The organism is Yersinia kristensenii, from assembly GCF_900460525.1.
Taxonomy (GTDB): Bacteria; Pseudomonadota; Gammaproteobacteria; order Enterobacterales; family Enterobacteriaceae; genus Yersinia; species Yersinia kristensenii.
In genome coordinates this window covers 1,670,683-1,728,353 of record NZ_UHIY01000001.1, presented here as the reverse complement: position 1 = coordinate 1,728,353, position 57,671 = coordinate 1,670,683, and the positions used below count along the sequence as shown (strand labels likewise).

The following is a 57,671-nucleotide window of genomic DNA, read 5'->3' as shown; positions in this document are numbered from 1 at the left end:
TGCCACTTGGCGAAGTGCAGCGCTTGTTAAACGGGCATATACGGGAATTGCACGACTTTTATGGTCCAGGCAAGGGATTTCGTATTGCACGTAAGCACGTCTCTTGGTATCTCCAGGAGCACGCCCCTAACGACCAGTTTCGGCGCACATTCAACGCCATTGAGGATGCCAGCGAACAGCTGGAGGCGTTGGAGGCATATTTCGAAAATCTTGCGTAAACAGAAAAAAGAGCTGACAGAACTATGTTCGAACAACGCGTAAATTCTGACGTACTGACCGTTGCAACCGTAAACTCACAAGATCAGGTGACTCAAAAGCCTTTGCGTGACTCGGTAAAACAAGCACTGAAGAACTATTTTGCTCAACTGAATGGTCAGGATGTGAGTGACCTGTATGAGTTGGTACTGGCTGAAGTTGAACAGCCATTGTTGGACATGGTGATGCAATACACCCGTGGCAACCAAACCCGTGCTGCCCTGATGATGGGCATTAACCGTGGCACGCTGCGTAAGAAATTGAAAAAATACGGCATGAACTGATACTAGTCAGTTAAGTTGTTGTTTAAAAAGGCGTACTCCACACGGAGCGCGCCTTTTTTGTTGGAAGAGCGGCAACAGCGATGCCATCAGTTCCAGGCTGGCAAGATCTTACCTGTCCAGATCCTGGTGGCCAATAACAGTCATACCGACAGTATTAACCAAGATAGCCTCAGTCAAATCAGCCCCTTCCAGATTAGCGCCACTCAAATCAGCCCCAAACAGATTAGCTCCCCTCAGGTTAGCTCCTCTCAGATTAGCTCCACGTAGGTTATCCCAACTCAGGTTAGCCCCACTCAGGTCTGCCTCACTCAGATCAACATCACTCAGGTCAAGCCCTCCTGTACCCGAAAAGATGATGGGTAAAGGTGGAAGCCCATTTAGATTGCTTATCCGTAGAACAGTGCTGACATGGCGGAACATAGCCTGATCAACCGTTGAGCTTGGCATAATACTGCCTTTGCTGCTCACCTCAACATTAACGAGACCCGCACTATTAGGCTGATCTACCGGTTGGGAGAATTTGATTTCATAGCCAGAAAAATCAACGATAAGTGTCTCTGGTATTTTGCATTGATACCCGTTTGTCTCACTATGATGAGAAAGCGCAATCGATATGGCTTCAGCGAACCGGTTATCTTGTTCAGTAAGCGCCCTATCACCATCATAAGAAAATAGATGCTGAACACACTCTTGAACATCCTGCGGGGAAACTGCATCGCCACCACTTTGTGCCGACATGGGTGCTGGAACATAATTCATATTAATATTAGGTAATCGCACTGTTTTTCCTTTTGGATATGACAATATCCCGTTGTACTTGGCCCGAAGAATGCAAAAATAGCATGATGGGCAAGCAGGAAAATGCAGTAAACACCCTATCTTTAGGGCCTGATAATCATTTAGAAAGGCGTATTCTACAAAGAGTACGCCTTTTTATTAGGCAACTTCTACCCAATTGCGGCCCTGTTGCTTCGCTCGGTATAAAGCTTCATCCGCCCGCTTCAGCGCATCCTCTGGTGCCCCGACCCCATTCCAGAACGCAACACCCAATGAAATCGTGATAGGTTGGATGCCCGGTATCACCATCATTTCTACATTGTGCCGCAGCCGGTTAGCAACCTGTATAGCAACATCGGGCACAGTACCCGGCAGCAACATCAGAAACTCTTCACCACCACTGCGGCACAGAATATCGCTATCACGGGAGCTATCACGAATTTGTATTGCCAATTGCTTAATAACCTCATCACCGACATCATGGCCATAAGAGTCGTTAATTGATTTAAAGTGGTCAATATCCAGTGCAATGACAGAAAAATGCTGCCCAAGCTGGGCGATAGGTTCGAGCGTCGTCGCCAGCCCGCGCCGGTTATACAGGCCAGTCATAGGGTCGGTATGAGCTTCAAACCTCAGTTTGCCTATTTTCTTTTGCAGCAGACTGATGCCTATCAACAAAGCCCGTTTAAGCTGCGTCGCCTCGAAATACCATGAGGGAATTTCTTTGATACTACTGGCAATATCCGGCTTATCCATATCATTGGCGCTGCCTGCCAGTAACCACAATGGGCGAGCAATTAACCGCGATAATAACCAAACGCCCAACAATGTCAGTAACGCCAGCGGCGCAATGTGCGCCAGCCCTTTAAGCATTAACCCTTCCAGTGGCTTCAAGGTAGACGACTCGGGCCGTAGGGTAATGATTTCCCAACCTGACTGATCCACAACAGCATAGCCCGCCAGCATTGATTCGCCATTGGTGCTGGTTACCATCAAGCTGCCATTGTCACTTTTTTTGGCCGCCTCAGTGATAGGTTTCGGCTCCAGTATCTCCCCGATACGATTAACATCCCGGTGATAAAGAATGCGCCGATCACCGTCGAGTACCACAATGTAAGAACCATCGCGGTAGTAATGTTCGCCGAGTAACTCATTTAAAATACTTTGCTTGCGCAGATAGATAGTCCCGCCGATGTATCCACGATAGCGGCCATCCGGCGTGATAATAGGTGTCGATATATTGATAACCAGATTGTTAGCTGCTGATACATATGGCTTGCTGATAATAGGGCGCCGGAGCTTGAGTGCCTCCGCCGACCCTGGTGATGTGAGAGTGTGCCCCAAGAGTTGGAGGCTGTCTGGCGACGTAGCGCGGATAATGCCATGGGCATCAGTTATCACCACCGAGTTAAAACTGTCCGTCTGATATTTAAGCCGTGCGGTTTCCGCTTTCAGAACGGCCTGATCATCAAAATGTTTTGCGGCGATCATGCTGCTGTAGTGAAGCTGCTTTTGCGCACTCCGCAGAAAAATTTCCGTGCTGGACGCCAACTTAGCGGCATAAACACGGTTAGCTTCCAAGGTGTTATCGATCAAGAGCTGCCGTTGAACCCGATAACTGGCATAGAAGCTGTTTGCCAGCGTCACAAAAGCGCTCATGACAGCCAGAATAAGGATTAAGCGACCTAAGTCGAGACGGAAAATTTTGGTTGAAATCATCGAGCGCAGCAAGACAACATTCCTGAAGATGTAAAGGGGCCGTATTTAACCATGACGGTAACATGAAAAGTCAGCAGGAACTCGCCTATATCTATATCTGCTCATTATTTATCTCCTCAAATGAATCATTATCACGCTATAGTCATTATTAACAGCTATCTATAGCTTTGGTGATTGTTAGCTGACGTCTGACTTGTACTGATAATTAGGGGTTAATTATGAATAAACTGATCATTGCCGTGGCACTCGCGGCTACTGTATTAAGTGGATGCGCCAACAACAGAACAGCGTCGGGTGATACCTTTACCGCCGCTCAAGCACGGCAGGTACAAACCGTCACTTATGGCACCATCGTTTCCGCACGTCCGGTCACCATTCAAGGTGGCAGTGAAAATAACGTAGCGGGTGCTATTGGCGGCGCCGTAGTCGGTGGCTTCTTGGGCAATACTATAGGCGGGGGCCGTGGTAATAGTCTGGCGACAGCAGGTGGTGCCGTTGCCGGCGGTATGGCGGGTCAGGGAGTACAAAGTGCAATGAACCGCAGTGAAGGTGTACAACTGGAAATTCGTCGTGATGATGGCAGCAGCATTGTTGTTGTGCAGGCGCAAGGACCAACTCGTTTCAGCGCAGGCCAACGCGTCATCATTGCCAGCGATCGCAGCGGTACGGTGACAGTTTCTCCTCGTTAAACTCAAATGCCGGGGGATTCGCCCCGGCATTTAGCGCTTGAATGCAAAAAAATGCGCCGTTTTTTTATTGGTCTAATTGTCTGTTTTGTAACATTAAAATGACATCCATTCATTCACATTTAGCGTAAAAAACCATTGACAATAGTTATGACAGTCAAATATTAGGTTGCCACGGGGAATGTGTTGTGGTTAAATAGCATCATCGGTTTGGAACACAGACCTTATGAAAGCAGTTTTAGTAAAGCAGTCCTCAGTTCAAGCGCTATCCATAGATATCCCTTCTCCGTGAGTCTCCTCCTAAGTGCCCAATAAGTTATCTTCTGAAAAACAGACCACGTTCGCTACGTTATTGTGGCAAAAAAATAATTGAAGGAAGTATCTCTATGTCTAATAAAATGACTGGTTTAGTAAAATGGTTTGACGCTGGTAAAGGTTTTGGTTTCATCACTCCGGCTGATGGCAGCAAAGATGTGTTCGTTCACTTCTCTGCTATCCAGAGCAATGATTTCAAAACCTTAGATGAAGGCCAAAAAGTTGAGTTCTCTATCGAGAGCGGCGCTAAAGGCCCATCAGCGGTAAACGTAGTCGCTCTGTAATTCAGTGTGATTAGGGGAGCTGGCTACCGATAGCGATGACGGCCAGACCCGAGCAGTGTAGCCGCTCCCCAAGTAAATGAAGAAAGTAGTACCCGGTTGACAGTGACATTTATGCAAGCAGTTTTAGTAAAGCAGTTCCCCGTATTAGCGTTATCAGACAGATACCTCTTCTCCGCGAAATTCCTTCTAAGTGCCCCCATAAGTTGTGCCCAAGCCTATTCGCTCGCCTATGGCGGCAATTAAAAATAATTGAAGGAAGTATCTCTATGTCTAATAAAATGACTGGTTTAGTAAAATGGTTTAACGCTGACAAAGGTTTTGGTTTCATCACTCCTGCTGATGGCAGCAAAGATGTGTTCGTTCACTTCTCTGCTATCCAGAGCAATGATTTCAAAACCTTAGATGAAGGCCAAAAAGTGGAGTTCTCTATCGAGAATGGCGCTAAAGGCCCATCAGCGGTAAACGTAGTCGCTCTGTAATTCAGTGTGATTAGGGGAGCTGGCTACCGATAGCGATGACGGCCAGACCCGAGCAGTGTAGCCGCTCCCCAAGTAAATGAAGAAAGTAGTACCCGGTTGACAGTGACATTTATGCAAGCAGTTTTAGTAAAGCAGTTCCCCGTATTAGCGTTATCAGACAGATACCTCTTCTCCGCGAAATTCCTTCTAAGTGCCCCCATAAGTTGTGCCCAAGCCTATTCGCTCGCCTATGGCGGCAATTAAAAATAATTGAAGGAAGTATCTCTATGTCTAATAAAATGACTGGTTTAGTAAAATGGTTTAACGCTGACAAAGGTTTTGGTTTCATCACTCCTGCTGATGGCAGCAAAGATGTGTTCGTTCACTTCTCTGCTATCCAGAGCAATGATTTCAAAACCTTAGATGAAGGCCAAAAAGTGGAGTTCTCTATCGAGAATGGCGCTAAAGGCCCAGCAGCTGCAAACGTTATTGCTCTGTAAGAGTCAATAATAAATACCCATATCATGAGAGCTCTAGCTTAAATGATTCAGGTATATCGGAATGATTTACGATAGCGATGAAGGTGATAGCCCTGAGCAGTTAAATCATTCTGAATAAAAATAACCCGCCTTTGTGCGGGTTTTTTGTTACTGAGAATAAGGTCTTATACTTAATAATATAAACGTTTGTCCAGCCCTAATAAAATATTTAATGCACGAAATTTATACGCATGCATTATTTTTAACTGATGTATTTAATTTGTACAAATTACGCAAGCCCCTCTCCTCCGCTCTGTAATTTCGTGTATTAAGGCGAAATTACGTTGTTTTAACAGATAAAATCCCGCCTAATATAATTAATAAAGTAGAGTAATCGCCAAATTTCGTATGAATTACTCAGATCAGAACAATATATTTATCTCACCGCACCTTCCCACTCCGTATAATACAAGAATGACTTTGATCAAAATGATGCTGTTATTTTCTGTATACAGTTATCTCATATAATCACAGCGTCAATAAATTAACTCTTTCTTATTTTTGCTGGCGAAGATGACGGTACATAAAATAGCATCAGGGTAAATAATCATGTCGATATTCAAAACACGTATAGGAAGAATGCTGCTTATCCTATTAATAGGGATAAGTATCTGGTTTAGTCCAGTACCAGAATCTGTTGATCCGCGTGCCTGGCACCTCATGGCGGTCTTTGCCGCGACAGTTATTGGCCTCATTCTCTCGCCTTATCCATTAGGCGCCATGGCAATATTCAGTCTGACGGTCGTTGCAGCCACCGGTTTGTTGAGCATCAAAGAAGTGCTCGCTGGCTTTGCCGACCCCACGATTTGGATGATAGCCTGCGCCTTCTTTATTTCACGCGGTTTTATTAAAACAGGCTTTGGTCGACGAGTCGGATACTTATTTATCAGTAAGTTAGGCCACAGCTCATTGGGCCTTGCTTACGGTTTGGTACTGACTGACTTGCTGTTCGCACCGGCCATGCCGTCAACCTCCGCCCGCTGCGGCGGTATCATCACCCCGCTGTTCCGATCTATATCTGAAGCTTATGAATCCACACCAGAACGTGGAACCGAACGCAAGATCGGGGCTTTTCTGGTGCAATGTATCTTCCAATGCAATGCCATTACCTGCGCAATGTTCCTGACATCAATGGCTGGTAACCCAATGATAGCCAAGCTAGCAGGCGAGATGGGAATCACCATTACATGGACCAGTTGGGCATTAGCCGCAATTGTCCCCGGCTTAATTTCTCTGGCGGTCATTCCGTTGCTGCTGTATCGCTTTTATCCGCCAGAACTGAAGAAAACCCCAGAAATGCGCGCTCTGGCCCTTGTGAAACTGAAAGAAATGGGGCCGATGAGCCGCAATGAGTGGATCGTGTTATCAGTCTTCATTGGACTGGTGACTTTGTGGGTGTGTGGTTCCGCGCTGAATATTGACGCTACCATGACCGCCTTTATTGGCTTGGCTATTCTGTTGCTGAGCGGCGCGCTCACTTGGGATGATGTCATTGCCGAGAAAGAAGCATGGCACACGGTGATTTGGTTTGCCGTGCTGCTAACATTGGCCAGCCAGCTCAATAAACTGGGCTTCATTAGCTGGTTTGGTGCCTCCATTGCGGGCTCAGTACAGGGCATGAATTGGGTGCCAATGATGGGTATTCTGCTGCTGGCGTACTATTACAGTCACTATATGATGGCCAGTGCCATTGCCCATATCAGCGCCATGTATGCGATTTTCGTTTCTATCGCCATTGCTGCGGGTGCGCCGCCGATGCTGACGGTGCTAGTATTTGGTATGTTCAGTAACCTGTATATGGCGACCACTCATTACTCCGGTGGCCCCGCGCCAATCTTGTTCGGGTGCAACTTTATCCCGCTAGCTACCTGGTGGAAAATCGGTTTTCTGATCAGTTTGGTGGTCATTCCTATCTGGCTGATTATTGGTAGCGCCTGGTGGAGTGTATTGGGTTTCTGGTAAGCATGCCAAACGGAACACCGCGCGGTCACATTAGCGCGGTGTTTTTATCCGCGGAGGGTCTTCCCCAATGGCGGTCTGGCAGGACAATAAACAACATTTTTGGCATTCATCTTTTTATATCATTTATCACGGTTATGATATAATTCGCGAAAAGCTCACCTCGCTTACCGATAGCCTCTCTTTTGTGACCATTCACTACGCGAACACCGCTTTTAATGTAAATATTGCGTCAATTATCGTATTCACGAAAACGATAATTGACCTACGGTGTCTGAAGATATGTATCGCTATCGAGTTATATCCTTATGCGCTACAGGCTCGCACTTAACGCATAACGACAGAGTTCATATGATAAAGCCGCAGAAATTCCATATTTCACTGCTCCACCCACGCTATTGGCTAACTTGGTTTGGCCTTGGCGTACTGTTTCTGTTAGTCCAACTGCCCTACCCGCTGATCAATAAATTGGGGATTTGGCTCGGGCGTACCTCCATGCGCTTTCTCAAGCGGCGGGTTTCCATCGCCCGACGTAACCTTGAATTGTGCTTCCCTGATATGGACCAAACCACCCTCGAACGCACCATTGTGGGTAATTTTGAATCCTTGGGTATGGGCTTACTGGAAACAGGTATGGCATGGTTTTGGCCCGATGCGCGCGTCAAGCGCTGGTTTACCGTCTCCGGTCTGAATAATCTGAAAAAAGCGCAGGAAGGCAAACGCGGTGTCTTGGTGATTGGCGTACATTTTATGTCGCTGGAACTGGGTGGCCGAGTCATGGGCCAATGTCAGCCGATGATGGCAATGTACCGTCCACACAATAATAAAGTGATGGAATTGGTACAGACTTGGGGCCGAATGCGCTCCAATAAGGCGATGTTGGATCGCAAAGACCTACGCGGCATGGTGCACGCGCTGAAGAAAGGTGAAGCCGTTTGGTTCGCGCCAGATCAAGATTATGGCCCACGTGGCAGTGTTTTCGCCCCCTTGTTTGCCGTTGATCAAGCCGCCACCACCAGCGGCACCTTTATGTTGGCCCGCCTGGCAAAACCGGCATTGCTGCCGTTAGTGCTACTGCGCAAAACAGATGGCAGCGGTTATGACCTGCTTATCCAACCGGCATTGGAAGATTATCCAATAGATGATGAATTAGCCGCCGCCCGTTACATGAATAAAGTGATTGAAAAAGAAATCATGCGCGCACCCGAGCAATATCTTTGGTTGCACCGCCGCTTCAAAACCCGCCCTGTGGGTGAAGCGTCACTCTATTAAGTACAGCGTAACGTCATGAAAAGCCCGGCCTATGCCGGGTTTTTTTATGACCTAAAAGCCACTCAACCCACCCCAACCGTCGTATCTATTTGCGCTGCACTTTCTATTACCACGAGATTTCGCCCCGGCAATGTTTTACAAGCTGCTCCGCCAATCGGAGGCGCGGTCGTCGGATAGCTCTCTTTGGGTGAGATATAAACTGGCGTGGTGGCGACAAAACCATCACTGAAAGTGACCTCAACAAAAGTGGCTTGCCAGCCAGAAGCTGGTGCAGTAAGCGCGATCTCAAGGGTATTTTCCGGGGTTACCGCCAGTGGGAATGCGGTGTAGTGCACATCACAGGCATAGCGGAAATCACGCGCCTCACTATTTGCCGCAGTCCATAGCAACACTTTATTCGGCGTCTCGGACAGCTTTAGCGTCAATGTTTGCACTTTTTCTTTCATTCCGATGCTGCTGTCCACTTGCGGCAAGACCGTGGACTGCCGTAGGCGATTAACAAAGGGAATCAATGACTGTTCGCTGAAAGCCTTAATACCATAGTGACTGGAGTTGGGCGCCACCCTCAATATTTTTTCGCCCGGTAATTTATCGTAATAAAAATCTGTATTATCAGGCACATAAAAGTCATCGCCACTAGCATTGATAATATATTTCGGAATGCTCAGCCGGGATTGATACTCAGTTCCAATATATTGCAGGGGATCAATAATCTGCATCAATTTAGAAAAGCCCGGTGTCTCCAACTTTTTATCAATTTCATCCTGATAATAAGGGGCGAAGGCAATGGGCCAATTGCCCCCATAAGATTTATACATATGTTCTAATGCAGCGCGGGTATCAAGCAGGTCAATAACAAAGGGCACTATAGCCACAACACGGGTATCAGCAAGGGCCGTGAGCCAAGTCGTCCAACCCCGTTTGGATAGGCCGGTGACAATAAAACTGTCTAATGCTTTTTCCGGCAAAGCTTGTTGGGCCATAGTCATAGCCTGAGAAACCGCCGCAGCCATGGGGACCTGCAAGGGCAAGGTAGAACGCGACTCCGGTGCATCCATAAATAAAGTCCAGCTCCGCGCGACACTATAATCCTCCTTGCGTGGATCGCCATCCTGCTGATATTCAAGATATTGATTGGGAATAGTACTGATTGATATCACCACGGTATTCGTTTGCCGGGCAATTTTTTGCAATGAATCGATGGAGAAATCAGTCGGGCCAGAAGCAGGAACCTTGCTGGTTGCATGGTTAATACCATTATTAATGACCACCAGCCCTTGTGTCGAGGTACTGCCACTCGGAATAAAGATCTCCACCTCATGCTGCCAGGCAGCAGGGGAGACCAAATTTTCAGGAGCCCACTGTTGAGAAGTCAGTTGGTAACGACGCCATTCTAGCCCCGGTAAATTCTCCTGACTCAGCAAATTGTAAATAAGCGGCTCGCTGGATAATTTATCCTTATAACAGGATAAAACCTGAGAAAAATCCGTATTGCTGCATTTTGTTGTTTCGACATCCGCTTGTGCCTGACAACTGGCAGTGAACAACCAGGGCAATCCACAAATCAAAGCCGTTAAATAATGAGGCATAATCCCTTTCCTTTTATCTAATATACGAGGTAAAAACGTTCCCAGAGGGATTAGATAACGAATTGGGAATTCAAAAAATCCGAATTTCACCGGTATATGCAGTTTTTTATCTTACGCCCCTGACAAAATACGAGTCGCAACATCATTCAACCTTTCTATTGATATGGTTATTTTATACGTTACAAGGAATGGTGAAGCGAATACCGATGGTTTTAGTACCGGTTATTCACGCATTAATGATGTTGCGGTCAGTTGATGTGCGGTATCGAGTGGTTAGTGAGAAAAATAGCTCATCCAGAATGAGTTATTGTTATTACCACAGTACATGCCCAATCAGCGGTGCGCTAATAACCGTAATAATACCGGCCAGCATCATCACCAAGCTGGATACCACACCCTCTTGCTGCCCCATTTCGTGTGCTTTAGCAGTACCGGCACCGTGAGAGGAGGCCCCAAGCCCCGCGCCTTTTGCCAACCCGCTGCGCACCGAGAGGCGCAGAAACAATAAATCCCCGACCGCCATGCCAAAGACCCCGGTAATCACTACAAACAGCGCAACTAAATCCGGCTGCCCGCCCAACTGCTTTGCGGCTTCCAGCGCAAAAGGTGTGGTGATCGAACGTACCGCCAGGCTGCGCTGCACTTCTTCCGAGAGGGTCAATAACTTCGCCAACCACACCGAGCTGACCACCGCCACAGTAATCGCCGTGATAACGCCCGCAGTGAGAGACAACCAGTGACGGCGAATAATCGACAGATTCTCATAAACTGGCACGGCAAAGGCAATGGTCGCAGGCCCCAAAAGCCACAGTAACCAATGTGTCTCACCAATATAATCTTGATAAGAGATATGGGTGACTACCAGCAGCAACACCAACACCATCGGGGTCAACACCAAGGGCATCAGCAGCAATGAGCGGCGGCGGCGATAGAGTTTTTTGTTGGCAAAGTAAAGAGCCAGGGTTGCCAGGAAGCACAGGATACTGATAATAAAATCATTCATGATGATGAGATTTGCGGCGTTGCAGCCACACCTCAAAACGGTAAACCCGGTCAACCACCAACCCCGTCGCCGCGAGTGTCAATGTGGTGCTGACCGCAATAACAGCGAAAATCTTCCAGCCATCGACCATAATCAATTGCGCGTAATTCACCACCGCCACCACCGCAGGAACAAAGAACAGCAGCATTTCTGCCAACAGCCAGCGCGAACCGGCTTGAACCCAGCGTACCGGTAAAATACGCAGCATAATCATAGCCAGCAGCAATAACATGCCGACGATATTGGCGGGCAATGGTAGATGGAAGAGGCTCACCAGTTGGTCAGCAATAATAAACAGCCCGGCATACAGCGCCACCTGAACCGGCACCTGTAAACGCGAGAGAACAGACGGCGCAAAACTGCGTAACGCCAATGACATGAGAAACCCCAGTGGGAAATTTTACCAGTGCTCAGTATAGGCCGCAGGTAACCTTGCGAAAAATGAATTAAAATCATTAGAATCATGCCTAAATGGCATACTTTGTTCCCCCAGGCCTCACTCATTGACAGGAAAACAGATGGATATCAGAACACTGCGTTATTTCGTCGAAGTGGTGCGCCAGCAAAGCTTTACTCGAGCAGCGGAGAAACTGTTTGTCACCCAGCCCACCATCAGCAAAATGCTGCGCAATTTAGAGAATGAATTGGAATGCAGTCTATTGACTCGTGAAGGGCGACGCCTACATTTAACTGACAGCGGACAGGCGGTTTATCAGCGCGGGCTGGCTATCCTCGACCAATTTCAGCAGTTGGAAGCGGAACTGGAAGACATCAGTTCATTGAAAAAAGGCAGGTTGCGGCTAGGTATTCCGCCGATGGTTGGCACACAAATGGCGGTGCTTATCAGCGAGTTTCGCCGAAGTTATCCCGGTATTGAGCTACAAATTGCCGAATTCGGTGGTTTAACCGTGCAACAAGCTGTGTTGTCCGGTGAGCTTGATTTAGCCCTGACCGCCCTACCTGCCGATATCAATTTGCCGCTGACATCATTGCCGCTGTTCAGTCACCCTCTTTGTGTGGTGGTACCGCGCACCGCATTTTGGCTTAACCGCACCACCATCAGTATTCCCGAGTTAGCAGACCTTCCCATCCTGATTTATAACGAGGATTTTGCCCTTTATCGCCAGTTAATGGATGCTTTTACCCTCGGTGGTTTTACCCCCCAAATTGCCGTGCGTAGCGGTCAATGGGACTTTTTGGCCGCCATGGTGCAGGCCAATATTGGTATCGCCATTTTGCCGGAACCTATTTGCCAGCGGCTGGATAAAAACGCGCTGTTGTGGCTACCATTAGAGCCGCTGATGCCTTGGCAATTAGGATTGATATGGCGTCAAGGAAGCTACCTTTCTCACAGTGCGCAAGCTTGGATTAGCCGCTGCCGTGAGTTTTGGCCCAATGGTTCATTGGTTGAGATAAAACCGGCCACTGATGAGTAGCCGGTTTAAGGTAAATTAACCTTCTTTTTCGATTAACAGCGCTTCTAACAGATCCAAATCATGCAGCAGTTTTTGCAGGGTTTCGTTACTGATTTTCTGTGTGGCGCGCAAGTGATACAGCTCGCCACGCTCAGCCCGCAAGGCCGTTAAGCGGAAACGCCGCTCCAGATTTTCTATCAATAAGGTATTTTCGATTTCATCTTTGCTGCCAGTTCGCCGCCGCAAAGTACCAATCACCCGTGAACTGACTTCTTTCAGTAATTCAGGGTCGATATTCTCCTCACTGCTGGCGGCCAAGCGCTCTTCCATCTTATTCAAGCTGACAATCGCCACTTCCGCCGCTGCCGCCCGCGCCAAACGAATTTCTTCGCGGCTGGCACTCTTATCGGCCATCACCACACCACGCAGTAATGGTGGCAAAGCAATTACCCCAACAATGACTGATAGTAAAATCACGCCTGTGGCGATAAATACCAATTGGTAACGGGATGGGAAGGCCGAGCCATCGCTGAGGAATAACGGAATGGACAACACACCGGCTAATGTAATTGCCCCGCGCACCCCGGCGAATGAAGCAACCCACAGTTCGCGGGTAGTGTAATTGCTAAACTCCAATGGCCGCTTGGTCAACACTCGTTTGCTGATTTTCTTCATCGACCACAACCAGCTGAAACGCAGCACCAACAAGGCACCATAAATGATGGCAACATCGGCGAACAAATTCCAAGTTTGGATCGTCGGGTCCAGTTCGGCCTGCACAATCGAGGTTTCCAGAATGCCCGGTAACTGTAGGCCCAGCAGGATAAACACCATGCCGTTAAACACGAATTCTAACATCGACCATACACTGTCGGCGCGTAATCGCATGGTCAGTGGTGCGTTACGAATCACGCCAGATTGGCTGATGGTCATCCCCGCCGCCACTGCGGCCAAAATACCGGAAACGCCAATATGTTCGGCAATCAAGTAAGAGGCAAACGGCAACAACAGCAGCAGGACGATTTGTGTTGCCGGATCATCACCACTCCAGCGGCTCATCAAACGCAGCGATTTACTGTATAGCCAAGTGACGGCCACACCGGCCAACAGGCCACCAATCGCCACTTTCAGGAATTCTAACGTCGCGCCAGAAACCGTAAACACCATGGTGCCCATCGCCACGGCAATGGCAAATTTCAGCGCCACCAGACCGGAAGCATCATTCATCAATGCCTCCCCTTCCAGGACGCCCATAATTGATTTAGGTATGCGCCCTTTCCCCACAATACCGGACAACGCCACCGCATCAGTTGGCGACAATACCGCCGCTAGCGCAAAAGCGGCGACCAGCGGAATACCCGGCACCATCCAGTAAATCAGGTAGCCGACACCCACCACTGTGACCAACACTAAAGCCAGGGCCAGACCAAATATTTCCCGCCCGTGATGGATAAACTCGCGCGTTGGTGTTTTCCAGCCGTCAGCAAATAACAGCGGCGGAATAAACAGCACCAAGAATAATTCCGGGTCGAAATCAACATGCAAACCAAAGTGGGGAAATGCCAATAAGGCACCACAAACAATCTGCATCAATGGGAGGGGGATTTGAAACGGCAACATCCGAGTGACAACGCCGGAAAGCGATACCACCAAAATCAGGATGAGGATTGTAAAAAAGATTTCCATGCTTTCCTTAGACTCAACTCAACTCAACTTGAAACCTGACCGCCTCCCCCCATAGACAGGGCCGGAGCGTAGCTTTTGATAGTAGATCAATTTGTTGCGGAATGGGGAAAAAAATCGCTAACTGAAGGCAAGAAAAACAAAGACAGTAGGGATATTAAAAAGGAGAGTGGCATCGGGAACATACTCATCCCGATGCCAGCAAAGATTCACAACTTAGATTGCCCAGCCGCCAGCATAGAAGGCCACCAGCGCAACCGCGATAATCACGGTGCCAAGATTCAATTTACGCCATTCACCAGAGAAAATACGGCCGATTACCAGTGAACTGAAGCCCAGCATAATGCCGGTGACGATATTACACGTCAGCACGATAAACACTGCGCAGAGCAGGCCAGACATCGCATCAACGAAATCTTCGAAATCCAATTTGGCGACGTTGCTCAGCATCAACAAACCGACATACATCAGCGCCGGAGCCGTCGCATAAACTGGAACCAAATAGGAAAGCGGCGAGAGGAACAAAATCAGCAAGAATAGGATACCGACGACAGTGGCGGTCAGGCCAGTTTTGCCACCCGCCGCCGTGCCCGCCGCAGATTCAATGTAAACCGCTGCCGGTGCTGCACCGACCAAACCGGCGAAGATGCTGCTGACGGAGTCAGAGGTCAGCGCTTTGCCGCCACTGATAATCTGGCCGTCTTTATCCAGCAAGTTGGCTTGCCCGGCGACCGCGCGAATGGTGCCAGTAGCATCAAAGACCGCCGTCATCACCAGCGCCAACACACTTGGCAGCACCACAGGATTCAGTGCGCCCATGATATCAAGACTGAAAATCAATGAGTTACCGTTAGCATCTGCCAGACTTGGCATGGCGAACAGCCCTTGATAAGTCACACTTGGATCAAAAATCAGGCCGATAACTGAGATGGCGATAATCACCAACAGAATGCCGCCCGGTACCCGCAGTTTTTCCAAACCGAAAATCACCGCCAAGCCCAATAACGTCATAATGACCGGGAAAGAAGTAAAAGCACCTAGCGCGACTGGCAAACCTTCTATAGGGTTTTTGATGACCAGGCCGACACCGTTTGCCGCAATCAGCAGCAAAAACAAGCCAATACCAATGCCGGTGCCATGTGCTACGCCCATCGGCAAGTTACGCAATATCCACGAGCGAATACCGGTGACGGAGATAATAGTAAACAGCACGCCCATCAGGAATACCGCGCCCAAGGCGACAGGAATACTGATGTGCTGGCCCAATACCAAGCTAAATGCGGTAAACGCCGTCAATGAGATGGCGCAGCCAATGGCCATGGGCAAATTAGCCCACAAGCCCATCAGCAAAGAACCCAAGCCAGCCACCAGACAGGTAGCAACAAACACTGCGGTTGGGGGGAAGCCCGCTTTACCCAACATGCTCGGCACAACAATGACCGAATAGACCATGGCAAGAAAAGTCGTCAGACCGGCCAGCACTTCCTGGCGCACATTACTACCACGTTCACTAAGCTTGAAAAACGCATCAAGCGAACCTTTTGGCTTGACTGCCTGGTTCGCCTGAGGATTGGTGCTAGACATGGTTATGTCCCCTGTGTGTCATTTTAAAGTAGTCAACAAGCCCGCGTCCTTTCCAAACGTAATCGTTTCCGTCCCTGCCGATTAACTCGTCAATTCCCCCAACGCCGATATGACGGAGAAAATAGCAAACGATTAGCTGGAAACACGCATGACTGAAAAAAATCGAAGAAAAACTACAATAAGCGTCATTGTTGCAGGCAGTTTGGACGCGGCCAGCGCGCAAAAACCGGAGCGTACACTCGGTACGTGAGGATTTTTAGCACTGCCCAAGTTCAAAATGGCAAATAAAATAGCCTTATTGTAAGGCAAACGATTATCTAGCTATTTATGGCGACTAATCAACACCAGAAAGCAATATTTAATGCATTTTCTTACATTAATTTGTCTGGGAACATCTATTCTGGCGGGAAACCAAAGTGTGAGCGGCCTCACACCCGTTTTCTGGCGTAACTGTTGATAAATTTATCAGTTTGCTAATTTGAAAGCACCGCCCTTTTCAATCGCCTGCTGATAAGCCGGGCGCTGATGGATTCGCGCCAAGAAATCTTGCAGTTTCGGGAAGCCCTCAAGCCCATTGCGGGTGTTGATTGCCTCAATAGGAAAACTCATCTGAATATCGGCGGCACTAAAATCACTGCCTGCAAACCATTGATTCTGTGTTAAATGTTGTTCCAGATAATCGCGATGAGTGGCGATTTGCTTATTCAGATAACTTTTTTGTACCCCATCACCCAATGCCTTGGCTACTGGGCGAATAATCCACGGCACTGGTGGCCCACCGAAGCGGCTGAAAATAAGTTTCATCACCAGCAACGGCATCAATGACCCTTCAGCATAATGCATCCAGTAGCGGAATTGTTGGCGATCATAATGGCCGGTAGGCTTAAATAAGCCCTGTGCATCATAGGTTTCCTGTAAATACTCGATAATGGCTCCTGATTCCGCCAGCGTCAGGTCGCCATCAGTAATCACTGGCGATTTCCCCAATGGATGGATTTTTTTCAGCTCAGGCGGAGCCAACAAGCTGCCGGGGTCGCGCTGATAGCGCTTCAACTCATAGGGAACTTGTAACTCTTCCAGCATCCACAAGATTCGTTGCGAACGTGAATTATTCAGATGGTGAACAATGACCATAACCAAGCCCCATATGATGAATGACCGAGAAAGTTATAACGGTACAGAAGTTATTATAGTCGAGTGCCCGATAACGCTATTTATTCTGATATAGGCATAAAAACAGCCTTTAGGTTGTAACTTACAATAACAACCTAAAAGCTGTATTTATTATTTACAACTTATAGCCTGTATTTTACTTTTACAACTTATTAGCTGTATTATGGAATTACAGTTTAGACGCTGTATTTTGCTATTGCGCACCATTCTCTGCTGAGAGGTCTTGATGGACTATCCCATTAAAATTTTGAGTCAATTACGCCCTACGTTGATTGGTTTTCGAAAAAATAAAGGGCTGACTCAGGCCAGCCTGGCACAACTGTTAGGTATCACCCAGCAGTCCTATGCAAAGCTTGAAGCTGATCCCGCCTCGGCCAGTGTTGAACGGCTTTTTAAAGTATTACAACTTTTAGACGTAGAACTGATCCTTGGTGAGAAAAAAAACGCCAGCGCGCATCCCAATAAAACCCACCAGCCAGAACAAAGCCAGACGATAGATTTACCGTCAAAACAAGAGGATTGGTAATATGGCTCGTCGCATTCAACGGCTCAATATCTGGATGAATGGTCAACATGTTGGCTATTGGGGAAAAAATCGAGGTGAAGAATCACTGACTTATGCCCAGGAATGGCTAGCAAACGAACAAGGCCGCCCGCTGTCATTATCATTGCCTTTTACGGCCAATAATCAGGTTTATAGAGGCAATATTGTCCGGGACTATTTTGATAATTTATTACCCGATAGCGATGATATCCGGCGACGTCTGGCAACTAAATATCACGCTGACAGTATTAACCCTTTCGATCTACTGTTTGAATTAGGAAGAGATTGTGTCGGTGCAATACAATTGCTAACTGATGATGCTCCTCCCTCTGATCTATTCTCAATTCAACAACAACCACTAACAGAAAGCGATGTGGCTCGCATCCTACGAAACTCATTATCTGACAATGCATTTGTGCGCCCTGAACACGATGAGGATCTCAGATTGTCTATCGCAGGGGCACAAGAAAAAACAGCTCTTTTGTTTCACGACAACCGATGGTGCCTCCCATTAGGCAGCACTCCCACCACCCATATCTTCAAACTTCCGTTGGGCTTAGTCGGCAATATGCAAGCTGATATGAGGACCTCGGTTGAAAATGAATGGCTGTGTGCAAAAATTCTGGCAAGTTATAACTTACCGGTTGCCAGTTGTGAAATTGGCCAATTTGAAGACCAAAAAGCATTGATTGTTGAACGTTTTGACCGACGACTATCGAATGATAGCCGCTGGATTGTCAGGTTACCGCAAGAGGATATGTGCCAAGCGACTGGGACTTCCCCCTTAAAAAAATATCAAACGGATGGTGGCCCCGGTATTACAACCATCATGGAGATTTTAAGTGGCTCGGATAATGCCAGTGAAGACAGAAAAGTCTTCTTTAAAGCACAAATTATTTTCTGGTTACTGGCAGCAACGGATGGACATGCAAAAAATTTCAGCATTACACATCTGCCCGCCAACCATTACCATCTCACCCCACTTTATGATGTGCTATCAACCCATCCGATTATCGGGGCGGGCCGTAATCAAATTGCGGCCCAGAAAACCAAGTTAGCGATGGCGGTGCGAGGGAGTAAAAATTACTATTTAATTAACCAGATACAGCGACGCCATTGGCGAAAACAGGCCGAGATTGTTGGGCTGGGAGCTGCTCAGGCTGACAGCATTATTGATGAAATTATTACCGCTACCCCGAGAGTCATCACACAAATACAAGCTCGACTCCCCGCTAATTTTCCAACTGATTTAGCAGAAAGTATCCTCACAGGTCTTCATCGGCAGTGCGAAAAAATAGCGGCAATGCCCTGATTGACCAATATAAAAAACCCAGCTATTACACTGGGTTTGATTTCTCTGTTTTAAATGACAGGGATCAGAACGGGATATCGTCGTCAAAATCCATTGGTGGCTCATTGCCGCCTTGGGGTTGTGCTGCTGGTGCAGACTGAGCCGGGCGTGAAGTCTGACCGCCGCTAAACTGGTTGCCACCTTGTGGCTGCTGAGGTTGACCCCATCCGCCTTGTGCGCCGCCCTCTTGTGGTGCACCGCCACCCGCTGGAGCACCGCCGCCTTGACGGCCACCCAGCATTTGCATGGTGCCACCCACGTTAACCACAACTTCTGTGGTGTATTTCTCAACACCCGCCTGATCTGTCCACTTACGGGTCTGTAGAGCGCCTTCAATATAGACCTGAGAGCCTTTGCGCAGATATTCACCAGCAACTTCAGCTAGCTTACCGAACAACACCACCCGGTGCCATTCCGTCTTTTCTTTCTGCTCGCCAGTGGCTTTATCACGCCAGCTTTCGGAAGTTGCCAGGGTGATATTGGCAACAGCGCCGCCGTTCGGCATGTAGCGGACTTCCGGGTCTTGGCCCAAATTCCCGACCAAAATCACTTTGTTTACGCCTCTGCTGGCCATGTGAACTCTCCTGATGAAATAAATTTTGTACAGTATAAACAACTCAGTTTAACACGCTAATAGGCAAACGGCACAACTGATCATAACTGCGGAATGCATAGCAGATTTATCGCAATAGCAGCCTTAATTGCACTCGGATACTGGATATCCATTCAGGTTTTTTTGTGTCATAATTATCCGTTTCGTACTGGCTGTGTCCTTTTTTTGGCGCTGCAAAATGCGTCTATACATGACTCAAAGTGATTGGAGTTGCGGGTAGCCGGCAAGCGAGCAAATCCTGATGAACTGACAACTAGTCAGTCATTCGGGTGAGTGAACGCAGCCAACAACCCTGCGGCTTCAAGTACGAAGAGTAAAAAGGGCATGGTGAGAGGCTCAGTTGACATCCGGGAAGTATTTGAATGGATAATATCGAAGTTCGGGGCGCTCGCACCCATAATCTTAAGAATATCAACCTGATTATCCCGCGCGACAAACTGATCGTGGTCACCGGTCTATCGGGTTCAGGCAAATCCTCACTGGCTTTTGATACCCTGTATGCTGAGGGGCAACGCCGCTATGTTGAGTCTCTCTCCGCCTATGCGCGCCAATTTCTATCGCTGATGGAAAAACCGGATGTCGACCATATTGAAGGCCTCTCTCCGGCCATCTCTATTGAGCAAAAATCGACCTCCCATAACCCGCGATCTACTGTGGGGACTATCACTGAAATCCATGATTACCTGCGTTTGCTGTTCGCCCGTGTCGGCGAGCCGCGCTGCCCGGATCATGATGTTCCGCTGGCGGCCCAAACGGTCAGCCAGATGGTGGATAACGTCATCAGCCAGCCCGAGGGTCGCCGTCTGATGTTATTGGCCCCCGTGGTAAAAGATCGCAAAGGCGAACATACCAAAACGCTGGAAAACCTGGCTATGCAGGGCTATATCCGGGCTCGGATCGATGGCGAAGTTTGTGATCTATCTGATCCACCGAAATTAGAACTGCAAAAGAAACACACCATTGAAGTGGTGGTCGATCGCTTTAAAGTGCGCGAAGATCTGGCTCAGCGCCTGGCAGAATCATTTGAAACAGCCTTAGAGCTTTCCGGCGGTACTGCCGTGGTCGCCGATATGGACGATCCACACGCCGAAGAGCTGTTATTCTCCGCCAACTTTGCCTGTCCAATTTGCGGCTATAGTATGAGTGAGCTGGAGCCGCGCCTGTTTTCCTTTAACAACCCGGCCGGTGCTTGCCCGACCTGTGATGGTCTGGGCGTACAGCAGTTCTTTGACCCAGACCGTGTGCTACAAAACCCAGAGCTATCGCTGGCGGGTGGCGCAATTCGCGGCTGGGATCGCCGTAACTTCTATTACTTCCAAATGCTACGTTCATTGGCGGAGCATTATAAGTTCGATATCGAAGCGCCATTTAACTCGCTGGATGCCGCAACACAGAAAGCCGTGCTCTACGGTTCCGGCAAAGATACCATTGAATTCAAATACATAAATGACCGCGGTGATACCACCGTGCGCCGCCACCCTTTCGAGGGGGTGCTGCACAACATGGAGCGCCGTTATAAAGAGACCGAATCCAGCGCGGTGCGCGAAGAACTGGCTAAATTTATCAGCAACCGCTCCTGTGCCTCATGCAACGGTACCCGTCTGCGCCGCGAAGCACGTTATGTCTTTGTCGAAAAGACTACATTGCCGGAAATCTCTGAACTCAGCATCGGCCATGCGCTGAGCTTCTTCCAGAATATGAAACTGAGCGGCCAGCGCGCGCAAATTGCCGAGAAAATACTGAAAGAAATTGGCGACCGGCTAAAATTCCTGGTTAATGTCGGGCTGAATTATCTGTCACTGTCCCGCTCGGCGGAAACGCTCTCCGGCGGCGAAGCACAGCGGATTCGTCTGGCAAGTCAAATTGGGGCCGGTTTGGTCGGTGTTATGTATGTGCTGGATGAACCCTCTATCGGCTTACATCAGCGCGATAATGAACGTTTGCTAGAAACATTGATTCACCTGAGAAATCTGGGTAATACCGTGATTGTGGTGGAGCATGATGAAGATGCGATTCGTGCCGCCGACCATGTGATTGATATCGGCCCAGGTGCTGGTGTGCATGGCGGTGAAGTGGTGGCAGAAGGGACGGTTGATGACATTATGGCCGCCCCTAAATCATTAACGGGTCAGTTCCTGAGCGGCAAGCGAGCAATCGCTATTCCGGCGCAACGGGTGGCGGGTGATCCGAGCAAAGTGCTGAAGTTGATTGGTGCCAGTGGCAACAACTTGAAAGATGTGACGCTAACGCTACCGGTCGGGCTATTTAGCTGTATTACTGGGGTTTCTGGCTCCGGTAAATCCACTCTCATCAATGATACTTTATATTGCATTGCGCAGCGCCAGTTGAACGGAGCGACCAGCAATGAACCGGCTCCGTATCGTGATATCCAAGGGCTAGAGCATTTCGATAAAGTTATCGATATCGACCAAAGCCCGATTGGCCGGACTCCGCGCTCTAACCCGGCAACTTATACCGGCATCTTTACCCCCATCCGTGAACTATTTGCGGGCGTACCTGAGTCACGGGCTCGGGGCTACACTCCGGGCCGTTTCAGCTTTAATGTGAAAGGTGGCCGCTGCGAAGCCTGTCAGGGGGACGGGGTGATTAAGGTTGAAATGCACTTCCTACCGGATATTTATGTCCCTTGCGACCAATGTAAAGGCAAGCGCTATAACCGCGAAACACTGGAAGTAAAATACAAAGGCAAAAGTATTCACGAAGTGTTGGCAATGACTATTGAAGAGGCACGCGAGTTCTTTGATGCGGTGCCAGCATTAGCGCGTAAGCTGCAAACCTTGATGGATGTGGGGCTGTCATATATTTGTCTGGGCCAGTCGGCTACCACTTTGTCGGGCGGGGAAGCACAGCGAGTCAAATTATCACGCGAACTGTCAAAACGCGGCACCGGTCAGACACTCTATATTCTGGACGAACCGACCACCGGCCTGCACTTTGCTGATATTCAGCAACTATTGGCGGTATTGCATCAGCTGCGCGATCAAGGCAATACCATTGTGGTCATTGAGCACAATCTGGATGTCATTAAGACCGCAGACTGGATTGTCGATCTGGGGCCAGAGGGCGGCAGTGGCGGCGGCGAGATTTTGGTTTCCGGTACGCCCGAAACCGTCGCAGAATGCGCAGCATCACACACGGCTCGCTTCCTCAAACCTATGTTGCAACGTAAATAACGATTGAATGAGCGCTCCGGGCCATCTGTTGTCCCGGAGTCTATTTCAAACTATCAACTCCTGTCTTCTGTGCTCTGGTAACCCTTGGAACACCAATTGATAAGAGCGGTCAATTAGCGAATAGAACTGTGAGTTCGGTAATTCTCCATCCAGAAACACCGTGTTCCAGTGCGCTTTATTCAAGTGTTCACTCGGCACGATCTCCGGATGTTGCTCTCTTAGGCTTTCGGCCAATTCAGGGCTGGTTTTCAATGAAATACAAGGACGTCCGCCGGTCTCACCCACCATGGCAAACATCACATCTGCCACTTTAATCTGATTCGCTTGCCACTCCTCGTGGTCACTCTGCTCTGCCCCCGGTTTGGACATGCAGTATTCCAGTAATGCCGAATTATTCATGGGGATATCTCCTGTCATGGGCCGTTAGCATCTCGCGCAAGGGCCTAATAAGTTATTTATTCCATAAAAGCTTCATTACCATCAGTTATATATTAAGTTGCCAACTTACGCCTATGACAATAGTTTTACTGTGAGCAATGAATGAGCGTTTGGCATGTGTCTGCCACATTAATGAGTATATTCTTTAATCAATATACAGCCATTGGCCTTGAGCCAAACAAGGGGAATATGAGGATAAGTCGCGGAAAGCTGGTAGAAAAAATAAATAAAAAGGCGATATTGCTATCGCCTTAGAAACTCGAAGTTCGACTTACTGTACCGCAGCAAAAGCCGCCGCGACGCGCTGAACATTACTGTGATTGACGCCCGCCATACACATCCTGCCGCTGGCAATCAGATACACACCAAACTCTTCACGCAGACGGTCCACTTGTGCTGCACTGAAACCGGTGTAGCTGAACATGCCGCGCTGTTGCAGCAAATAGTCAAAATTACGATTAGGTAATGAGGCTTTCAACGCCTCAACCAAAGTGCTGCGCATTGCAATAATACGCAAGCGCATTTGCTCCACTTCAGATTGCCATTGCGCTTGTAATTCAGTGTCATGCAGCACTTTAGAAACCACCTGTGCGCCAAAGTTTGGTGGGCTGGAATAGTTACGGCGAACAGTGGCTTTCAGTTGCCCTAATACGCGGCCTGCCGCTTCTTCACTTTCACAGACTACAGATAAGCCACCGACCCTCTCGTTATACAGGGAGAAAATTTTAGAGAAGGAGTTACTGATCAAACAAGGTAATTCTGCGGCCGCCATCGCACGGATAGCATAAGCATCTTCATTCAGCCCGGCGCCAAAACCTTGATAAGCAATATCCAGGAACGGGATCAGATCCTGGCCTTTAGCCACTTCAATCACTTGATCCCATTGCGCATTGGTGAGATCCGATCCCGTTGGGTTATGGCAACAAGGGTGCAATAACACAATGCTTTTGGCTGGTAACTGCTGGAGTGTTGCCAGCATTTGATCAAACTTTACGCCCAGTTTGTCATGATCAAAATACGGATAGGTATTCACTTCAAAACCTGCGCCGCTAAAGATAGCAACGTGGTTTTCCCAGGTAGGGTCACTGACCCAGACCTGCGAATCAGGGAAATAATGATTCAGAAAATCAGCACCGACTTTCAATGCACCAGAACCACCCACGGTTTGAATAGTTGCCACGCGCTTCTGTGCCAACATAGGATGTTCTGCACCGAATAACAGTTGCTGGATAGCTGTACGGTAGGAGTGCAAACCTTCCATCGGCAAATAGACCGGTGTGCCGTGTGGCTGAGCGCTTAATTGCGCTTCGGCCGCTTTTACGGCCTGCATCAATGGGATCTCGCCCTGCTCATTGTAATAAAGCCCAATGCTCAAATTCACTTTATGTGCGCGGTCATCGGCTTTAAAACTTTCCATCAGCGACAGGATCGGATCACCTGCATAGGCATCAACATTTTGGAACACGGCGCTGCTCTCCTGAATTAAATAATAATTGTTTATACCTTTATTATGCAGCTTACCTTATTCGCCTAAATATTCCATCGCTACGCGGGAGGTCAGCTTAGTAATCAATTCATAGGCGCTGATACCGGTGCGCGCCGCGATTTTCTCAACAGGCAATTCAGCCCCCCACAGCAGCACTTCGTCACCGACTTTATCTATGGCTTCCGGCCCAAGATCAACAGAAATCATATCCATTGAAACCCGACCAACAATGCCAACTTCACGGCCATTCAGCCACATAGGGGTGCCCGATGGGGCGCTACGTGGATAACCGTCACCATAACCAATCGCTACCACGCCAAGACGGGTATCCCGCTCACTAATCCAAGTGCCGCCATAACCCACTGGCTCACCGGCTTTATGCTCACGCACCGCAATCAGGCTAGATTTCAATGCCATGGCGGGCAACAAGTCAAAGTGACTGGCATAGGGTTCGTCCATCGGCGACACCCCGTACAGTATGATGCCGGGGCGCACCCAATCACGGTGTGCCTCTGGCCACAGCAAAATACCGCCAGATGCGGAAATAGATTGCTTACCGGGTTTATCAGCGGCGAAGGTATCAAAACAGTCAAGTTGCTGGCGGGTAGTGTCCACGAGTGGTTCGTCCGCACGGCTAAAGTGGCTCATAATATTGACTGGCTGAATGATATTGCGGCACGCGCTTAAGCGCTGGTAAAAAGCCTCCGCTTGTTCCGGGCGCACGCCCAAGCGGTGCATACCGGTATCCAGTTTCATCCAAACATTAATGGGGGCAGAGAGATTAGCCGCTTCCAGCGCTTCTAGTTGTTCAATGCTGTGTACTGCGGTTTCAATGCGGTTAGCCACCAGAACCGGAAGATCTTCTGCAGCAAAGAACCCTTCCAGCAGCAAAATGGGTTTGACAATTCCGCCGGATCGCAGCATTAGCGCTTCGCCGATTCGCGCCACACCATAGCAATCTGCATCCTGTAAAGTATGCGCTGTTTCTAATAACCCGTGGCCATAAGCGTTTGCTTTCACAACAGCAATCAGGCGACTTTGCGGCGCCATACGCCGAACCTGTTGCAAGTTATGTCGCAGAGCGCGGCGGTCGATTACTGCTGTTGCCGCTTTCATTTCTTATCCTTAATACTTAATAGATGTTATGCCCAAAGTCATTGGAGTTGCAGGTAGCAAGCTAACAACCCTGCGGCTTCAAGTACCAAGGGGGATACTATTCGTCGTCGTATTGCGGGCCAGCGTAATTATCAAAGCGCGACCATTGACCATTAAACTTCAGTCGAACGGAACCGATCGGGCCGTTACGTTGTTTACCCAAAATAATTTGTGCAATCCCTTTTTCATCACTGTTTTCGTGATAAACCTCATCACGATAAATGAACATGATTAAGTCAGCATCCTGCTCAATAGAACCTGATTCACGTAAATCGGAGTTGACCGGCCGTTTATCAGCACGTTGCTCCAAACTACGGTTAAGCTGAGACAGCGCCACCACCGGCACTTGTAGCTCTTTTGCCAATGCTTTCAGGGAACGTGAGATTTCGGCGATTTCCAGGGTGCGGTTATCCGAAAGCGACGGCACCCGCATCAATTGCAGGTAGTCGATCATAATCAAGCTCAGCCCACCGTGTTCGCGGAAAATACGCCGCGCACGGGAGCGCACTTCAGTTGGAGTCAGGCCGGAGGAGTCATCGATGTACATATTGCGCTTTTCCATCAATATGCCCATGGTGCTGGAAATCCGCGCCCAATCCTCATCATCAAGCTGGCCAGTACGAATACGGGTTTGATCGACATGTGACAAGGACGCCAGCATACGCATCATTATCTGGTCACCGGGCATCTCCAAACTGAAGATTAATACTGGCTTTTCCTGCATCATCGCAGCGTTTTCGCATAGGTTCATCGCAAAGGTGGTTTTCCCCATTGATGGACGCGCGGCGACAATGATCAAATCTGATTTCTGCAATCCGGCAGTCTTTTTATCCAAATCAGTAAAACCGGTTGAAACCCCGGTGACGCCATCATGTGGCCGCTGATAGAGCTGCTCGATCCGCGCGACGGTAGCTTCGAGGATCTGATCGACACTTTTCGGCCCTTCATCTTTATTGGCCCGACTTTCGGCAATTTGGAACACTTTAGATTCCGCCAGATCCAGTAGATCTTCACTGCTACGCCCTTGCGGATCATAACCGGCATCAGCAATTTCGTTAGCCACCGAGATCATTTCACGGACTACCGCGCGTTCGCGGACAATGTCAGCATAAGCACCAATATTCGCTGCACTTGGCGTATTTTTTGACAATTCGGCCAGATAGGCAAAGCCCCCTACCGAATCCAAATCACCTTTTTGTTCGAGCGATTCGGACAAGGTGATCAAGTCGATCGGTTTACTGTTTTCCAGCAAACGCTGCATTTCAGTAAAGATCCGGCGATGTGGGCGGCTGAAAAAGTCATTGCTGGCTACGCGCTCAGAGACGTTATCCCAGCGCTCGTTATCCAGCATCAAACCGCCCAACACGGACTGCTCTGCCTCCAGCGAATGAGGCGGGAGCTTCAGCCCTTCCATCTGGCGATCGCGTGGCTCTGTCATATTGTTGGTTGGTTTTTTTGCTGCCATGAAAAGTGCTCTTTACCTTTATTACGATAGGAAAATAGTGCCGCCTAGTATACGCGATGATACCCGATGGGTAATTATGAATTCCCTATTACTTATCGGTATTAGCAAGATGTTGGCGCCTCGTGTAGAACTCTGTAAGGTGAAAATACACTTATTGTGAGGAGCTAACATGGCAAAACATATTCAATTTAGCACCCCTGGCGGGCCGGAGGTATTGCAATACCTTGATTTCACCCCTGCCGACCCCGCGGCACATGAAGTTCAGGTAGAAAACAAAGCTATTGGGATTAACTATATCGATACCTATGTTCGTACCGGGCTTTATCCAGTACCACAGTTCCCCAGCGGTTTAGGGAGTGAGGCTGCCGGTATTGTCACCAAAGTCGGGTCGGCGGTTAACACTATAAAAGTCGGTGACCGAGTAGTATATGCTCAATCAGCTCTGGGCGCTTATAGCGAAGTCCATAATGTCGATGCAGATAAAATCGCCCTACTCCCTGCGGAAATCTCTTTCGAACAAGCGGCGGCTTCATTCCTTAAGGGACTGACTGTTCAGTATTTATTGCGCCAAACCCATGTAATCAAACCCGGCGAAGTGTTCTTATTCCACGCGGCGGCAGGGGGTGTCGGGTTGATTGCCTGTCAATGGGCAAAAGCTCTGGGTGCAAAACTGATAGGCACCGTCGGCTCTGATGAAAAAGCGGAATTGGCGAAAACCAACGGCGCTTGGGCCACCATAAACTATCGCAAAGAAAATATCGCCGAGCGAGTGGCGGAGCTGACCAATGGCGAAAAAGTGGGTGTGGTGTATGACTCGGTGGGGAAAAGTACCTGGCTAGACTCATTGAATAGCCTTAAACGCAGAGGTTTGATGGTGAGTTTTGGTAATGCCTCTGGCCCAGTGACCGGGGTTGACCTTGCTATACTCAACCAAAAAGGTTCGCTGTATGTCACCCGCGCGTCTCTATACTCTTATGTCACTAACCGGCAAGAGTTGGAAAGTGCCAGCCGTGAGCTATTCTCATACATTATCAGTGGGGCAATTAAAGTGGATGTGGCTGAAGCTCAGAAGTTCCCGCTGAGTGATGCGCGCCGTGCCCATGAAATATTAGAAAGCCGCCAGACAACGGGCTCCAGTCTGTTGATCCCTTAATCGCCAGCGACACTAATATGATAAAAAACAAAGGGCCCCATTAAGGAGCCCTTTGTCATGACGCTTTCTTTGATGCACTTGTAGGGGTACAGCTAGGTATTCTGTCAGAGCCATGTTCACTTAGATGAACGTGCCGTTTATACAGCTATTTTTGCCTCTGACAGGGATGAAAATGTGATAACAAATCGTGTCGGGTAGCATCCTAACAAGCCCGCTTTGGAAAAAACACGTTTTCCTAACAATTCACGCGACTAAACTTTCAGCCTGTGATCACTGCCGCAAGAAAGCAAAATTTTAGTAAAATCTGACTCTATTTTAATAACGCCTGACTATCGGTTTCTGCATTGAGCGCCAAATCCAGACCACCACCACAGCTAAAATCAACCATGGTAACAACTTAATCATCATCACAAATAAGCCGCCCAACATCATAAAAGCAGCCGCCACCAGTAATGCGGCGAAGATACCCAACAAGGAGATGCCGGTCGCCATCAACATGATGAAAAAACCAATAACAAAGAGAATTTCGAACATGGCTGGCTCCTTAATTGTTGTTTAATCCCCTGTAAATGCATCACTCACACCGTGATATCGACAGAGATTTCATCAGGAGTATTACAAGAAACGTGCCAACCTAAAAATAGCAGATAACAGATTGAATTTATTACTTATAGATAAAAACTTACCTGCCAGGGAAATAGGCAGGCATGGTCAATTTCGCTAACTTATAGTCACTTTTATTACAGTGAATTGTGCTGCGGACGAGTCACCAGCGCTAGCGCCTGTTCGACCACAGACACATCAGCACCGGGCTTATGCGCATTTTCACTCAAATGACGACGCCATTGGCGCGCGCCAGGAATCCCTTGGAAAATTCCCAGAATATGGCGAGTAATGTGACCAAGATAAGCACCGCGAGAAAGCTCTTGTTCGATATAAGGATAAAGCGCTTCGATGGCTTTCACACTGTCAACCACTGGCGCGTTCGGATCAAACAGTTCGCGATCTACTTGCGTTAAAATGCTGGGATTTTGGTAAGCTTCGCGCCCCATCATCACCCCATCAAGATGCTTGAGATGTTCTTTGGCCTCAGCCAGCGTTTTGACCCCACCGTTAATGGCAATGGTCAGTGCCGGGAAATCACGTTTAAGCTGATAAACTCGCTCATAATCCAGTGGTGGTACTTCGCGATTTTCTTTCGGGCTGAGCCCTGAAAGCCAGGCTTTACGAGCATGAATAGTGAAAATATCACACTCACCACGGCCTGCGACGGTTTGCACGAATTCACACAAGAACTCATAGCTATCCAACTCATCAATACCAATGCGGGTTTTTACCGTAACCGGAATAGAAACCACATCGCGCATAGCTTTAATGCAATCAGCGACCAGATTGGCCTCCGCCATCAGGCAAGCCCCAAAACGGCCATTTTGTACCCGATCAGAAGGGCAACCGACATTGAGATTTATTTCATTATATCCACGCTGTTCAGCCAGTTTGGCACAATGCGCTAATGCCTGTGGATCACTGCCACCCAATTGTAATGCCACAGGATGATCTTGCTCACTGTAAGCCAGATAATCCCCTTTGCCGTGGATAATGGCACCGGTGGTCACCATTTCGGTGTACAACAAAGTCTGTTTAGTTAACAAACGATGGAAATAACGGCAATGGCGATCTGTCCAGTCGAGCATCGGCGCGACGGAAAAACGCTGCAGAGGGTAACGTGGCTTGTCTGCCTGGGTGCTGGAAAAAGTCTGAGCTTCGTGCATTTACTGTGGTTTCATCGGTTATGATTGCATCAATTACCCATTGATATGACTCATTGAGCAAACTAAACAATGGGAAGGAATCAGGGATTATACCATAGAACTTTACGATAGCCGCCTGAGTGAGTGTTGTGGCTCAAAGAGTGAAAATCTGCCACTAACTGCTGCGACTTGCCAAAATTGTGACACTCCGTAGCCTCTCGTTTTTTCATCTATCGGCGATTATCAGTAAATATGATAAAATCGACACCATTCGAATGCTGCGGGATGTATATGATGAACCCTATCAATCAGGAAAAGCTGCTTGCCCAGGCGGAAAGTCTGTGTCAACAACGTAACGTCCGGCTGACACCGCAACGTCTTGAAGTATTACGATTAATGGCACAACAACCCGGCGCAATCAGCGCTTATGACCTGTTAGATCTGCTGCGTATTTCTGAACCACAAGCAAAACCACCCACGGTTTATCGCGCTTTGGATTTCTTGCTGGAACAAGGGTTTATTCACCGCGTAGAATCAGCGAACAGCTATGTGTTGTGTCATCATTTTGAAGAACCAACTCATACTTCTGCGCTTTTTATCTGTGATCGCTGCAAGATTGTGACAGAACGCACCACCGTCGGCATCGAAGAAGCCTTGGCACTGTTAGCAAAACAGTCGGGTTTTACCCTGCGTCATAGTGTGGTTGAAGCGCATGGTTTATGTGCAGAATGTGGAGAGGTTGAAGCTTGTGAAAGCCATGAACATTGTGACCACGACCATTCTATTGTGACGAAAAAGAAATAACCTTTGCTGATAAAATCAAACTGTCGCTAGAAAAGCGGCAGTATCGAAGGGAACTCATTTATAATAACCTTTATCACCTAAACCCAATATAATGGATGCAATTCATCACATATATTACCGGTGAAAATAATAAAATAAAAAACAAGACACATCCTTGTGCCCATATCGATATAAATATAGGAGTGACAGAATAGCCTAATTAAATAAGAACACTCTTCAATGTAATGAAAACTAATATCCAATTAATAGAAAGTGCCATTTAATAATGTGTATCCTGTAAAATGAGAGACCCGATAAATTTATATCAATATCAGTTTAAATCCATTTAAGGCTGTTACCAGCGATACTTACTGTGGTCTTCCCAGGCTTTAACTTCTTTCTCGGCTTGCTCTTTCTGATAGCCGTATTTCTCCTGGATTTTACCCACCAACTGGTCACGCTTACCTTCAATGACGGTGAGGTCATCATCAGTCAGCTTGCCCCATTTCTCTTTCACTTTACCTTTAAACTGCTTCCAGTTACCGTCGGCTTGATCTTTATTCATAATATCTCCGTTACCTTAGGATTAGTCAGTTTATTTAATTTAGCACGGTAAATAGATGTTATTACTCAAAACAACTTTAACTTAAATTAGTTATTCTTAGTCATAATTTAAATTAAACGTTGTTGCTTCGCTTACCGTATGAATAACTATAGCAGAGGATACCAATAATTAAAGTCAGATTAATATTAATCACTATCATTACAGTAAAAAATAGAAAACAAAAAATCGTAATATTCAGTTAAAACAGCAAGTAATAAGTTATTATCGGAATGTTCTCAAACTAGCTTGAATTAAATATTAGAGGGATTAAATGCTTTATATACCCTTCTCACTGAAGGGTATATAAATAAAGGTTAAAATCAGATCCAGTCGCCATTGCGGATGACACCAACGGCCAATCCTTCAATAGTAAAGTTTTGCTCACGCAGATCGACAACAATCGGCTGGAACTCACTGTTTTCTGGTAGAAGTTGTACGATATTACCTTGTTTTTTCAAGCGTTTTACCGTCACTTCATCATCAATGCGCGCAACGACCACTTGCCCATTACGCACATCCTGAGTTTTATGTACCGCCAATAAGTCACCATCCAGAATACCGATATCTCTCATCGACATCCCATTAACCCGCAGTAAAAAATCCGCACTCGGCTTAAACATGGAAGGATCAACTTTGTAATGCCCTTCGATGTGTTGTTGGGCTAACAGCGGCTCACCTGCGGCAACCCGGCCAATCAGTGGCAGACCATCTTCTTCTTCCATCAATAGACGGATACCACGGGAAGCGCCGGAGACTATCTCGATAACGCCCTTACGGGCCAGTGCTTTTAAATGCTCTTCAGCGGCGTTAGGAGAGCGAAACCCCAGACGCTGCGCAATTTCGGCACGGGTCGGTGGCATACCTGTTTGCGCTAGGTGGTCGCGCACCAGGTCATAAACCTCTTGCTGTCTGGTAGTAAGTGCTTTCATTCCGCCCCCTGTTTGTTTATACAGTCTTGCTGTGAGTATATACAGGTAAGCGGGTATTGGGAACCAAAGAGTGAATAAAAACAGGGATTAATCACTGTTTACATCAACAGCGTTGTTAGCGCCATGATTAACCGACATGTTGCCAAAGCACGGTTATCCATATAAATAGTGCCAACAAAATGGCCAGAGACACGGCGGCAGAGCCCATATCCTTAGCCCGGCCTGACAGTGCGTGAAACTCACTGCCTATACGGTCCACCACGGCTTCTATGGCGCTATTAATGATTTCGATAATAATCACTAAAACAACACTGCCAATCAATAAAATCCGTGTTATAGCATCTACATCTAGCCAGAAGGCCAGTATGATAGCGAGTATGGCAGCCACCGCTTCTTGACGAAATGCGGCTTCATTTTTCCAGGCTGCGGCTAAGCCTTTAACAGAATAACCCGCTGCTTTATAGATTCGGGTTAATCCTGTTGATTGATTCGCCATATTTTATTGCCTTTATCTTAAGTTAATGATGATTTTTGCCGCTTTCTGTTGTCTCATCACCACAGATCTCAAAACCACTTTCTGGTATCCTTGCGACGAATTGCTAACAAGAGGCTTCATGTAGTTATGTCAGGTTGGCGTAAAATATATTATAAGTTGTTGAATTTACCACTTAAACTGTTGGTAAAAAGCAAGGTTATTCCGGCAGATCCTGTGACTGAGTTAGGGTTAGACCCATCTCGTCCTATTCTGTACGTTTTACCTTACAATTCTAAGGCTGATTTGCTGACTTTGCGAGCGCAATGTCAGGCGCAGGATCTGCCCGACCCATTGATTCCATTGGAAATCGATGGCGTGCAACTTCCCAGTCATGTCTTTATCGATAACGGCCCGCGGGTGTTTCGCTATTACGCCCCGAAACAGGAATCGGTCAAGCTATTCCACGATTATCTGGATCTGCATCGCAATAATCCGGAGCTGGATATCCAAATGCTGCCGGTTTCGGTGATGTTTGGCCGCTCTCCGGGGCGTGAAGGCCATGGTACGCCACATCTGCGTGTGCTAAACGGCGTGGAGAAATTCTTTGCTGTTTTGTGGCTGGGCCGCGATAGCTTTGTGCGTTTTTCCACCACGGTATCACTGCGCCGAATGGCCAGTGAGCATGGTACGGATAAAACCATCGCCCATAAATTGGCGCGTGTAGCGCGGATGCATTTCTCGCGTCAGCGTTTGGCTGCTGTGGGCCCGAGCCTACCGGCCCGTCAAGATTTGTTCAAAAAACTGTTAACCTCCAAAGCCATTGAAAAAGCTGTCGCGGATGAAGCTCGCACCAAGAAAATCTCTCACGAGAAAGCGCAGCAAAATGCCATTACGCTGATGGAAGAAATAGCCGCCGACTTCTCTTATGAAGCCGTGCGTCTGTCTGACCGAGTATTGAGCTGGACGTGGAACCGTTTGTATCAGGGTATTAATGTCCATAATGCCGAGCGCGTGCGGCAATTGGCACAAGATGGCCATGAAATTGTCTATGTGCCCTGCCACCGTAGCCATATGGACTACCTGCTACTTTCCTATGTGCTTTATCATCAAGGGCTGGTGCCACCGCATATTGCCGCCGGTATTAACCTGAATTTCTGGCCCGCTGGCCCGATTTTCCGCCGCTTGGGCGCGTTCTTTATTCGCCGCACCTTTAAAGGCAATAAACTCTATTCAACCGTATTCCGTGAATACCTGGGCGAGCTGTTCACCCGTGGTTATTCAGTGGAATACTTTGTTGAAGGTGGGCGCTCACGTACTGGCCGCCTGCTGGAGCCGAAAACGGGCACATTGTCGATGACGATACAGGCCATGTTGCGTGGCGGTTCGCGTCCAATCACCTTGGTGCCGATTTATATCGGCTACGAGCATGTGATGGAAGTGGGGACTTACGCCAAAGAATTACGAGGTGCGACCAAAGAAAAAGAGAGCTTATTGCAGATGCTGCGCGGTTTGCGCAAGCTGCGTAATCTCGGTCAGGGCTATGTCAACTTTGGTGAGCCCATCCCGTTAACCACCTATCTGAACACCAATGTGCCGCAGTGGCGTGATGCTATCGACCCTATCGAAGCACAGCGCCCAAGCTGGCTGACACCCGCTGTGAATGATTTGGCTGGCCAGATTATGGTTCGAATTAACAATGCGGCGGCGGCCAATGCGATGAACTTGTGTTCGACGGCATTGTTAGCCTCGCGTCAGCGCTCACTCACTCGCGAGCAACTGCTTGAGCAACTCGATTGCTACTTGCAACTGATGCGCAATGTGCCTTATGCGAAAGATGTCACCGTGCCGGATAAGACGCCGGAAGAGTTACTTAATCACGCCTTAAATATGAATAAGTTTGAGGTGGAAAAAGACAATATTGGTGACATTATCATCCTGCCACGGGAACAAGCCGTGCTGATGACCTACTATCGCAATAACATCCAGCATTTGCTGATCCTGCCGTCGCTCATTGCCAGTATGGTCATGTACCAACGGCGTATTACACGTGCCGAGTTATTGCGTCAAATCAGCATGATCTACCCGATGCTGAAAGCTGAATTATTCCTGCATTACAGTAAAGAACAATTGCCACAGACATTGGATACGCTGATTGATGAACTGGCGCGCCAGCAGTTGATTTGCGACAAAGGGAATGAATTGGTGCTGAATCCGGCCCGTATTCGCCCGCTGCAATTACTGGCCGCCGGGGTGCGCGAAACCCTGCAACGCTATGCGATTACCCTTTCATTACTCAGTGCCAACCCCAGTATCAATCGTGGCGCACTGGAGAAAGAGAGCCGCATTATGGCGCAGCGCTTGTCTGTTCTGCATGGCATTAACGCGCCGGAATTCTTCGATAAAGCCGTGTTCTCCACACTGGTGGGCACCTTACGCGAAGAGGGTTATATCAGTGACAGCGGTGATGCGATTCAGGAACATACGCTGGAAGTTTACAATATGCTGAGTGCATTGATGACGCCGGAAGTGAAGCTGACGATTGAAAGTGTCAGTATGCCGGCTGAAACTAATAACCTGCTGCCAGAACCCGCGGAAGAGGATAAAGAAGATAACTAATTCTTCGTCGCGCTAAGCAAAAATCATAAACAAAAATGGCCGGATTCATCATCTGGCCATTTTTTTAACTGTCTCCCCGCAGGGTATTTATTGCCAATAGCTAATAAAAATCCCGAGAAACAACACTAAGCCGACATAGTTATTGTTGAGAAATGCACGGAAACAGGGGTCACGTTCACGTCTGGCAATCATCTTCTGTTGGTGGACAAACAATGCGCCAGCCAGCAGGATAGCCCAATAAAATGAGCCCCCCAAATCCATCAGCCAGCCAATCACCACCATTAATACTAATGTCGCCAGTTGCAGCAAACCGATAATCAGTTTGTCATGCTGGCCAAATAAAATAGCGGTCGACTTAACACCAATCCTCAGATCGTCGTCACGGTCGACCATCGCATATTGGGTGTCATAAGCCACCGTCCAGCAGATATTGGCTAATAATAGCAACCAACAAACCAACGGTAAACTTTCACTCACCGCGGCAAACCCCATCGGGATTGACCAGCCAAAAGCCGCGCCCAACACCACCTGCGGCAAGTGTGTCACCCGCTTCATAAAGGGGTAAACCCAGGCTAAGGCCAATGCCGCCAGTGACAGCCATATGGTCATGTTATTGAGCGTGAGCACCAGCCCAAACGAGAGCAACACCAAGATAACAAACAGGATTTTGCTTTCTTTCTCACTGATGAGGCCGCTGGGTAATGGTCGTGATGCGGTGCGTTTCACAAAGCCATCAATATTGCGGTCAGCATAATCATTGACGACACAACCGGCGGCGCGCATGAAAAAGACACCCAAGACAAAAACAATCAATATATTGGTGTCGGGAATGCCTTTCCCTGCCAACCATAATGCCCACAGTGTCGGCCACAATAGTAATAATGAGCCAATGGGTTTATCGATCCGCATCAAACGGCAATAAGCCCGCCATTTGCTCTGAACATGACTTCCCTTCAATTTCTTACTCTCCAAAATCTCACCACCCCTTAAATCAAATACAGCGGCGAAGCCGGTAAAAAAACTTCAGTCAGTAATAGGGGTTTACCTGACAGCCGTAGTAATGAACGGCGCGCCCAAAGCTTATTCTGCCGCCCTACTTGAATATAATCTCGGGTTAAATTATTACCACCAAATAAATAGCGCCCAAGGGGTAATGTCCCTAAATCCACCAGCGCCCGATCTGGGCCTGACAGTGTTTCCTCGGGAATAACTGTGCGGCCCAATAGCCACGGCTGATTATCGCCACATAAGACGATTTCGCGTAGCCAATAGCGCTCACTTGCTGGTAAATGCTCGGCATCTTCCCCTAGCTCATGGCGTGCAATAAAGCATTCCCGTTGCGGTTCCACATGAACCCGCTGGCAATGTTGCTCAAAACGCCGGGTCATCGATCCCAATTCCATTAGCCAGTCAGCGACGTCAGCAGGAATATTTGGCTGCTCAATGGCATACCATTGGATAGGTTTTAAAATTGATGCATCGCCGGTAGACATACGGCTCGCTCCCTGCCGAGGATAGAGCGCCCATCCCCGTGAATTCGTAAATAGAGAGTCATTGTAACGCAGAATGGGTATCCGGTGACATCAGGTTGCCTTTTATTACAGCCACAAAAGCAAGCCACTGCACATCGCGCCATTTATTATTATGGCTTAATCTGGGTGGGTCAGCCCCTTATAATGGATAATGGCAGCACCAGAGTTATCACGTCGACTGGACGGTCTGAAATACATTTCAAGTAAATCTGCCGCCTCTTGCCCATAAAGGTATTTTTTATCTCCCTGAATGATGAGTTCAGGCGTCATATTTTCATATGCCTTTCTTATCCTGGGATCGATTGACTCCAACCAGTCTACATTTCTTAAATTTGTATCAAAAACGTATAATCCTTCTTTGTTGGCGGTTTGCACAATGGTGATAACATGTGATCTCTCAGGAAAAAACATAATACTTTCAACTGGTTGCAACTGGCTAATTTCAGCTTTTATCGCATTCAAATCGAAGGGATAGACATGCACGTTTTCGGGAAAAGATTGGATTGCTTGTTTAAAGGAACTCCGAGAGTTTTTTGGATCATCTTGAAATATTGAAACCTCCGTTTCGATGCCTTCTTGTTGAAACTGCTCAAGAAGCTCATGCAAAAACTTTCCTGAGCTTGTTGAAGCAGCCACATTCTCACGTAATGGCTCAAAAAATTTCTCAGCTAAACTCATTTCACCGGTATTCAGGTAAGTGAATATGCCGGATGAAGTTAAAACACAGGGTTTTTCCCCTTGGCAAGCATGCCTTAATGCACTCTCTTCCAACCAATCAAAGTCGGCATTGGTTAATAAGTGAGTTTCGGTAAAGCGGTTAGGCGATCCTCCCAGTAACCGGCCCGGTTTGATAAATTCAGGGCCTTCTTTCAAAACAACCCCCAAATCCTGGCCGGTGGCTAAATCAACTTCCCAGTATGTGCCACTGCCTCCCTGCCTGACCCAAGTTTCACGTGTTCCGCCGGGTACTGAAGGGTCTCTAAGTAGAACCTGCTGCACTTCGATTAGCTTTCCCTGCGAGTTTTGTATCGTCTGGCTAATCGGCTCAGGGGCCTCTTCGGGTGGGGTTATTTCAACCTCATGCTGCGAGGCTACCGGGGTTTCATTCGGGATAATTTTTTCTCCCTCAACCGACAAACCAGGAGATAATGTAGAATCAATAACTTGCGGGGAATTTTCTATCATCTTCACGCCTCTTTCCATGCCCCTAAGCTGGCCAGCTTCCATCACCATAGCCATCATACCTGCCGCCATCCCCTCCTTATCATTGCGGTAGCGCGGCCCTTCAACCCGGGCGATAGTGCACATCGGATTCGGTAGCGGTACTTTACAAACCCAATGATTTTCCAAAGATGTCCAGGCATTGCCCCAAAAACGTGTATTCTCAGATTCCGGCTTATAGGCCTCGGCCAGGCTTTCGATTTTATGTTGCAGCCGACTGCCCTCAGGCCGCACTCCACTATCAATTAATGCTTCAATGGCCTGCGCTCTCAATGCCGGATGAGCTTTAATTTGGGTATAATATTCGGCTTTTTTCGCATCCAGCGTATCATAAACGTTAATCGACCTGCCGTTATTGCCGGGCATCGACATCTTAGCAACAAAGCCATTGCTGGCATTTCGCCGCCGTTTAAATTCATCAACCGGTGAGTCGAATTCTTTCTGTGGATAACCATGTTGAAGATCCCGGCGATAGGTATATTGTCTAGGTAAATCAATATTATTCACCCCTTTCTCTCTCAGGATTTTTCTTATTGCCTGTTCTTCATCAAAAGCAGCGGGAGGATGGCGATAGGCCAAGCGCATGTCGAGATAATCCAATTGTCGCGCTATTTTTTGTTGCTCAGTTTTATAGAATCCTCGCTGTGCCAGAGCGTATAGCGGTGGGTTTAGCTCAAAAAAGGGCGCGAGACTTTTGAGATCCGACACAAATCTTGTTTGTTCCACATCACTCGCGGTGCCGTCAACAATGTAGCCAGCCAATTGTTGAAGTCGAATAAATGTACTCTGCGCCGAATCAGGAAAATCAGACGCATCAATTTCTCCGGCAATAGGTTTGAATGCGTGGGCCATTTGCCCGACGGTCAGAGGCTCGGCCTCATTAGATTGGCTGAAGTGAGATAAGAAGATAACTGTCGGGCTGTAGCGAACGCCGCCTGCTTGTTGTGAGTTAATTTCTTCCTCGAACAATAAGCCATACAGCTGCTCAGTATCCTTTCCATCCAATTCATCAAGGGGTTTACCTTGTAATTGATAATGTAACTTAAGCGTGGTTTTTAGCGAAAATGCCAGACTGCCGACGGGATATTGGAGATCAATAAATTGAGTAAAATCCTGCTGGCTACAAGTATCAAAGCCCACCAAACTGCACCCGGTTAAAATCATCTCCGGCAGTTGGTGTGTCAGGTAACTGCCCTGGGCATTTTTGGGGGCAAATCCATTGGCAAGATAAGTCGCCGGTGATTGCACTATCGCCGGTGAAGCATTCATCCCTTCATGAATGACTCTTAACGCCTTACTGGCGCTAAAAACCGGCTGCCCCGGTTCATCCAGTTGGCCCATTCCCCAATTGTCCAAGCCCGCAACCGGGATACCCGCGATGTCACCATAGCGATTACCATAATGAGAATGGTTATAAAGTATTGCCGCCTGCATGCGGATGTCTTTATGTTCAGCCCGATAAATTGAAGCGGACAGTTCAACCAAAGTGGGCTGACTCTCTTGGTGCAGCCACCAGACAAGGCTTAGGGCGGAGAGCGGAGTGAGTTCTTCTTTCGTGGACAAAGTCAGGTTTTTTTGGAATAACTTGAAAAGAATTTCCCGCTCTAAACTGATAACACGAGCTTTTTCATAGCCTTGGACCGTAGTCAATCCCGGTCTTAAATTCAGTAAACCCTCCAAATTATTCGCATATTCAACATCTTCTGCATCATAGAGTTGCAAGTAAAGATCCACAATTCTGCCCACCCGAGCATCGCTGATTTGAGGGAATTGTTGCACCCACATTTTCTGATCCATTTTTCGAGCATGATCAATTAATTGCATTGCCTGACTGAATACCGGCTCCGCAGTAGAATTTACGTTGGGCAGGTTTTCGGCCATTTGGTCCAATACCACATGATCTCTGGCCGTCACTTTTACAGGGAGCCCATGGGAATCAGTATGTTGGGTGATGGTCGTGTGTGGGATGAGGGAATAGTTTTCTTCTGCAAGTAGGGCTGAGCAAGGCAGTACTGCAATCCATAGGCAAAATTGAGTTTTCTTGAACATCAATTAATTCCTTTAATTGAATACGCGAATAAAAGGAGCCGTCAACCATGACTCTCCGCATGCCATCCAAGATACCCAAATCAGCTCAATTATTAGTCTCGTAGATTCTTATTTATCTTTTGTCTATCGCGCCGACAAACTCAGGCAACTGATTATTCGTCGTGAGGTGGATTGAGTGAATTAATAACAAAAAGTCACTATAGGATGATGATAATCAACAATAAAATGAGGCATCGCGAACCAAGTCAGACGGGGTGCGTACAGGTAATACAAGTTTGAGCACTGCACAATCTCAGTGTGACAACGCGCAGTAGCGCCCAGAAGAACACAACGAAAAAAGGTGTGCCAAGGCACACCAATCATCCAGCCATATTCGGCAGTGCCGGGATTTACCCCTTGCCTTTTACACTACCAATAAAGGTTTTTCGGGCTGAAGTTGAGCCCAAATGTTCCGCTTCGTTCAACAATTTCAGCGCCTTATCGACATCGCCGGCTTTCACCGCGTCTTTAATCGCTTGGTTGAAGTAGTTTTCAGTCTCGCTCAGCATTGGCTCTGCTGGTTTTGTCGGTGTAGGCGCTGCAGCTGCCATAGGTTGCACAGCACTGCCCACCACGACAGGAGCCGAAGCTGGCGCTGATTGAATCAAGCCAATCATCACGTTGCCCAAACCTTGCTCAGCGGTCGCTTTAATTCTCAAATTACCGGTCGGAGTATGTTTAGCAATCGGGTCTGGAATATCCGGCACCGCATTACCCACGCCCATCGCATAAGCTTTGGCCGGGTCCAGCAGCGTGGTAGTTTTGGCCAAGTCATCACGGGTGGTGTAAACCAGCAGATAGATTTGTTTTTGACCCAATGCTGGGGTCAGTTTCATCACACCTTGCAGCCGGTCGCTGGTCATGATGCCCGCTTTTTCATAAGTGAAATAGCTGGACGGGTAATAAGCCGCTGGGCGCATTTGTTCGTCTAACACCAATACGCTAGGGGAAAATAGTTGGTTATCAGTGACTAAGCTGCTGAGCGTGATCTCCATCGATCCACGATCCGCAGGTAAAGCAAAAGCGGCCACCGCCCCTTCCACATTCCCCTGAGAGATTTGCGGGCTGGCAGTAGTCAGTTTGATATCTTGCGTCGCCGGTGGCACTAAAGGCTGCCAAGGCAACTGTTGTAAAGTAGCAGTACTGATAGTTGGCGCGATAGAGACATTCGCCGGAGAAATAGTTTGCTCCGCATGCACCGCCAGAGGCGCGGTGACCCCTAGAGCCAATGCCAGACAGAGTGTCAGCAGATTCTTTTTCATTATTGTGCCCTCATACATTGAGCGTCAGCGCTAACTGTGCCAGGCAAGGTCGGCAAAGTTATCGAATTATTTAGAGTATATCGCTTTATCTGGTTAGAAGTGGGCCGTAGCCCACCTCATCAAAACAGAACAGCCGCCCCAAAGGACGGCTGTATCACTGCTGTTACCACCAAGCTTCGAATTGCGCGCCGAAGGTGACTTCGTTATTTTTGCCGCGGCTGTTGGTACCAATGGTGCCGTTTTGCGCTAAACCATTGTCTGCGCTACCACGAACATCGTTATAGCCCCACTTCTCATCCCAGTTAGCATAAGTTGCGAAGACACGAATCGCCGGACGTGACCAGATGCTATCGCCAGCCTGCCATTGTTGTGCCAGAGTCAGTTTGTACTGGCCGTTACGTTCGCCAGTTTTTTGTGACTTAACATTGTCATAGCCTGCTTCCAGCAAGGTACTCATGATTGGCGTCCATTTGTACATTGGGCGCACACCCACGCTGTACCAAGTGGTGCCGTTGTTGTTGTCCCAATCAGTATCCTGATACAGGCCGACGTACATCATGTCCCACTTCTCAGCCAGGTTAATGGCACCGTGGTCGATAACCCGCAGTCTGTGACCGTTGTTATTAACGTTTGCACCTTCAGAGTGACCTGATTGTGCTGATGTCATGGCATCTGTTGCGTACTGCACCACAAACTTGTTAAAGCCGCCCATCATGCTTTGGGTATGCTCAACAGTCAGCATCACGCCATCTTTAGAGGCATCTTTTGCTAATGCGTAATCTTTCTGGGTATTGGCGCGACCATAATCCACACCAAACTCCAAAGAACCACCTGGGTTAGTTTCTATACCCGCTAAACGGATGTCATACACATCGTTGGCAGTGTGGTCGGCATCTTTACGTGCATTATCAATCCAGGCACTTGAACCGCCCGCTTCTGAGTTACGGGTTGCTGCTACAGATAATTTACCGAAGCCCAGATCAATAGCCTCTAAACCTGCACCAGGGCCAGAAATATCCCAGTAATAGAAGTCAATCATATGGACGTCATGACGTTGGTAGAAGCGTTTACCGGCCCACATAGTGGAGCCAGGCAATGCGTCAATCAGATTCTTACCCTGCACGTTGGCTTCACGGAATGCCGGTTCGGTAGATTCCCAGTCATTCTGTTGCGAAACGGAATACGCTACGTTGGTATCTAAGTAGAAGCTCTTATCGCCTTCTTTCCACAGCTCTTGGCCTAATTTAATTTCCGCATAAGTTTCACATTCGTTACCCAGACGGTATTTACTTTGAGCACCAGTTGCTTTGAAGCATTGTTGTTCACCGCCACTTCCCGTCCAACCGATACCGGAACGCGCATACCCGTGGAAATCAACAGCCATAGCTTGGGTGGAAAGGACACCAGCGGCAACAGCCAGTGCTATCGGTAACTTGCGCAGAGTAATCATCAGTAATCTCCTGTTATATTTGCCTGTCGGCATGCGTGCTTAACATTTGCCGTCACCTGAGGTCGCGGTAACTAGACACCCAGCTCTTGGTACAGCCGCTTACACGCAGAGCCATCTTCACGGAACAGATGACAGCGATATGGCGGCAGACCGATGGCGAATGTTGCACCTTCTTCTACCAGCACCACGTCGTTCTGGCGGTAGACCAGGTTTTGACGTATTGCAGGGATTTGGATGTGAATTTGCGTCTCATTACCCAGTTGCTCCACTACCTGAATCTCGCCTTCCAGCGTGACTTCAGAAGCACTACTTGGCAGCAGATGTTCCGGGCGAATACCCAAAGACATATTTGCGCCGACCTGAACCTGGTCGCCTTCGACCGGCAGCCACACTAACTGACCATTTGGATTTGGCAGTTCAATCTGTACCTGACGAGGTTCAACGGCGGTCACTTTCACCGGTAAAAAATTCATTTTTGGCGAGCCGATAAAGCCCGCGACAAAGCGGTTGGCTGGGTAGTGGTACAGCTCAAGCGGCTTACCGACTTGCGCCACATTACCCGCGTCCAGCACCACAATTTTGTCGGCCAATGTCATGGCTTCGACCTGATCGTGGGTGACGTAAATCATGGTGCGTTGCAGGCGCTTATGCAGGCGCGATATCTCGATACGCATCTGCACCCGCAGTGCCGCATCCAGGTTGGAAAGCGGTTCGTCGAGCAGGAAAACATCCGGCTCTGCGACCAAAGTACGACCGATCGCAACACGCTGGCGCTGACCGCCTGATAAAGCCTTAGGTCGCCGTTCCAGCAGGTGAGCCAGTTGCAGCACTTCAGCTACCTGATTCACCCGTTGGTTAATTTCCGCTTTCTTCGCACCGGCCAACTTCAGGCCGAAAGACATGTTCTCGGCGACAGACAAATGGGGATAAAGCGCATATGACTGGAACACCATGCCGATACCGCGTTCAGACGGCGGCACTTCGTTCATCCGCTTACCGCCAATCAACAACTCACCCGAGGTAATGTCCTCAAGCCCGGCAATCATCCGCAGCAGCGTTGACTTGCCACAGCCAGATGGCCCAACAAATACCACAAACTCACCGTCATCAATTTCCAAATTGATGTCTCTGGAAATCACAGCCTCACCAAAGGCTTTATAAACGCCGCTCAGCGTTACATTAGCCATCTGTTACTCCTTTGCTTACGCAAACAACTTTTCATATGAACCTGACTGAAGAAAAATGGCGGAAGCAAATTCCGGCATGACCCGTCGATGACTCCCAGCCCCTGATGACTCTCTTGCAGCGCGCCGTACCGCCATGCTTGCACAAGGTTGCCCCGGACGGCGTCGCGGCCTGAGTATAGGGCTGCTCGTTGCTTAACGCTGCAATGTCCTGATCTGGCTGGGTAATAATTAATCAAAAGCCGCATTTTGTTAGCAACGGCACTTTTATTAATAACGGCACTTCATGGTGCTGGCGCTGTTTCAATAACGGAGCTGCTTTTCAATGAGGGGGATAATGCGGGAGCTACACTATTTGGTAATCATCCGTAACAAGGTTTTTCATGGGGGAGGAGATGGGAGGATGAAAGAACGACCCTAGGGAGCAGAAGTTCCATCACAAATACAAATACGTGATCAGTCACGCAAATTTCGACCTACATTATTGTGTCTGACACCACAGAATAGGCAGCAGTGTTAAGTGGGTCACAATAACTCATTGGGGGGCGTAGAGAGGGGGAGGATGATGGTGTATCCAGTTGTGACTCAATATGTCAGCGTAATGTATTAGTCCCTGTAATAAATAAATGTATGTAATGACTCACAAGAAAGTCGGTACCCACAAAATTGGATAAAAGGATTGGATTATGACTCGCAGCTTCACAAAATCCGGCATTGGTAAGACCGCACGTGTTTTGGCCCTTTCAGCGCTAACCACGCTGGTGCTCTCTTCCTCTGCTTTTGCCAAAATTGAAGAAGGTAAGCTGGTTATCTGGATCAATGGCGACAAAGGCTATAACGGGCTGGCAGAAGTCGGTAAGAAATTTGAGAAAGATACCGGCATCAAAGTCACTATCGAGCACCCAGATAAACTAGAAGAAAAATTCCCGCAAGTGGCTGCCACTGGCGATGGCCCAGACATCATCTTCTGGGCACATGACCGTTTTGGTGGTTATGCACAATCAGGCTTACTGGCCGAACTGCACCCGTCTAAAGCTTTCCAAGATAAACTGTTCCCGTTCACTTGGGATGCTGTTCGCTTTAATGGCAAGCTGATCGGTTACCCTATCGCGGTCGAAGCATTGTCGCTGATTTACAACAAAGACCTGGTCAAAGAAGCACCGAAGACTTGGGAAGAAATCCCTGCACTGGATACCGCACTGCGCGCCAATGGCAAGAGCGCTATTATGTGGAACCTACAAGAACCCTACTTCACCTGGCCACTTATCGCCGCTGACGGCGGTTATGCATTCAAATCTGAAAACGGTGTCTATGACGTCAAAAACGTCGGTGTGAATAATGCCGGTGCGAAAGCCGGTCTGCAATTTATTGTCGATTTAGTGAAGAATAAACACATCAATGCCGATACTGATTACTCCATCGCAGAAGCGGCCTTTAACAAAGGCGAAACCGCGATGACCATCAATGGCCCATGGGCATGGTCCAACATTGATAAGAGCAAAATCAACTACGGCGTGACCTTGCTGCCAACCTTCCACGGCCAACCTTCCAAGCCGTTCGTCGGTGTTCTGACCGCCGGTATTAACGCCGCCAGCCCGAACAAAGAACTGGCGACTGAATTCCTGGAAAACTATCTGATAACTGACCAAGGCCTGGCTGAAGTCAATAAAGACAAACCTCTGGGCGCGGTTGCATTGATTTCATACCAAGAGCAACTGGCAAAAGATCCGCGGATTGCGGCCACCATGGATAACGCCACTAAAGGCGAAATCATGCCGAATATTCCGCAAATGGCGGCCTTCTGGTATGCAACCCGCAGTGCGGTATTGAACGCCATCACTGGGCGTCAAACGGTAGAAGCGGCACTGAACGATGCAGCAACACGTATCGTCAAATAACAGTTTCACCTGCAAAGGGGGGCGGTTCGCCGCGCCCCGACCCAGTTTTCAGTTGTAGAAGTCGCTAATAGAAGAAGATTAAGGGACCATTATGCAGTTATCCCACACCGAGTTCGAAAGCCGTAAAAAGAAAACCGCCTGGTGGCAAAGTGATGTACTTAAATGGCTGATTATCGGCACATTAAGTCTATTCACCTGCTATTTGATCGTGTTGATGTATGCTCAAGGTGAATATCTTTTTGCCATCGTGACGCTGATTCTGGTGAGTCTGGGGCTGTATGTTTTCGCTAACCGCCGCGCTTATGCCTGGCGCTATGTTTATCCCGGCGTGGCAGGGATGGGGCTGTTTGTACTGTTCCCATTGATTTGCACTATCGCCATCGCTTTTACCAACTACAGCAGTACCAACCAGTTGACCTTTGAACGTGCCCAATCTGTGTTGATGGACCGGCAGTTCCAAACTGGCAAAACTTATACTTTTGGTCTCTATCCAAGTCATGACCAATGGCGTTTACAGCTCTCTAATCCGGATGACAATACCCTCCTGATTTCTGAGCCTTTCAGCCTGAGCACTACAGGCGAGCAAAAAATAAATGTCGCGCCGACCAGTGCAGAGCAAACTGCTGAGCAAGCTTCCTTGCGTATCATTACCCAAAATCGCCAAGCGCTCAGTGGACTAGTAGCAATCTTGCCTGATGGCGGTGAACTGCGCATGAGTTCGCTGCGTCAATTCTCGGGAACCAGCCCGCTCTATAAGCTCGGCGCTGATGGTAAAGAATTGATTAATCAGCAGACTGGCGTGACTTATCGGCCAAATATTGATGTGGGTTTCTATCAAGCCATCAATGCTGACGGGCAGTGGGAGAATGAAAAACTTAGTCCCGGTTTTACCGTCACTATTGGCTGGAAAAACTTCCTACGGGTGCTGCATGACGAGGGCATTCAGAAGCCTTTCATCTCGATATTTATCTGGACCATTATTTTCTCATTGCTGACTGTGGTGCTGACGGTGGCAGTGGGTATGGTGCTAGCCTGTGTAGTGCAATGGGACTCCCTGAAAGGCAAAGCCGTTTATCGGGTGTTGCTGATCCTGCCCTATGCCGTGCCCGCGTTTATCTCAATATTGATTTTCAAAGGGTTATTTAACCAAAGCTTTGGTGAAATCAACCTGATGCTAAACCATTTATTTGGTATTAAACCGGCCTGGTTTAGCGACCCAATCACCGCCAAGAGCATGATACTGATCGTCAATACCTGGCTCGGTTACCCATACATGATGATTCTGTGCATGGGGTTATTGAAAGCCATTCCTGATGATTTGTATGAAGCATCGGCAATGGATGGCGCAGGCCCATTCCAGAACTTTTTCCGCATCACTTTACCTTTGCTGATTAAGCCACTGACGCCGCTGATGATTGCCAGTTTCGCCTTTAACTTTAATAACTTCGTACTGATTCAGTTATTGACCAATGGCGGCCCAGATATGATTGGCACCACCACTCCGGCGGGATATACCGACTTACTGGTCAGCTACACCTACCGTATTGCCTTTGAAGGCGGCGGCGGGCAGGACTTTGGTCTGGCGGCGGCAATTGCAACACTGATTTTCATCTTGGTAGGCGCGCTTGCGATACTGAATTTGAAAGCCAGCAAAATGAATTTTGATTAAGGAGGAGATGCAGATGGCCATGGTTCAACCTAAATCCCAGCGTTTGCGTCTATTAGGCACCCATTTTCTCATGTTGTGCTTTATCGCGCTGATTATGTTCCCGCTGCTGATGGTGATTACCATTTCGCTGCGGCCCGGCAACTTCGCCACCGGCAGCTTGATTCCTGATCAGATTTCTTGGGAACACTGGAAGCTGGCGCTGGGCATGAGTGTGACACACGCCGATGGCAGTGTGACGCCGCCGCCGTTCCCGGTGATGCTGTGGTTGTGGAATTCTATCAAGATTGCGGTCATTACCGCCATTGGGATTGTTACCCTCTCCACCACCTGTGCTTACGCCTTTGCCCGCATGCGTTTTCGCGGCAAAAGTACCCTGCTGAAAGGCATGTTGATCTTCCAAATGTTCCCAGCGGTGCTGTCACTTGTGGCGTTATATGCTTTGTTTGACCGCTTGGGGCAGTATCTGCCGTTTATCGGGTTAAATACACACGGTGGGGTGATTTTTGCTTATATGGGCGGGATTGCCCTGCACGTCTGGACTATCAAAGGCTACTTCGAAACCATTGATAACTCACTGGAAGAAGCCGCAGCCTTGGACGGCGCGACGCCATGGCAAGCTTTCAGACTGGTGCTATTGCCACTGTCTGTGCCGATTTTAGCCGTGGTCTTTATTCTGTCATTTATTGCCGCCATTACTGAAGTTCCGGTCGCGTCATTGCTGTTGCGGGACGTGAACAGTTACACCCTAGCGGTGGGTATGCAGCAATATTTGAATCCGCAAAACTATCTGTGGGGCGATTTTGCCGCTGCCGCCGTGCTATCGGCCATTCCGATCACCGCCGTCTTCTTACTGGCACAGCGCTGGCTGGTCGGTGGGTTAACCGCCGGTGGGGTGAAAGGTTAAATTGGTGCTAAAGGGGTGACTGTTCCTACGGGCACTCCGGCAGCTCACGCTGCTACGACCCGAACGGAACATTTCCCCTTTGATTAGCATCATCAATTATCTGAATTTATGCCGCTGCTTTACTTGATGTATTTTCCCTCTGGTACTGTGTCTTGGGCGGCCTTAATGGCCGCCATTTTTATGCATCAAGTAAACAGCTATTCTCGTTTTAGCCGATCGGTATTGGCTAAATACAAAGTCACCACCAGCAGCAATATGGAACCGGAATAAATCAGCGTATCAATCGGATTTTCATGATCGACAATGATCAGCCGGATAATCGCAGTGATCCCGATATAGATAAAATAGCGCAATGGAAAGTGATAGCCGGACTCAAAGTACTTAACAATCAACGCAATAAACTCGAAGTACAGGAAGTAAATCACAATCCCTTCAATCAGCATGTAAGAAGACGCATCCTGATTATTGACGAAGAGTACCTTGCCAAGATGAAAGGTTTCTTTTATCAGAAAGACCACCAAAATAGCGGCCAATGCAATCAACCCCACATTCAGTAAACGCTGTAGATTCTTGGCTATCCACTGTGAGCGCGAATTTTTGGCCATAAATAATCCTATTGAAAGTAGGTGAAATCATCCGGGCCGAAAAAAAGCCCCTTACATCAGTAAGGGGCTAATAAGCGCGGATCAAGGAGCTTAAGCCCGCAAGCTTAACGCCAGTTCTTGAAACGGTTAATCAACGCATTGGTAGAACTGTCATGGCTGGTGACCTCTTTGTCATCTGCCAACTCTGGCAAAATACGGTTAGCCAGTTGTTTACCCAGCTCAACACCCCATTGGTCAAAGGTGTAAATGTTCAGGATAATCCCCTGCGTGAAGATTTTGTGCTCATACAGCGCAATCAAGGCCCCCAAGCTAAACGGCGTAATTTCGCGTAGCAAGATGGAGTTAGTTGGGCGATTACCCTCGAACACTTTGAATGGCGCAACATGAGCCACTTGCTCAGGCGTTTTGCCCGCAGCAGCAAATTCGGCTTCAACTTCATCCAATGATTTGCCGAAAGCCAGTGCTTCCGTTTGGGCGAAGAAGTTAGACAGCAGTTTCGCGTGGTGATCACTCAGTGGGTTATGACTGATAGCCGGTGCGATAAAGTCACAAGGAACCAATTTGGTACCCTGATGAATCAACTGGTAAAACGCATGTTGGCCATTGGTACCAGGTTCGCCCCAGATAATCGGGCCAGTCTGGTAATCAACCGGGTTGCCATTACGGTCAACATATTTACCGTTAGATTCCATATTGCCCTGCTGGAAGTAAGCCGGGAAACGGTGCATATATTGGTCATACGGCAGAATAGCTTCGGTTTCTGCACCAAAGAAATTGTTATACCAGATGCCAATCAATGCCAACAGAATCGGCAGGTTTTTCTCAGCTGGAGTTTCTGCAAAATGTTTGTCCATGGCATGTGCACCACTGAGCAGCTCTTCAAAATGCTCAAAGCCCACAGACAGCGCGATAGATAAGCCAATAGCGGACCATAGGGAATAACGGCCACCGACCCAATCCCAGAACTCAAACATATTGTCAGTATCAATACCAAACTCACCGACTGCTTTGGCGTTGGTCGATAATGCTGCAAAGTGTTTCGCAACATGCTTTTCATCACTGGCGGTAGACAAGAACCAATCACGCGCACTGTGGGCGTTGGTCATGGTTTCTTGGGTGGTGAAAGTTTTTGACGCCACCAGGAACAACGTGGTTTCTGGGTTCAGCGGTTTCAAGGTTTCAGCAATATGAGTGCCATCGACGTTAGAAACAAAATGCATATTCAAGTGATTTTTGTATGGACGCAGTGCTTCGGTCACCATGTAAGGGCCGAGGTCTGAACCACCAATCCCGATATTCACCACATCGGTAATCGCTTTGCCGGTATAGCCTTTCCAGTCACCGCCAATGACGCGGTCACAGAACTGCTTCATTTTAGCCAGTACCGCATTCACTTCTGGCATCACATCTTTGCCATCGACCACGATTGGCGTATTGCTGCGGTTACGCAGAGCAACATGCAGTACCGCGCGATCTTCAGTCCGGTTGATTTTCTCACCAGAGAACATAGATTTAATCGCACCCGCCAAATCAGTTTCTTTGGCCAGAGCTTGCAGTTTTTCCATGGTTTCGCGGGTAATGCGGTTTTTGGAGAAATCCACCAGCATTTGATCGTCAAAAGTCGCTGAAAATTGGTTAAAACGCTGGTCGTCCTTGGCAAACAGACTGCTGATGGTGACGTCTTTCATCTGTTCAAAGTGTTGCTGTAACGCTTTCCAGGCAGCGGTTTGACTAGGATTAATATTTTTCATAGCGGCGCTCTTCTAGGCTTAAGGATTAATGAAACGAATACCTTGATTGTATCCTGTTACCCTGTGATTGAGATCTCTTTTCTTGCGATAGGTAATATCTCTCGAAACAACTTTTGATCTGCTTCCTGTTTTCTCGGTGTGCCATTATCAAACAGTATCCAATCAATTTAGTAATATAGCCTGATGAGTTATTAAATATGAGAATACCTCATAGCCATTTCATTGACAGAAAGTGGATAACCCGTTATTTCCTTGTACAGAGAAAAATACAGCCGACTACTCGAGATGGCATCTGACACGAGGTTTTTTAGATGATTTCCGCTTCACAACGACAGGCTTCACAACAGCAGACTGATCCCCAACAGACCCGCAGCGCCCCATCCCCGACGGTTGTCGCCAAATTTGGTGGGACTAGTGTGGCGGATTTTGATGCCATGAGTCGTAGCGCTGATGTGGTTTTATCGAACCCGGATGTTCGTTTGGTGATTTTGTCGGCTTCAGCCGGGATTACCAATCTGTTGGTCGCGTTGGCCGATGGCTGCGAACAGGAAACACGCGCCCTTCATTTAGATGAAATCCGCCGGATTCAATACAGTATTCTCGCGAAACTTGCTGATCCCGCGGTTATCCGTGAAGAAATTGACCGCATGCTGGAAAACATTGCCATGCTGTCTGAAGCCGCCAGTCTGGCAACATCGGCGGCACTGACGGATGAACTGGTCAGCCACGGCGAATTGATGTCGACCTTGCTATTTGTCGAACTGTTACGCCAACGTCAGGTCGAGGTGGAATGGTTTGATGTGCGCAAAATCATGCGCACCAACGACCGTTTTGGCCGAGCCGAACCCGATACCCAAGCATTGTCTGAACTGGCTCAGACCCAGTTAGCACCGCGTATCAAGCACGCCATTATCGTAACGCAAGGTTTTATCGGCAGTGAAAGTAAAGGCCGCACCACGACTCTTGGTCGGGGTGGCAGTGATTATACCGCCGCATTGCTGGGTGAAGCGCTGAATGTCAGCCGCATTGATATCTGGACGGATGTTCCGGGGATTTATACCACCGACCCACGGGTGGTTCCGGGCGCAAAACGCATTGATAAAATCGCCTTTGAAGAAGCGGCTGAAATGGCGACTTTTGGTGCCAAAGTGCTGCATCCTGCCACCTTATTACCGGCAGTGCGCAGTGATATTCCGGTGTTTGTCGGGTCGAGCAAAGATCCTGAGGCCGGCGGCACGCTGGTGTGCAACGAAACTTACAATCCGCCATTATTCAGGGCGTTAGCATTGCGCCGTAAGCAAACCCTGCTGACCCTGCATAGCTTGAATATGCTGCACGCACGCGGTTTTCTGGCGGAAGTGTTTAACATTTTGGCGCGTCACAATATCTCTGTGGATTTGATAACCACCTCTGAAGTGAGTGTGGCGCTGACACTGGATACCACCGGTTCGACATCCATCGGTGACAGCTTGCTGACCAGCTCGCTACTGACCGAACTCTCTTCTCTGTGCCGGGTTGAAGTGGAAGAAAACCTGGCATTGGTGGCAATTATCGGTAATAACTTGTCGCAAGCTTGCGGTGTGGGCAAAGAAGTGTTCGGTGTGCTGGATCCATTCAATATTCGCATGATTTGCTACGGAGCCAGCAGCCATAATCTGTGCTTCCTGGTGCCGGGCAATGATGCAGAAAAAGTGGTACAAACGCTGCACCATAATCTCTTTGAATAACCGGCAGTTTAAGTAACCGATTATTTAAATAACTCACAATGCAACAATATAGTTTTATAACAAACCGGGCGCTTTCGTCCGGTTTTTCTTATCTCTAACACTGACGATAAAGGACACTCGCCTCATGTTAGTCAAAATCACCCGGCTATTCCCTCTCTGGGCATTACTGCTCTCAATCGCGGCCTATTTCCGCCCCACCACATTTATCGGCATTGGCCCTTATGTCGGCCCACTGCTGATGCTGATTATGTTTGCTATGGGGGTCACTCTGCGGTTGGATGACTTCAAACGGGTATTATCGCGCCCGGCACCGGTGGCAGCAGCAACTTTCCTGCATTATCTGATTATGCCGCTCACCGCCTGGATTCTGGCTATGCTGTTCCGTATGCCACCGGATTTATCTGCTGGTATGGTGCTGGTGGGAAGTGTTGCTAGCGGAACTGCATCCAATGTCATGATTTACCTGGCGAAAGGTGACGTTGCGCTCTCCGTAACCATCTCTGCGGTTTCGACTCTGGTGGGGGTGTTCGCTACCCCACTGCTGACTCGTTTATATGTTGATGCCACCATCAGTGTGGATGTCATTGGGATGCTGAAAAGTATCCTGCAAATTGTGGTTATCCCAATTACTGCGGGCTTAATTGTCCATCACTCCTTTACCAAAACAGTGAAACGCATCGAACCTTACCTACCGGCGATGTCGATGGTTTGTATCGTCGCCATCATCAGTGGCGTGGTTGCCGGTAGTCAGAGCCACATTGCCTCAGTCGGTTTCGTGGTCATTATTGCAGTTATTCTGCATAACGGTATTGGTTTGTTAAGTGGCTATTGGGGGGGGAAATTGTTCGGTTTTGATGAATCAACCTGCCGCACATTGGCGATTGAAGTGGGGATGCAAAACTCAGGACTGGCTGCCACTCTGGGTAAAATTTACTTCTCACCATTGGCCGCTCTGCCTGGCGCATTGTTCTCGGTTTGGCATAATCTATCGGGTTCACTGCTGGCCGGTTATTGGTCGGGTAAACCGGTAAATAAAGATAAAAAGTAATACTTAATCATGTCAATGCCCGAACCTCTCGGGCATTTTCAACCTCCCCGCTTCATTTTATTCCCCGCCTTAGACAGAAAAATAATATAAATAACACCCGATATTGACCTGATGATATTTTAAATAATTCTTAAAAAAGTCACCCAATAACCTCTTAGTTTTAAAAAGTTATTATCTTTCACTGATCCCTGAATACTCCTTAATTATTGTCTTCATTCCGCCGTCTCTACTTTTTAGGGACGGTAATAGTGCTGCCCGTAAATTTGACTCAAGGATGGAGGGGCTGAACCTATTCCGTCAGTGCTCTCCCCCACAGATATCATGATCAAAAAACGCACCGCATTATGTTTTTTATTGAGCACGGGCACCTACGCTAATACAACTCCGGGGATGGATATTCCCTCTCCAATCAATGAATCACGCCAAAATTTACAGAACAGCAGTAATGAAATTAATCAATTAATAGAAGAGCGCCGTCAGCCTCATGCTAAACAGCCTGAAGCAAAGGTAGAGACTCCCCCCAATAGCGCCCCTGAATTAGAGGATAACGCACAATGCCTCCCTATCAGTGGAGTCTATGTTCAGGGCATTACCTTATTGACCCCAACAGATTTAGAGTCATTAAGCGCAATACCCGATCAATGTATCAATAGCGAACATGTCAATCTGCTGGCTCGGGAACTCACTCAACTTTATCTTAGCAGCGGCTATATTATGGCGCGTATCCGATTCATTCCCCCCGATGACGAGGGTGAACTCGGGCTGGATGTAACTGAGGGCTTTATTGAGAGTATTGAAAGTGATGATCCCGAATTAAATAGTGAAACTATTTTCCCCAATATGTTGGGTCATCCATTAAATATTAAACAACTCGATCAAAATTTAGATCAAGCTAATCGCCTCCCCTCCAACAAAATTACTGTCGACATATTACCAGGACGTGAATCTGGCGGGTCAATTCTAAAACTGAGTAATACCCGGTCAAAACCCTGGCATCTGACAACCTCCCTCGATAATTATGGTAATAAAAACACCGGGAAATGGCTGAGCCGAAATACATTTTCTTTCGATAATCCGTTTGGATTATCAGATTCCATCAGTTTGAATATTTCCAGCACCACTGATAACCCGCAAAAAAACTACAGCCGTGCCTATTCACTCTTTTATTCCGTACCTTATGGGGCCTTAACGCTCAGTGGTTTTGCCAGCTATTCAGAATATCTTTATCCGGTGCAATTACAATTTAATACCATCGAGCTACAAGGTAAAACCCAACAGCATGGTTTACGTTCTGATTATGTTTTCTATCGCGATCAAGACCAGATTAATGGCTTAAGTGCCCAATTGACCTATAAACAGGCCGAAAACTATTTTAATGACCAAAAAATCGCGGTCAGCAGCCCAACACTGACAATATTTGAATTAGGTGTTAACCATCTGCATATCCTGCCCACAGGCATATTCAATGTAAATCTCAGTATTGAACAGGGATTATCGTGGTTGGGTGCCGATCAGAACTTGTCAGCCAGTTATCAAGATAGCCAATTTACTAAAACCAAAGCCACCATTACCTCCAACCAATATTTCAATTTGTTCGATGACTTTTATTTGTTTAGTCATCAGTTCTATGGCCAATACACCCACGACCGCTTGCCGGGTGTTGAATGGTTGAGTGTCACCGACAGCAATGCTGTTCGCGGTTTTAGCCGCAATACCTTATCTGCGGATAAAGGTTGGTATTTACAAAATACTCTGTCGCGCAATTTCTCTCTCGGCAACACCACTATAACGCCACGGTTAGGGGCTGATATAGGTCGTATTCAGCAATCATCACAAGGCTGGAGCAGCGCCATGGGGTTGAGTGCTGGCATCAATGTTAGCTACCGCGATATCAAAATGGATATTGAAGCCAGTCGTGGTCATCTGCTGTCCGGTAAATCAGAAAATAAAGATCCGGTTCAAATTCTGGCGCGCTTCTCTTATTCATTTTAATTAACCGCTACCAGTGAAAGCCAATTTTTATTAACACCAAGCAATATGAAAAATGGAGAAGTAAAATGAAACAAAATAAGTTCAAGCTCTCCCCGGCAGGAAAGCTGGCGGCAGCCGTCGCTATTATTTCAGTATCAGTAGCCACCTGTTATGCCGCAGGTATTGTCGGTGCGGGCGATCCCGCTCATAACCCAGGGATTAATTCAGTCAATGGGGTTACGGTTGTCGATATCGTCAAACCCTCGGCCTCCGGTTTATCCCATAACCAATATAATGAATTTAACGTTAACAAAGCAGGTGCAGTACTTAATAACTCCCTCAGTGCAGGCCAATCAAAATTGGCAGGGCAATTAAGCGCCAACCAAAATTTAAATGGTCAGGCCGCCAATATCATTTTGAATGAAGTGATTAGCCGTAACCCCTCATTATTATTGGGAAAACAAGAAGTCTTTGGTATGGCCGCCGATTATATTCTGGCCAACCCCAATGGTATTACCTGTAACAGTTGCGGTTTTATTAATACTAATCGGACTTCATTGGTGGTCGGTAATCCACTCGTCGACCAAGGGAATCTACAGGGTTTTGATACTAGAAATAACACTAACCTATTAAATATAGGTGAAGGTTACACTATCGTTGGCGGAACACTAGACTTGATCGCCCCAAGAATTAATATGTTGGGAACCGTGGATTCCAGGGAAGATATTAATGTCGTTCTCGGACAAAATAAAATCAGCACCAATGGGAAAATATTAGAATCACAAAAATACGAGGGAACGGCATACGACAGTAAAATATTTGGTGGCATGATGGCCAATAGAATTCGTATTGTTAATACCGCGGAGGGGAATGGCATAAATATGTCGGGCAGCTACACGGCCCGTAAGTCCCTCGATATCTCAACACCAGGAAAGCTGAATCTTGATGTCGACCCCCAAGTCAGCCCTGACTCTATATCAAGCATAATGTCTTGGTTTGTAAAAGAAGCTGATCCTACACCAGCTAATTTAAGCGGTGAAGATATTAACGTGAGCGCAGGTGAGATCTATACCTCTGGCGATATTATTGAAACCACCTCAGGTAATTCGACGACACAGACGCTCAAACGTACCAAAATTAAAGGCGCTAATATTTCTATTATTGCCAAGAGAAATAATCACCTCGATGCAGCAATCATTGATGGCAAGAACATTATTATGCAAGGTGATAATATTCAACTGGGTACGGAAACAGTCACTAACACTCACTCTAGTAGCTCGAAAGATGGGGCTGATGGATTTTTGGGAATAGGTAAGTGGAATAAATCCTCCAATAAAAAAACAGAACAACAAAAAAATATTGGCACCACTATCACTGCAGGAAACAACCTGGCTATTCAATCAACAAATGGCGATATAAAACTCTCTGGAACTTCTATCGAGGCAGGTAACAATCTTTCCATCAAAGCAAAGAAAGACTTAAAATTGGAGAGCATGATTGATAATAATTCAATCCGTGATAAAGGCCATGATTATGCACATACCATCAAAGATATAACCTGGGATAATGAAACTGACACCCAAACACTGAATAAAACCACGCTACAAGCAGGTGGCAATATGGGGCTGGCCGCAGAGGGGAAAATCAGCGCCAAGGGGATTAAGGCTGCTGCTGGCGGTGATTTATTAATCAATGCTAATGAGGTTAATATTAATGTGCAAAAAACCCGCGATCTAAAAATCTCAAACGGTAAAAATGAGCAAAACATGG

At 47.9% G+C, this 57,671-nt stretch carries 48 protein-coding genes and 1 pseudogene (2 of these 49 only partly in view); 22 read left to right on the top strand and 27 right to left on the bottom strand.

Going from position 1 to position 57,671, the window contains the following annotated elements:
* Together dusB and fis are read left to right on the top strand one after the other, a co-directional pair.
* A protein-coding gene (dusB, locus tag DX162_RS07955; RefSeq protein WP_004392395.1) for a tRNA dihydrouridine synthase DusB crosses the window boundary here: on the top strand, window positions 1–218 show its end. Its footprint begins 748 nt before the window's first position; only the last 218 of its 966 coding nucleotides appear in the window; the start codon falls outside the window, past its left edge; the stop codon is at window positions 216–218.
* 24 nt (window positions 219–242) lie between these two features.
* The gene (gene fis / locus DX162_RS07950; protein WP_002210061.1) at window positions 243–539 is read left to right on the top strand and encodes a DNA-binding transcriptional regulator Fis; all 297 of its coding nucleotides are present in this window, start codon (window positions 243–245) and stop codon (window positions 537–539) included.
* Between the two features lie 108 nt (window positions 540–647).
* Here fis and DX162_RS22555 read toward each other — a convergent pair whose 3' ends face one another.
* Together DX162_RS22555 and DX162_RS07940 are read right to left on the bottom strand one after the other, a co-directional pair.
* On the bottom strand, window positions 648–1,319 hold the full coding sequence (locus DX162_RS22555) for a pentapeptide repeat-containing protein (protein WP_004392396.1): 672 nt from the start codon (window positions 1,317–1,319) through the stop codon (window positions 648–650).
* Between the two features lie 156 nt (window positions 1,320–1,475).
* A complete protein-coding gene (locus tag DX162_RS07940; RefSeq protein WP_098081059.1) occupies window positions 1,476–3,035 on the bottom strand; it encodes a sensor domain-containing diguanylate cyclase in 1,560 nt (519 codons plus the stop codon).
* Window positions 3,036–3,253: 218 nt separating this feature from the next.
* On the opposite strand from DX162_RS07940, the gene DX162_RS07935 reads away from it, so the two are divergent.
* The 6 genes from DX162_RS07935 (at window position 3,254) to lpxP (ending at window position 8,548) form a co-directional block, all read left to right on the top strand.
* Window positions 3,254–3,724: an outer membrane lipoprotein gene (locus tag DX162_RS07935; RefSeq protein WP_004392400.1), complete on the top strand. Its 471-nt coding sequence runs from the start codon at window positions 3,254–3,256 to the stop codon at window positions 3,722–3,724.
* Window positions 3,725–4,107: 383 nt separating this feature from the next.
* On the top strand, window positions 4,108–4,320 hold the full coding sequence (cspE, locus tag DX162_RS07930; protein ID WP_011817288.1) for a transcription antiterminator/RNA stability regulator CspE: 213 nt from the start codon (window positions 4,108–4,110) through the stop codon (window positions 4,318–4,320).
* A gap of 266 nt (window positions 4,321–4,586) precedes the next feature.
* Window positions 4,587–4,799 (top strand): cold shock protein CspG, encoded by a 213-nt coding sequence (cspG, locus tag DX162_RS07925; RefSeq protein WP_019080092.1) that lies wholly within the window; start codon window positions 4,587–4,589, stop codon window positions 4,797–4,799.
* Window positions 4,800–5,065: 266 nt separating this feature from the next.
* Window positions 5,066–5,278, top strand: coding sequence for a cold shock protein CspG (gene cspG, locus DX162_RS07920; protein WP_050290388.1), 213 nt, complete (start codon window positions 5,066–5,068; stop codon window positions 5,276–5,278).
* 588 nt (window positions 5,279–5,866) lie between these two features.
* Complete coding sequence (locus DX162_RS07915; RefSeq protein ID WP_032820455.1) at window positions 5,867–7,279, top strand: anion permease; 1,413 nt, start codon at window positions 5,867–5,869, stop codon at window positions 7,277–7,279.
* Between the two features lie 348 nt (window positions 7,280–7,627).
* Window positions 7,628–8,548: a kdo(2)-lipid IV(A) palmitoleoyltransferase gene (gene lpxP / locus DX162_RS07905; RefSeq protein WP_004391830.1), complete on the top strand. Its 921-nt coding sequence runs from the start codon at window positions 7,628–7,630 to the stop codon at window positions 8,546–8,548.
* Between the two features lie 62 nt (window positions 8,549–8,610).
* Here the strand turns inward: lpxP and DX162_RS07900 are convergent, their stop codons facing one another.
* The 3 genes from DX162_RS07900 to DX162_RS07890 all read right to left on the bottom strand — a co-directional run bounded on the left by DX162_RS07900 (window position 8,611) and on the right by DX162_RS07890 (window position 11,558).
* Window positions 8,611–10,137, bottom strand: a complete 1,527-nt coding sequence (locus DX162_RS07900) for a PhoPQ-activated pathogenicity-related family protein (RefSeq protein ID WP_004391831.1) — start codon at window positions 10,135–10,137, stop codon at window positions 8,611–8,613.
* Window positions 10,138–10,450: 313 nt separating this feature from the next.
* Complete coding sequence (locus tag DX162_RS07895) at window positions 10,451–11,140, bottom strand: LrgB family protein (protein WP_032820459.1); 690 nt, start codon at window positions 11,138–11,140, stop codon at window positions 10,451–10,453.
* Window positions 11,133–11,558: a CidA/LrgA family protein gene (locus tag DX162_RS07890; RefSeq protein WP_004391833.1), complete on the bottom strand. Its 426-nt coding sequence runs from the start codon at window positions 11,556–11,558 to the stop codon at window positions 11,133–11,135. Before DX162_RS07890 ends, DX162_RS07895 begins: the two co-directional genes overlap by 8 nt.
* A gap of 139 nt (window positions 11,559–11,697) precedes the next feature.
* On the opposite strand from DX162_RS07890, the gene DX162_RS07885 reads away from it, so the two are divergent.
* Window positions 11,698–12,615, top strand: coding sequence for a LysR family transcriptional regulator (locus tag DX162_RS07885; protein ID WP_098081056.1), 918 nt, complete (start codon window positions 11,698–11,700; stop codon window positions 12,613–12,615).
* Window positions 12,616–12,630: 15 nt separating this feature from the next.
* Here the strand turns inward: DX162_RS07885 and DX162_RS07880 are convergent, their stop codons facing one another.
* The 3 genes from DX162_RS07880 to DX162_RS07865 form a co-directional block, all read right to left on the bottom strand.
* Window positions 12,631–14,280 carry a Na+/H+ antiporter gene (locus DX162_RS07880; protein ID WP_032820460.1) on the bottom strand — a complete coding sequence of 550 codons (1,650 nt, stop codon included), beginning with the start codon at window positions 14,278–14,280 and terminating at the stop codon, window positions 12,631–12,633.
* 213 nt (window positions 14,281–14,493) lie between these two features.
* A complete protein-coding gene (locus DX162_RS07875; RefSeq protein WP_032820461.1) occupies window positions 14,494–15,861 on the bottom strand; it encodes an NCS2 family permease in 1,368 nt (455 codons plus the stop codon).
* 465 nt (window positions 15,862–16,326) lie between these two features.
* Window positions 16,327–16,995: a glutathione S-transferase family protein gene (locus DX162_RS07865; RefSeq protein WP_004391838.1), complete on the bottom strand. Its 669-nt coding sequence runs from the start codon at window positions 16,993–16,995 to the stop codon at window positions 16,327–16,329.
* Window positions 16,996–17,260: 265 nt separating this feature from the next.
* Here DX162_RS07865 and DX162_RS07860 point away from each other — a divergent pair, with 265 nt between their 5' ends.
* Window positions 17,261–17,560: a helix-turn-helix transcriptional regulator gene (locus tag DX162_RS07860; protein WP_004391839.1), complete on the top strand. Its 300-nt coding sequence runs from the start codon at window positions 17,261–17,263 to the stop codon at window positions 17,558–17,560.
* A 1-nt stretch (window position 17,561) separates the two neighbouring features.
* Complete coding sequence (locus tag DX162_RS07855) at window positions 17,562–18,890, top strand: type II toxin-antitoxin system HipA family toxin (RefSeq protein ID WP_004391840.1); 1,329 nt, start codon at window positions 17,562–17,564, stop codon at window positions 18,888–18,890.
* 64 nt (window positions 18,891–18,954) lie between these two features.
* Here the strand turns inward: DX162_RS07855 and ssb1 are convergent, their stop codons facing one another.
* A complete protein-coding gene (gene ssb1, locus DX162_RS07850) occupies window positions 18,955–19,503 on the bottom strand; it encodes a single-stranded DNA-binding protein SSB1 (protein WP_004711194.1) in 549 nt (182 codons plus the stop codon).
* Window positions 19,504–19,904: 401 nt separating this feature from the next.
* Here ssb1 and uvrA point away from each other — a divergent pair, with 401 nt between their 5' ends.
* Window positions 19,905–22,736, top strand: coding sequence for an excinuclease ABC subunit UvrA (uvrA, locus tag DX162_RS07845; protein WP_004391842.1), 2,832 nt, complete (start codon window positions 19,905–19,907; stop codon window positions 22,734–22,736).
* 45 nt (window positions 22,737–22,781) lie between these two features.
* On the opposite strand, the gene DX162_RS07840 is transcribed toward uvrA, so the two are convergent.
* From DX162_RS07840 to dnaB, 4 genes are all read right to left on the bottom strand, one after another.
* On the bottom strand, window positions 22,782–23,135 hold the full coding sequence (locus DX162_RS07840; RefSeq protein ID WP_004391843.1) for an MmcQ/YjbR family DNA-binding protein: 354 nt from the start codon (window positions 23,133–23,135) through the stop codon (window positions 22,782–22,784).
* Between the two features lie 310 nt (window positions 23,136–23,445).
* Window positions 23,446–24,639: an amino acid aminotransferase gene (locus DX162_RS07835; protein ID WP_004391845.1), complete on the bottom strand. Its 1,194-nt coding sequence runs from the start codon at window positions 24,637–24,639 to the stop codon at window positions 23,446–23,448.
* A gap of 57 nt (window positions 24,640–24,696) precedes the next feature.
* Window positions 24,697–25,776, bottom strand: a complete 1,080-nt coding sequence (alr, locus tag DX162_RS07830; protein WP_004391846.1) for an alanine racemase — start codon at window positions 25,774–25,776, stop codon at window positions 24,697–24,699.
* A 97-nt stretch (window positions 25,777–25,873) separates the two neighbouring features.
* Window positions 25,874–27,280 (bottom strand): replicative DNA helicase, encoded by a 1,407-nt coding sequence (dnaB, locus tag DX162_RS07825; protein ID WP_004391847.1) that lies wholly within the window; start codon window positions 27,278–27,280, stop codon window positions 25,874–25,876.
* Between the two features lie 169 nt (window positions 27,281–27,449).
* Between dnaB and DX162_RS07820 the strand changes: the two genes are divergently transcribed.
* Window positions 27,450–28,433: a quinone oxidoreductase gene (locus DX162_RS07820; protein ID WP_004391848.1), complete on the top strand. Its 984-nt coding sequence runs from the start codon at window positions 27,450–27,452 to the stop codon at window positions 28,431–28,433.
* Window positions 28,434–28,748: 315 nt separating this feature from the next.
* Here DX162_RS07820 and pspG read toward each other — a convergent pair whose 3' ends face one another.
* Together pspG and dusA are read right to left on the bottom strand one after the other, a co-directional pair.
* On the bottom strand, window positions 28,749–28,967 hold the full coding sequence (pspG, locus tag DX162_RS07815; RefSeq protein WP_004391849.1) for an envelope stress response protein PspG: 219 nt from the start codon (window positions 28,965–28,967) through the stop codon (window positions 28,749–28,751).
* 206 nt (window positions 28,968–29,173) lie between these two features.
* A complete protein-coding gene (gene dusA / locus DX162_RS07810) occupies window positions 29,174–30,205 on the bottom strand; it encodes a tRNA dihydrouridine(20/20a) synthase DusA (protein ID WP_004391850.1) in 1,032 nt (343 codons plus the stop codon).
* Window positions 30,206–30,478: 273 nt separating this feature from the next.
* Between dusA and zur the strand changes: the two genes are divergently transcribed.
* A complete protein-coding gene (zur, locus tag DX162_RS07805; RefSeq protein ID WP_032820476.1) occupies window positions 30,479–30,988 on the top strand; it encodes a zinc uptake transcriptional repressor Zur in 510 nt (169 codons plus the stop codon).
* Between the two features lie 334 nt (window positions 30,989–31,322).
* Here zur and DX162_RS07800 read toward each other — a convergent pair whose 3' ends face one another.
* From DX162_RS07800 to DX162_RS07790, 3 genes are all read right to left on the bottom strand, one after another.
* A complete protein-coding gene (locus tag DX162_RS07800; protein WP_004391853.1) occupies window positions 31,323–31,532 on the bottom strand; it encodes a CsbD family protein in 210 nt (69 codons plus the stop codon).
* A 359-nt stretch (window positions 31,533–31,891) separates the two neighbouring features.
* Window positions 31,892–32,500 carry a transcriptional repressor LexA gene (gene lexA / locus DX162_RS07795; protein ID WP_004391854.1) on the bottom strand — a complete coding sequence of 203 codons (609 nt, stop codon included), beginning with the start codon at window positions 32,498–32,500 and terminating at the stop codon, window positions 31,892–31,894.
* A 127-nt stretch (window positions 32,501–32,627) separates the two neighbouring features.
* Window positions 32,628–32,996, bottom strand: coding sequence for a diacylglycerol kinase (locus DX162_RS07790; RefSeq protein ID WP_004391855.1), 369 nt, complete (start codon window positions 32,994–32,996; stop codon window positions 32,628–32,630).
* A gap of 126 nt (window positions 32,997–33,122) precedes the next feature.
* On the opposite strand from DX162_RS07790, the gene plsB reads away from it, so the two are divergent.
* Complete coding sequence (plsB, locus tag DX162_RS07785; RefSeq protein WP_004391856.1) at window positions 33,123–35,591, top strand: glycerol-3-phosphate 1-O-acyltransferase PlsB; 2,469 nt, start codon at window positions 33,123–33,125, stop codon at window positions 35,589–35,591.
* Window positions 35,592–35,678: 87 nt separating this feature from the next.
* On the opposite strand, the gene ubiA is transcribed toward plsB, so the two are convergent.
* From ubiA to DX162_RS22550, 7 genes and pseudogenes are all read right to left on the bottom strand, one after another.
* Entirely contained in the window at window positions 35,679–36,548 is an 870-nt protein-coding gene (gene ubiA / locus DX162_RS07780; RefSeq protein WP_032820464.1) for a 4-hydroxybenzoate octaprenyltransferase, read from the bottom strand.
* A gap of 29 nt (window positions 36,549–36,577) precedes the next feature.
* Window positions 36,578–37,084: a chorismate lyase gene (gene ubiC / locus DX162_RS07775; RefSeq protein WP_004391858.1), complete on the bottom strand. Its 507-nt coding sequence runs from the start codon at window positions 37,082–37,084 to the stop codon at window positions 36,578–36,580.
* 156 nt (window positions 37,085–37,240) lie between these two features.
* A complete protein-coding gene (locus tag DX162_RS07770) occupies window positions 37,241–40,129 on the bottom strand; it encodes a hypothetical protein (RefSeq protein WP_408642847.1) in 2,889 nt (962 codons plus the stop codon).
* A 653-nt stretch (window positions 40,130–40,782) separates the two neighbouring features.
* Window positions 40,783–41,694, bottom strand: coding sequence for a maltose operon protein MalM (gene malM, locus DX162_RS07765; RefSeq protein ID WP_032820466.1), 912 nt, complete (start codon window positions 41,692–41,694; stop codon window positions 40,783–40,785).
* Between the two features lie 163 nt (window positions 41,695–41,857).
* Complete coding sequence (locus DX162_RS07760) at window positions 41,858–43,144, bottom strand: maltoporin (RefSeq protein ID WP_004391861.1); 1,287 nt, start codon at window positions 43,142–43,144, stop codon at window positions 41,858–41,860.
* A 71-nt stretch (window positions 43,145–43,215) separates the two neighbouring features.
* Entirely contained in the window at window positions 43,216–44,331 is a 1,116-nt protein-coding gene (gene malK, locus DX162_RS07755) for a maltose/maltodextrin ABC transporter ATP-binding protein MalK (RefSeq protein WP_004391862.1), read from the bottom strand.
* A gap of 15 nt (window positions 44,332–44,346) precedes the next feature.
* Window positions 44,347–44,560, bottom strand: a pseudogene (locus tag DX162_RS22550) (hypothetical protein).
* A gap of 454 nt (window positions 44,561–45,014) precedes the next feature.
* Here DX162_RS22550 and malE point away from each other — a divergent pair.
* The 3 genes from malE to malG all read left to right on the top strand — a co-directional run bounded on the left by malE (window position 45,015) and on the right by malG (window position 48,799).
* Window positions 45,015–46,226, top strand: a complete 1,212-nt coding sequence (gene malE / locus DX162_RS07745) for a maltose/maltodextrin ABC transporter substrate-binding protein MalE (protein WP_049561348.1) — start codon at window positions 45,015–45,017, stop codon at window positions 46,224–46,226.
* Window positions 46,227–46,317: 91 nt separating this feature from the next.
* Complete coding sequence (malF, locus tag DX162_RS07740; RefSeq protein WP_004391865.1) at window positions 46,318–47,895, top strand: maltose ABC transporter permease MalF; 1,578 nt, start codon at window positions 46,318–46,320, stop codon at window positions 47,893–47,895.
* Window positions 47,896–47,908: 13 nt separating this feature from the next.
* Window positions 47,909–48,799, top strand: a complete 891-nt coding sequence (malG, locus tag DX162_RS07735; RefSeq protein ID WP_004391866.1) for a maltose ABC transporter permease MalG — start codon at window positions 47,909–47,911, stop codon at window positions 48,797–48,799.
* A gap of 197 nt (window positions 48,800–48,996) precedes the next feature.
* On the opposite strand, the gene psiE is transcribed toward malG, so the two are convergent.
* Entirely contained in the window at window positions 48,997–49,404 is a 408-nt protein-coding gene (gene psiE / locus DX162_RS07730) for a phosphate-starvation-inducible protein PsiE (protein ID WP_004391867.1), read from the bottom strand.
* A gap of 104 nt (window positions 49,405–49,508) precedes the next feature.
* Window positions 49,509–51,155 carry a glucose-6-phosphate isomerase gene (gene pgi / locus DX162_RS07725; protein ID WP_004391868.1) on the bottom strand — a complete coding sequence of 549 codons (1,647 nt, stop codon included), beginning with the start codon at window positions 51,153–51,155 and terminating at the stop codon, window positions 49,509–49,511.
* Window positions 51,156–51,466: 311 nt separating this feature from the next.
* Here pgi and lysC point away from each other — a divergent pair, with 311 nt between their 5' ends.
* The 4 genes from lysC to DX162_RS07705 all read left to right on the top strand — a co-directional run.
* Window positions 51,467–52,882 carry a lysine-sensitive aspartokinase 3 gene (lysC, locus tag DX162_RS07720; protein WP_004391869.1) on the top strand — a complete coding sequence of 472 codons (1,416 nt, stop codon included), beginning with the start codon at window positions 51,467–51,469 and terminating at the stop codon, window positions 52,880–52,882.
* Between the two features lie 124 nt (window positions 52,883–53,006).
* On the top strand, window positions 53,007–53,930 hold the full coding sequence (gene panS / locus DX162_RS07715; RefSeq protein WP_004391870.1) for a ketopantoate/pantoate/pantothenate transporter PanS: 924 nt from the start codon (window positions 53,007–53,009) through the stop codon (window positions 53,928–53,930).
* A 321-nt stretch (window positions 53,931–54,251) separates the two neighbouring features.
* Window positions 54,252–55,922, top strand: coding sequence for a ShlB/FhaC/HecB family hemolysin secretion/activation protein (locus DX162_RS07710; protein ID WP_032820467.1), 1,671 nt, complete (start codon window positions 54,252–54,254; stop codon window positions 55,920–55,922).
* A gap of 65 nt (window positions 55,923–55,987) precedes the next feature.
* Window positions 55,988–57,671: the start of a hemagglutinin repeat-containing protein gene (locus DX162_RS07705; RefSeq protein ID WP_098081052.1), read on the top strand. The gene runs 3,215 nt beyond the window's last position; 1,684 of the gene's 4,899 nt are visible here — the first part of the coding sequence; the start codon lies at window positions 55,988–55,990; its stop codon lies off the right edge, out of view.

Coding starts and splice junctions, on each gene's coding strand:
- fis (WP_002210061.1), top strand. CDS start 243: ATGTTCGAACAACGCGTAAATTCTGACGTACTGACCGTTGCAACCGTA.
- DX162_RS07940 (WP_098081059.1), bottom strand. CDS start 3,035: ATGATTTCAACCAAAATTTTCCGTCTCGACTTAGGTCGCTTAATCCTT.
- DX162_RS07935 (WP_004392400.1), top strand. CDS start 3,254: ATGAATAAACTGATCATTGCCGTGGCACTCGCGGCTACTGTATTAAGT.
- cspE (WP_011817288.1), top strand. CDS start 4,108: ATGTCTAATAAAATGACTGGTTTAGTAAAATGGTTTGACGCTGGTAAA.
- cspG (WP_019080092.1), top strand. CDS start 4,587: ATGTCTAATAAAATGACTGGTTTAGTAAAATGGTTTAACGCTGACAAA.
- cspG (WP_050290388.1), top strand. CDS start 5,066: ATGTCTAATAAAATGACTGGTTTAGTAAAATGGTTTAACGCTGACAAA.
- DX162_RS07915 (WP_032820455.1), top strand. CDS start 5,867: ATGTCGATATTCAAAACACGTATAGGAAGAATGCTGCTTATCCTATTA.
- lpxP (WP_004391830.1), top strand. CDS start 7,628: ATGATAAAGCCGCAGAAATTCCATATTTCACTGCTCCACCCACGCTAT.
- DX162_RS07900 (WP_004391831.1), bottom strand. CDS start 10,137: ATGCCTCATTATTTAACGGCTTTGATTTGTGGATTGCCCTGGTTGTTC.
- DX162_RS07895 (WP_032820459.1), bottom strand. CDS start 11,140: ATGAATGATTTTATTATCAGTATCCTGTGCTTCCTGGCAACCCTGGCT.
- DX162_RS07890 (WP_004391833.1), bottom strand. CDS start 11,558: ATGTCATTGGCGTTACGCAGTTTTGCGCCGTCTGTTCTCTCGCGTTTA.
- DX162_RS07885 (WP_098081056.1), top strand. CDS start 11,698: ATGGATATCAGAACACTGCGTTATTTCGTCGAAGTGGTGCGCCAGCAA.
- DX162_RS07880 (WP_032820460.1), bottom strand. CDS start 14,280: ATGGAAATCTTTTTTACAATCCTCATCCTGATTTTGGTGGTATCGCTT.
- DX162_RS07875 (WP_032820461.1), bottom strand. CDS start 15,861: ATGTCTAGCACCAATCCTCAGGCGAACCAGGCAGTCAAGCCAAAAGGT.
- DX162_RS07865 (WP_004391838.1), bottom strand. CDS start 16,995: ATGGTCATTGTTCACCATCTGAATAATTCACGTTCGCAACGAATCTTG.
- DX162_RS07860 (WP_004391839.1), top strand. CDS start 17,261: ATGGACTATCCCATTAAAATTTTGAGTCAATTACGCCCTACGTTGATT.
- DX162_RS07855 (WP_004391840.1), top strand. CDS start 17,562: ATGGCTCGTCGCATTCAACGGCTCAATATCTGGATGAATGGTCAACAT.
- ssb1 (WP_004711194.1), bottom strand. CDS start 19,503: ATGGCCAGCAGAGGCGTAAACAAAGTGATTTTGGTCGGGAATTTGGGC.
- uvrA (WP_004391842.1), top strand. CDS start 19,905: ATGGATAATATCGAAGTTCGGGGCGCTCGCACCCATAATCTTAAGAAT.
- DX162_RS07840 (WP_004391843.1), bottom strand. CDS start 23,135: ATGAATAATTCGGCATTACTGGAATACTGCATGTCCAAACCGGGGGCA.
- alr (WP_004391846.1), bottom strand. CDS start 25,776: ATGAAAGCGGCAACAGCAGTAATCGACCGCCGCGCTCTGCGACATAAC.
- dnaB (WP_004391847.1), bottom strand. CDS start 27,280: ATGGCAGCAAAAAAACCAACCAACAATATGACAGAGCCACGCGATCGC.
- DX162_RS07820 (WP_004391848.1), top strand. CDS start 27,450: ATGGCAAAACATATTCAATTTAGCACCCCTGGCGGGCCGGAGGTATTG.
- pspG (WP_004391849.1), bottom strand. CDS start 28,967: ATGTTCGAAATTCTCTTTGTTATTGGTTTTTTCATCATGTTGATGGCG.
- dusA (WP_004391850.1), bottom strand. CDS start 30,205: ATGCACGAAGCTCAGACTTTTTCCAGCACCCAGGCAGACAAGCCACGT.
- zur (WP_032820476.1), top strand. CDS start 30,479: ATGAACCCTATCAATCAGGAAAAGCTGCTTGCCCAGGCGGAAAGTCTG.
- DX162_RS07800 (WP_004391853.1), bottom strand. CDS start 31,532: ATGAATAAAGATCAAGCCGACGGTAACTGGAAGCAGTTTAAAGGTAAA.
- lexA (WP_004391854.1), bottom strand. CDS start 32,500: ATGAAAGCACTTACTACCAGACAGCAAGAGGTTTATGACCTGGTGCGC.
- DX162_RS07790 (WP_004391855.1), bottom strand. CDS start 32,996: ATGGCGAATCAATCAACAGGATTAACCCGAATCTATAAAGCAGCGGGT.
- plsB (WP_004391856.1), top strand. CDS start 33,123: ATGTCAGGTTGGCGTAAAATATATTATAAGTTGTTGAATTTACCACTT.
- ubiC (WP_004391858.1), bottom strand. CDS start 37,084: ATGTCTACCGGCGATGCATCAATTTTAAAACCTATCCAATGGTATGCC.
- DX162_RS07770 (WP_408642847.1), bottom strand. CDS start 40,129: ATGTGGGTGCAACAATTCCCTCAAATCAGCGATGCTCGGGTGGGCAGA.
- malM (WP_032820466.1), bottom strand. CDS start 41,694: ATGAAAAAGAATCTGCTGACACTCTGTCTGGCATTGGCTCTAGGGGTC.
- DX162_RS07760 (WP_004391861.1), bottom strand. CDS start 43,144: ATGATTACTCTGCGCAAGTTACCGATAGCACTGGCTGTTGCCGCTGGT.
- malK (WP_004391862.1), bottom strand. CDS start 44,331: ATGGCTAATGTAACGCTGAGCGGCGTTTATAAAGCCTTTGGTGAGGCT.
- malE (WP_049561348.1), top strand. CDS start 45,015: ATGACTCGCAGCTTCACAAAATCCGGCATTGGTAAGACCGCACGTGTT.
- malF (WP_004391865.1), top strand. CDS start 46,318: ATGCAGTTATCCCACACCGAGTTCGAAAGCCGTAAAAAGAAAACCGCC.
- malG (WP_004391866.1), top strand. CDS start 47,909: ATGGCCATGGTTCAACCTAAATCCCAGCGTTTGCGTCTATTAGGCACC.
- psiE (WP_004391867.1), bottom strand. CDS start 49,404: ATGGCCAAAAATTCGCGCTCACAGTGGATAGCCAAGAATCTACAGCGT.
- pgi (WP_004391868.1), bottom strand. CDS start 51,155: ATGAAAAATATTAATCCTAGTCAAACCGCTGCCTGGAAAGCGTTACAG.
- lysC (WP_004391869.1), top strand. CDS start 51,467: ATGATTTCCGCTTCACAACGACAGGCTTCACAACAGCAGACTGATCCC.
- panS (WP_004391870.1), top strand. CDS start 53,007: ATGTTAGTCAAAATCACCCGGCTATTCCCTCTCTGGGCATTACTGCTC.
- DX162_RS07710 (WP_032820467.1), top strand. CDS start 54,252: ATGATCAAAAAACGCACCGCATTATGTTTTTTATTGAGCACGGGCACC.